The 57,671-nt window shown below is 41.0% G+C and carries 51 protein-coding genes (2 of these 51 running past the window's edge); 21 read left to right on the forward strand and 30 right to left on the reverse strand.

The window, feature by feature from the left end:
- The 4 genes from panF to fis form a co-directional block, all read left to right on the forward strand.
- Positions 1-348 carry the 3' portion of a sodium/pantothenate symporter gene (gene panF / locus P3L44_RS17090; protein ID WP_272661642.1) on the forward strand. 1,113 nt of this gene lie to the left of the window's left edge, so only the last 348 of its 1,461 coding nucleotides appear in the window; its start codon lies beyond the left edge, outside the window; it ends in the stop codon at positions 346-348.
- Between the two features lie 198 nt (positions 349-546).
- The gene (prmA, locus tag P3L44_RS17095; protein ID WP_272661641.1) at positions 547-1,431 is read left to right on the forward strand and encodes a 50S ribosomal protein L11 methyltransferase; all 885 of its coding nucleotides are present in this window, start codon (positions 547-549) and stop codon (positions 1,429-1,431) included.
- A gap of 317 nt (positions 1,432-1,748) precedes the next feature.
- On the forward strand, positions 1,749-2,732 hold the full coding sequence (gene dusB, locus P3L44_RS17100) for a tRNA dihydrouridine synthase DusB (RefSeq protein WP_004258432.1): 984 nt from the start codon (positions 1,749-1,751) through the stop codon (positions 2,730-2,732).
- Between the two features lie 7 nt (positions 2,733-2,739).
- Positions 2,740-3,036 (forward strand): DNA-binding transcriptional regulator Fis, encoded by a 297-nt coding sequence (gene fis / locus P3L44_RS17105; RefSeq protein ID WP_004258438.1) that lies wholly within the window; start codon positions 2,740-2,742, stop codon positions 3,034-3,036.
- Positions 3,037-3,115: 79 nt separating this feature from the next.
- Here fis and P3L44_RS17110 read toward each other — a convergent pair whose 3' ends face one another.
- A complete protein-coding gene (locus tag P3L44_RS17110) occupies positions 3,116-4,672 on the reverse strand; it encodes a methyl-accepting chemotaxis protein (protein WP_272661581.1) in 1,557 nt (518 codons plus the stop codon).
- A 469-nt stretch (positions 4,673-5,141) separates the two neighbouring features.
- On the opposite strand from P3L44_RS17110, the gene P3L44_RS17115 reads away from it, so the two are divergent.
- Together P3L44_RS17115 and P3L44_RS17120 are read left to right on the forward strand one after the other, a co-directional pair.
- Positions 5,142-7,277: a TonB-dependent receptor gene (locus P3L44_RS17115; RefSeq protein ID WP_272661580.1), complete on the forward strand. Its 2,136-nt coding sequence runs from the start codon at positions 5,142-5,144 to the stop codon at positions 7,275-7,277.
- 20 nt (positions 7,278-7,297) lie between these two features.
- On the forward strand, positions 7,298-8,263 hold the full coding sequence (locus tag P3L44_RS17120; protein ID WP_140171472.1) for an energy transducer TonB: 966 nt from the start codon (positions 7,298-7,300) through the stop codon (positions 8,261-8,263).
- Between the two features lie 91 nt (positions 8,264-8,354).
- Here P3L44_RS17120 and P3L44_RS17125 read toward each other — a convergent pair whose 3' ends face one another.
- The 7 genes from P3L44_RS17125 to P3L44_RS17155 all read right to left on the reverse strand — a co-directional run bounded on the left by P3L44_RS17125 (position 8,355) and on the right by P3L44_RS17155 (position 16,188).
- A complete protein-coding gene (locus P3L44_RS17125) occupies positions 8,355-9,602 on the reverse strand; it encodes an aromatic amino acid transporter (RefSeq protein WP_036958033.1) in 1,248 nt (415 codons plus the stop codon).
- A gap of 63 nt (positions 9,603-9,665) precedes the next feature.
- Positions 9,666-11,069: a tryptophanase gene (locus tag P3L44_RS17130; protein ID WP_004908186.1), complete on the reverse strand. Its 1,404-nt coding sequence runs from the start codon at positions 11,067-11,069 to the stop codon at positions 9,666-9,668.
- A gap of 532 nt (positions 11,070-11,601) precedes the next feature.
- Entirely contained in the window at positions 11,602-12,258 is a 657-nt protein-coding gene (locus P3L44_RS17135) for a DUF799 domain-containing protein (protein ID WP_272661579.1), read from the reverse strand.
- A complete protein-coding gene (locus P3L44_RS17140; protein WP_094961483.1) occupies positions 12,255-12,608 on the reverse strand; it encodes a DUF4810 domain-containing protein in 354 nt (117 codons plus the stop codon). The genes P3L44_RS17135 and P3L44_RS17140 overlap by 4 nt, the downstream gene beginning before the upstream one ends.
- A gap of 9 nt (positions 12,609-12,617) precedes the next feature.
- The gene (locus P3L44_RS17145; protein ID WP_094961482.1) at positions 12,618-13,292 is read right to left on the reverse strand and encodes a CsgG/HfaB family protein; all 675 of its coding nucleotides are present in this window, start codon (positions 13,290-13,292) and stop codon (positions 12,618-12,620) included.
- Between the two features lie 515 nt (positions 13,293-13,807).
- The gene (locus P3L44_RS17150; protein ID WP_140171469.1) at positions 13,808-14,938 is read right to left on the reverse strand and encodes a hypothetical protein; all 1,131 of its coding nucleotides are present in this window, start codon (positions 14,936-14,938) and stop codon (positions 13,808-13,810) included.
- On the reverse strand, positions 14,935-16,188 hold the full coding sequence (locus P3L44_RS17155) for a hypothetical protein (RefSeq protein WP_272661578.1): 1,254 nt from the start codon (positions 16,186-16,188) through the stop codon (positions 14,935-14,937). Before P3L44_RS17155 ends, P3L44_RS17150 begins: the two co-directional genes overlap by 4 nt.
- 276 nt (positions 16,189-16,464) lie before the next feature.
- Here P3L44_RS17155 and P3L44_RS17160 point away from each other — a divergent pair, with 276 nt between their 5' ends.
- Complete coding sequence (locus P3L44_RS17160; protein ID WP_004258469.1) at positions 16,465-17,178, forward strand: UTRA domain-containing protein; 714 nt, start codon at positions 16,465-16,467, stop codon at positions 17,176-17,178.
- Positions 17,179-17,266: 88 nt separating this feature from the next.
- On the opposite strand, the gene P3L44_RS17165 is transcribed toward P3L44_RS17160, so the two are convergent.
- The 7 genes from P3L44_RS17165 to hutU form a co-directional block, all read right to left on the reverse strand.
- The gene (locus P3L44_RS17165; RefSeq protein ID WP_272661577.1) at positions 17,267-18,949 is read right to left on the reverse strand and encodes an electron transfer flavoprotein-ubiquinone oxidoreductase; all 1,683 of its coding nucleotides are present in this window, start codon (positions 18,947-18,949) and stop codon (positions 17,267-17,269) included.
- Positions 18,950-18,960: 11 nt separating this feature from the next.
- Complete coding sequence (locus P3L44_RS17170; RefSeq protein ID WP_272661576.1) at positions 18,961-19,911, reverse strand: electron transfer flavoprotein subunit alpha/FixB family protein; 951 nt, start codon at positions 19,909-19,911, stop codon at positions 18,961-18,963.
- A 15-nt stretch (positions 19,912-19,926) separates the two neighbouring features.
- Positions 19,927-20,682 (reverse strand): electron transfer flavoprotein subunit beta/FixA family protein, encoded by a 756-nt coding sequence (locus P3L44_RS17175; RefSeq protein WP_140171467.1) that lies wholly within the window; start codon positions 20,680-20,682, stop codon positions 19,927-19,929.
- Between the two features lie 152 nt (positions 20,683-20,834).
- Complete coding sequence (locus tag P3L44_RS17180) at positions 20,835-22,274, reverse strand: purine-cytosine permease family protein (protein ID WP_272661575.1); 1,440 nt, start codon at positions 22,272-22,274, stop codon at positions 20,835-20,837.
- Positions 22,275-22,548: 274 nt separating this feature from the next.
- Positions 22,549-23,688: an acyl-CoA dehydrogenase family protein gene (locus P3L44_RS17185; protein WP_272661574.1), complete on the reverse strand. Its 1,140-nt coding sequence runs from the start codon at positions 23,686-23,688 to the stop codon at positions 22,549-22,551.
- Positions 23,685-24,869, reverse strand: coding sequence for a CaiB/BaiF CoA transferase family protein (locus P3L44_RS17190; protein WP_272661573.1), 1,185 nt, complete (start codon positions 24,867-24,869; stop codon positions 23,685-23,687). Before P3L44_RS17190 ends, P3L44_RS17185 begins: the two co-directional genes overlap by 4 nt.
- A 57-nt stretch (positions 24,870-24,926) precedes the next feature.
- Positions 24,927-26,594, reverse strand: a complete 1,668-nt coding sequence (gene hutU, locus P3L44_RS17195) for a urocanate hydratase (RefSeq protein WP_272661572.1) — start codon at positions 26,592-26,594, stop codon at positions 24,927-24,929.
- Between the two features lie 557 nt (positions 26,595-27,151).
- Between hutU and P3L44_RS17200 the strand changes: the two genes are divergently transcribed.
- Complete coding sequence (locus P3L44_RS17200; RefSeq protein ID WP_272661571.1) at positions 27,152-28,045, forward strand: hypothetical protein; 894 nt, start codon at positions 27,152-27,154, stop codon at positions 28,043-28,045.
- Between the two features lie 225 nt (positions 28,046-28,270).
- On the opposite strand, the gene livF is transcribed toward P3L44_RS17200, so the two are convergent.
- The 5 genes from livF to P3L44_RS17225 form a co-directional block, all read right to left on the reverse strand.
- Positions 28,271-28,972, reverse strand: coding sequence for a high-affinity branched-chain amino acid ABC transporter ATP-binding protein LivF (gene livF / locus P3L44_RS17205; RefSeq protein ID WP_004258508.1), 702 nt, complete (start codon positions 28,970-28,972; stop codon positions 28,271-28,273).
- Positions 28,972-29,751 carry a high-affinity branched-chain amino acid ABC transporter ATP-binding protein LivG gene (livG, locus tag P3L44_RS17210; protein ID WP_272661570.1) on the reverse strand — a complete coding sequence of 260 codons (780 nt, stop codon included), beginning with the start codon at positions 29,749-29,751 and terminating at the stop codon, positions 28,972-28,974. Before livG ends, livF begins: the two co-directional genes overlap by 1 nt.
- A complete protein-coding gene (locus P3L44_RS17215) occupies positions 29,748-31,019 on the reverse strand; it encodes a high-affinity branched-chain amino acid ABC transporter permease LivM (RefSeq protein ID WP_140171459.1) in 1,272 nt (423 codons plus the stop codon). Before P3L44_RS17215 ends, livG begins: the two co-directional genes overlap by 4 nt.
- Positions 31,016-31,942, reverse strand: a complete 927-nt coding sequence (livH, locus tag P3L44_RS17220; RefSeq protein ID WP_004258523.1) for a high-affinity branched-chain amino acid ABC transporter permease LivH — start codon at positions 31,940-31,942, stop codon at positions 31,016-31,018. The genes P3L44_RS17215 and livH overlap by 4 nt, the downstream gene beginning before the upstream one ends.
- Before the next feature lie 102 nt (positions 31,943-32,044).
- Positions 32,045-33,154: a branched-chain amino acid ABC transporter substrate-binding protein gene (locus P3L44_RS17225; RefSeq protein WP_004908157.1), complete on the reverse strand. Its 1,110-nt coding sequence runs from the start codon at positions 33,152-33,154 to the stop codon at positions 32,045-32,047.
- Positions 33,155-33,533: 379 nt separating this feature from the next.
- On the opposite strand from P3L44_RS17225, the gene panM reads away from it, so the two are divergent.
- Together panM and P3L44_RS17235 are read left to right on the forward strand one after the other, a co-directional pair.
- On the forward strand, positions 33,534-33,947 hold the full coding sequence (gene panM, locus P3L44_RS17230; RefSeq protein WP_110591198.1) for an aspartate 1-decarboxylase autocleavage activator PanM: 414 nt from the start codon (positions 33,534-33,536) through the stop codon (positions 33,945-33,947).
- Positions 33,934-34,320 carry a VOC family protein gene (locus P3L44_RS17235; protein WP_004258531.1) on the forward strand — a complete coding sequence of 129 codons (387 nt, stop codon included), beginning with the start codon at positions 33,934-33,936 and terminating at the stop codon, positions 34,318-34,320. Before panM ends, P3L44_RS17235 begins: the two co-directional genes overlap by 14 nt.
- 109 nt (positions 34,321-34,429) lie before the next feature.
- On the opposite strand, the gene rpoH is transcribed toward P3L44_RS17235, so the two are convergent.
- The 4 genes from rpoH to ftsY all read right to left on the reverse strand — a co-directional run bounded on the left by rpoH (position 34,430) and on the right by ftsY (position 38,923).
- Positions 34,430-35,308, reverse strand: a complete 879-nt coding sequence (gene rpoH, locus P3L44_RS17240) for an RNA polymerase sigma factor RpoH (protein WP_004258535.1) — start codon at positions 35,306-35,308, stop codon at positions 34,430-34,432.
- Between the two features lie 257 nt (positions 35,309-35,565).
- Positions 35,566-36,543 (reverse strand): permease-like cell division protein FtsX, encoded by a 978-nt coding sequence (gene ftsX, locus P3L44_RS17245; RefSeq protein WP_004258540.1) that lies wholly within the window; start codon positions 36,541-36,543, stop codon positions 35,566-35,568.
- Positions 36,536-37,201, reverse strand: coding sequence for a cell division ATP-binding protein FtsE (gene ftsE, locus P3L44_RS17250; RefSeq protein ID WP_004258545.1), 666 nt, complete (start codon positions 37,199-37,201; stop codon positions 36,536-36,538). The genes ftsX and ftsE overlap by 8 nt, the downstream gene beginning before the upstream one ends.
- Before the next feature lie 6 nt (positions 37,202-37,207).
- Positions 37,208-38,923 (reverse strand): signal recognition particle-docking protein FtsY, encoded by a 1,716-nt coding sequence (gene ftsY / locus P3L44_RS17255; protein WP_272661569.1) that lies wholly within the window; start codon positions 38,921-38,923, stop codon positions 37,208-37,210.
- A gap of 276 nt (positions 38,924-39,199) precedes the next feature.
- Here ftsY and rsmD point away from each other — a divergent pair, with 276 nt between their 5' ends.
- On the forward strand, positions 39,200-39,781 hold the full coding sequence (rsmD, locus tag P3L44_RS17260) for a 16S rRNA (guanine(966)-N(2))-methyltransferase (RefSeq protein ID WP_164529175.1): 582 nt from the start codon (positions 39,200-39,202) through the stop codon (positions 39,779-39,781).
- Between the two features lie 10 nt (positions 39,782-39,791).
- Positions 39,792-40,088, forward strand: a complete 297-nt coding sequence (locus tag P3L44_RS17265; protein ID WP_004258582.1) for a DUF1145 family protein — start codon at positions 39,792-39,794, stop codon at positions 40,086-40,088.
- A 6-nt stretch (positions 40,089-40,094) separates the two neighbouring features.
- Here the strand turns inward: P3L44_RS17265 and P3L44_RS17270 are convergent, their stop codons facing one another.
- Positions 40,095-40,445, reverse strand: a complete 351-nt coding sequence (locus P3L44_RS17270; RefSeq protein ID WP_004258585.1) for a DUF2500 family protein — start codon at positions 40,443-40,445, stop codon at positions 40,095-40,097.
- A gap of 121 nt (positions 40,446-40,566) precedes the next feature.
- Between P3L44_RS17270 and P3L44_RS17275 the strand changes: the two genes are divergently transcribed.
- From P3L44_RS17275 to P3L44_RS17285, 3 genes are all read left to right on the forward strand, one after another.
- A complete protein-coding gene (locus P3L44_RS17275; protein ID WP_272661568.1) occupies positions 40,567-41,196 on the forward strand; it encodes a lysoplasmalogenase in 630 nt (209 codons plus the stop codon).
- A gap of 158 nt (positions 41,197-41,354) precedes the next feature.
- Complete coding sequence (locus tag P3L44_RS17280) at positions 41,355-43,754, forward strand: zinc/cadmium/mercury/lead-transporting ATPase (protein ID WP_272661567.1); 2,400 nt, start codon at positions 41,355-41,357, stop codon at positions 43,752-43,754.
- 198 nt (positions 43,755-43,952) lie between these two features.
- Complete coding sequence (locus P3L44_RS17285) at positions 43,953-44,879, forward strand: Rpn family recombination-promoting nuclease/putative transposase (protein WP_272661566.1); 927 nt, start codon at positions 43,953-43,955, stop codon at positions 44,877-44,879.
- A gap of 50 nt (positions 44,880-44,929) precedes the next feature.
- Here the strand turns inward: P3L44_RS17285 and tusA are convergent, their stop codons facing one another.
- Entirely contained in the window at positions 44,930-45,178 is a 249-nt protein-coding gene (gene tusA / locus P3L44_RS17290; protein WP_004908132.1) for a sulfurtransferase TusA, read from the reverse strand.
- A 168-nt stretch (positions 45,179-45,346) separates the two neighbouring features.
- On the opposite strand from tusA, the gene P3L44_RS17295 reads away from it, so the two are divergent.
- On the forward strand, positions 45,347-46,015 hold the full coding sequence (locus tag P3L44_RS17295; protein ID WP_140171443.1) for a 7-cyano-7-deazaguanine/7-aminomethyl-7-deazaguanine transporter: 669 nt from the start codon (positions 45,347-45,349) through the stop codon (positions 46,013-46,015).
- Positions 46,016-46,106: 91 nt separating this feature from the next.
- Here the strand turns inward: P3L44_RS17295 and glpC are convergent, their stop codons facing one another.
- From glpC to glpA, 3 genes are read right to left on the reverse strand one after another with little or no spacing between them, the layout of a single operon-like run.
- A complete protein-coding gene (glpC, locus tag P3L44_RS17300) occupies positions 46,107-47,300 on the reverse strand; it encodes an anaerobic glycerol-3-phosphate dehydrogenase subunit GlpC (protein ID WP_004258601.1) in 1,194 nt (397 codons plus the stop codon).
- Positions 47,297-48,592 (reverse strand): glycerol-3-phosphate dehydrogenase subunit GlpB, encoded by a 1,296-nt coding sequence (gene glpB, locus P3L44_RS17305; RefSeq protein ID WP_272661565.1) that lies wholly within the window; start codon positions 48,590-48,592, stop codon positions 47,297-47,299. The genes glpC and glpB overlap by 4 nt, the downstream gene beginning before the upstream one ends.
- Complete coding sequence (glpA, locus tag P3L44_RS17310) at positions 48,582-50,237, reverse strand: anaerobic glycerol-3-phosphate dehydrogenase subunit A (protein WP_140171437.1); 1,656 nt, start codon at positions 50,235-50,237, stop codon at positions 48,582-48,584. Before glpA ends, glpB begins: the two co-directional genes overlap by 11 nt.
- 436 nt (positions 50,238-50,673) lie before the next feature.
- Here glpA and glpT point away from each other — a divergent pair, with 436 nt between their 5' ends.
- A complete protein-coding gene (glpT, locus tag P3L44_RS17315) occupies positions 50,674-52,023 on the forward strand; it encodes a glycerol-3-phosphate transporter (RefSeq protein WP_136135058.1) in 1,350 nt (449 codons plus the stop codon).
- Between the two features lie 103 nt (positions 52,024-52,126).
- The gene (gene glpQ / locus P3L44_RS17320; protein WP_200129285.1) at positions 52,127-53,200 is read left to right on the forward strand and encodes a glycerophosphodiester phosphodiesterase; all 1,074 of its coding nucleotides are present in this window, start codon (positions 52,127-52,129) and stop codon (positions 53,198-53,200) included.
- A gap of 99 nt (positions 53,201-53,299) precedes the next feature.
- On the opposite strand, the gene epmA is transcribed toward glpQ, so the two are convergent.
- Complete coding sequence (gene epmA / locus P3L44_RS17325; RefSeq protein ID WP_140171433.1) at positions 53,300-54,277, reverse strand: elongation factor P--(R)-beta-lysine ligase; 978 nt, start codon at positions 54,275-54,277, stop codon at positions 53,300-53,302.
- An 803-nt stretch (positions 54,278-55,080) separates the two neighbouring features.
- On the opposite strand from epmA, the gene frdA reads away from it, so the two are divergent.
- The 3 genes in view from frdA to frdC are tightly spaced (at most 14 nt apart) and all read left to right on the forward strand, a layout consistent with a single transcriptional unit that may run on beyond the window.
- The gene (frdA, locus tag P3L44_RS17330) at positions 55,081-56,877 is read left to right on the forward strand and encodes a fumarate reductase (quinol) flavoprotein subunit (protein ID WP_004258614.1); all 1,797 of its coding nucleotides are present in this window, start codon (positions 55,081-55,083) and stop codon (positions 56,875-56,877) included.
- On the forward strand, positions 56,870-57,604 hold the full coding sequence (locus P3L44_RS17335; protein ID WP_140171431.1) for a succinate dehydrogenase/fumarate reductase iron-sulfur subunit: 735 nt from the start codon (positions 56,870-56,872) through the stop codon (positions 57,602-57,604). Before frdA ends, P3L44_RS17335 begins: the two co-directional genes overlap by 8 nt.
- A 14-nt stretch (positions 57,605-57,618) precedes the next feature.
- On the forward strand, positions 57,619-57,671 hold the beginning of the coding sequence (gene frdC, locus P3L44_RS17340; protein ID WP_109911650.1) for a fumarate reductase subunit FrdC. The gene runs 343 nt beyond the window's last position; only the first 53 of its 396 coding nucleotides appear in the window; its start codon is at positions 57,619-57,621; its stop codon lies beyond the right edge, outside the window.

Here is a 57,671-nt window from a genome sequence, read left to right on the forward strand (position 1 = left end):
CTTTCCACTTTGGTCTTAGGTGCATTGCTTTTAGTTGCAGCATGGAACCCGCCTCAGATGATTATCTGGCTGAATTTACTGGCTTTTGGTGGTTTAGAAGCTGTTTTCTTGTGGCCATTAGTCCTCGGGCTCTACTGGGAAAAAGCCAATGGAACAGGTGCTATCAGTGGTATGGTCATCGGAGGCGTCAGTTATGCCATATTGGCAAGTTTTAAAATTGAAATCATGGGCTTTCACGCTATCGTCCCATCACTGATTTTTAGTCTTATTGCCTTCCTTCTAGGTAATCTTTTTGGCAAAAATCCAGTACAATCACCAGCAAACGAACAGGTAACTAGCACTCACTGATTCCTATCTACTGATAGGTGAATTTGGCGTTACCTAATGTAAATGAACAAATGCAATGCTCTAGATAATTCGCGTCATAGATAGGCGGCAAACGAGCTAATCCCTAGGAGCATACACCAGTATGTGACTAGGGTTAGTGAGCGCAGCCAACAACGCTATGGCGTGAAGAATGACGAGCATTTTAGAAGAGAAAAAACAATGCCTTGGATACAAATCAAAATAAACTCAACCGCAAAAGATGCCGAAGCCCTTGGCGATGAGTTAATCGAAAGCGGTGCGGTGTCTGTCACCTTTCAAGACAGCCACGATACTCCTGTTTTTGAGCCGCTTCCGGGGGAAACGCGCCTTTGGGGTGACACCGATGTTATCGGTCTATATGACGCAGAAACCGACATGAAATTTGTCGTCGCTCAACTAGAAAATAGCCCGATATTGAGTCCAGGTTTTATCCATAAAATCGAACAATTAGAAGACAAAGATTGGGAAAGAGAATGGATGGATAGCTTTCATCCGATGCGCTTTGGGGAACGCTTGTGGATCTGCCCAAGTTGGCGCGATGTGCCCGATCCAACGGCAGTCAATGTAATGTTAGATCCTGGCCTCGCTTTTGGTACTGGCACACATCCAACCACCTCATTGTGCCTGCAATGGTTAGATGGCCTTGATCTAGAAGGTAAAACTGTGATCGATTTTGGTTGCGGATCTGGGATTTTAGCGATCGCCGCATTAAAATTAGGTGCCGCTCATGCGATCGGGATCGACATCGACCCTCAAGCTATCACTGCAAGCCGCGATAATGCGCAACGTAACGGTGTTTCAGAGCGTTTATCCCTATACCTACCAAAAGACCAGCCTAATGACTTACAAGCTGATGTCGTGGTTGCTAACATCCTTGCAGGCCCATTGCGTGAGCTCGCCCCTATGATTAGCGTGCTACCCCGCCCAGGTGGGTTATTAGGTCTTTCTGGCGTGCTCGCCACTCAAGCAGAAGGAGTGGCTGACGCTTATCGTTCAACTTTTGAAATCGACCCTGTTGCTGAAAAAGAAGAATGGTGCAGGATTACGGGTGTCAAGCATTTTTAATGAGTTTTTTTATTAAAATTAGAGAATAATTTCTTTGAAAACAACGCCAGAATAGATTATCTTATAGCTCAAATATTGCTCAATAGCTGGCGATAATCTGTTCTGCACGAGATTTGAACAGCACAACAGTTATTTTAATAAATCGTTATAATATCTAATTAACTATTTGTTAAATATAACTAATTTTATAATTGCAGAGATGCAAGATAAAAAAATTAGTGATAAATAACCGTTTGCTCAAAGTTTGTCCTTTCATATCTCGTAAAAAATGCGTAATATACGCGCCCTTGCAGTCACAGTATGGCCCCCATTTAGTTATGCGAATCGGACAATATCAGTTGAGAAACTGTCTTATTGCTGCCCCCATGGCAGGCATTACAGATAAACCGTTTAGGTCGCTCTGTTATGACATGGGTGCTGGAATGACAGTATCAGAGATGCTTTCTTCTAATCCTCAAGTTTGGAAGACCGACAAATCTAGACTCAGAATGGTTCATCGCGATGAACTTGGGGTTCGTTCCGTGCAAATAGCTGGCAATGATCCCGATGAAATGGCTGCCGCGGCTCAAATCAACGTTGAGAGTGGCGCTCAAATCATCGATATCAACATGGGCTGTCCAGCTAAAAAAGTGAATCGTAAGCTTGCAGGCTCTGCACTACTACGCTATCCAGACATCGTTAAATCGATTCTTGAAGGTGTCGTCAAAGCAGTGGATGTGCCTGTCACCCTTAAGATCCGCACAGGCTGGTCACCTGAAGAGCGAAACTGCATAGAGATTGCCAAATTGGCCGAAGATTGCGGCATTCAAGCTCTCACTATTCATGGCAGAACTAGAGCCTGTCTGTTTAATGGGGAAGCTGAATATGACAATATTCGGGCAGTTAAGCAGACTGTTACCATTCCGGTTATTGCCAATGGCGACATTACTGACCCGCTAAAAGCCAGAGCTGTTTTAGACTACACAGGGGCGGATGCCTTGATGGTAGGCAGAGCGGCTCAGGGAAGACCCTGGATCTTCCGGGAAATCCAGCATTATCTGGACACAGGTGAAATATTGCCACCAATGCCAATGGCAGAGGTAAAGCGTATTATGCTAGCGCATGTACAGGAATTGCACGACTTTTACGGTCAAGGCAAAGGAGCCCGTATAGCGCGCAAACATGTTTCTTGGTACTTAAAAGAACATGCACCTGATGACCAGTTTCGGCGCTCATTCAACACCATTGAGGATGCCAGCGAACAGCTGGAGGTGTTGGAAGCATTTTTTGAAAATTTTTGCGTAAATAAAGATAAGAGCTGACAGAACTATGTTCGAACAACGCGTAAATTCTGACGTACTAACCGTTGCTACTGTAAATTCACAAGATCAAGTAACTCAAAAACCGTTACGTGACTCAGTTAAGCAAGCACTGAAGAACTATTTTGCTCAATTAAATAATCAAGATGTTAATGATTTATATGAGCTGGTATTGGCTGAAGTAGAACAGCCTTTGTTGGACATGGTTATGCAATATACCCGTGGAAACCAGACCCGTGCAGCCCTGATGATGGGTATCAACCGCGGCACTCTGCGTAAGAAACTGAAAAAATACGGCATGAACTAATCCTAGTCGGTTAATGCAGTGTTTTTGTGAGCCCTCACTGTTATGCAGTGAGGGCTTTTTATTTGCAAAAAATAATGTGCTAGACCGTTTGTGTGGATAAATTAAACTGCTGAACCGCTTGTTGTAATTCTTGCGTTTGCCCCGCTAATGAACTAGCTGCAGTTGCCACTTGTTCAACTAAAGAGGCATTTTGCTGTGTAACGCCGTCCATCTGTGTAATCGCGACTCCAACTTGGGCTATTCCTTTGCTCTGCTCTTCTGAAGCCACGGTGATTTGCTCCATAATTGCTGTTACCTCATTAATTCCCTGTAAGATATTCTCCATCGTTTTTCCCATTTCATTCACCAAACCCGTTCCTTTCTGAACGCAAGCTCCTGAATCGGCAATTAGTCGTTCAATTTCCATCGCGGCTTCCGCACTGTGGCTCGCTAACTTGCGCACTTCCGCAGCGACTACCATAAAACCGCGTCCATGCACACCAGCACGAGCCGCTTCGATAGACGCATTGAGCGCTAAGATATTCGTTTGAAAACTAATATCGTTAATCATGTTGATAATATCTGCTATTTTTTGTGAGCTTTGGGAGATTTCAGTCATGGTCACGACAACAGAATCAACAATGCTATTCCCTTTATTAGCGACCACGAACGCTTCGCCTACTAATTGATTAGCTTGGTGTGTGTTTTCCATATTCAGTTGAACTGCTGCTGTAATTTCCTCCATACTCGCTGCCGTCTCTTCTAACGCAGCGGCCTGCTCTTCGGTTCGAGATGAAAGGTCGCTATTACCGTTTGAAATTTCACTTGCCCCCAAATAAATATTGTCACTTCCTTGTCGGATTGTATTGACCGATTCACTTAAATCTTTTCTCATCCCTTCAAGTATTGGAAATAATTTTCCTACACAGCTGTTTCCGAATGGCTGTACAGGATGGCTTAAATCCCCTTTCGCAATTTGAGTAAAATGTTGCCTCAGTAGCCCTAATGGTTTTTGCATCATCTCTGCCATATAGCGATCCGTAAAAATGAGCATGAAGATCCCTAATATTGCAGTGACGATCATGACCACTTGTGTAATATCTATCACGCTATCAACATTCTGCCGAGTATGGCTGATCAATTCATCAGCCGTCTGATTAAATTGCTGAATTGAAGCGCCAAAAGCTCGGCTTAATGCAGGTGTTACATTATGGGCATGCGCTAAATATTTGTCCGAATCGTTGTCCATACTCAATGCGAGTTGAGGCGTGACGCCATCATCTAGCAGTGATTGCCAATTATTGATCACCAAATCTGATACTTCAGGATCCATCGGTCCAGGAGAAATCGACTTCATTTGCTCTAAATATTTCCCCATATTGGACATCGCTTCTTTTACAGGGGCATAATCCACATCTTTCCCTTGGCTTTTACTTTCCATGACTCGAGTTAGTCGTGTGACAAAACGAAAATACTGATCATTTCCTTGACTAAGGACGGTCATTTGTTGCACCAATTGCCTATCAATATCATTTCCATCAGCAATGCGTGATAATGACCAACCACTGTATACATTCGTTCCCCCCAAGATCAGACACAAAATACTTAATAATACGAAGACCACAGTGCGAATTGAGTAATTTCGAAGTTTCTGCATAGAATTTCTCTTTTGGTGGGATAATCTGACAATATTTAACTTTATCGGCGCTATAGAAAAATATTTTAATCCCTAGATTTGATTAACCAGCACTCGATATAGGTAAAAACACTTACATTTCAAGAGGTTACTATTTGATTTTGGGAATCAGAGAAAATTAAAAATTTGAAATTAATTTGAGTAATTTGAAGTAGATCGCTAAATGAGAGCATCCAACCTGAGTAAATGTCCCCCTATCTCTATTTTCACACCTAACCTCGCGTAAAAGTTACTATCCACTCAGTAAGATATACCGCCTAAGTCAACAATTTATTTCCACTTAAATCAAATAATTAGCCATATTATAAATTGTTTTAAATTAATTGATCTTGAAATCAATAACAATATAATAAGATTGATTATCATTTGCATTATCATTACAAAAGGCAAGCCTACTCCAATGAAAAACATTTCCTCCGTTGGAAACAATATGGTTAAATTTAAGCCAAATTTTATTTGTTTCATTATTTTATCAACACTTTCTTTTACGACTCATGCAACCAATAAAGAGCTTGAATCATCACAGCTTCAAGAAGCTGCTGATGCAATTGAGCTACAAGATAGCTATGCACGACCTGACTATGTTGAAATTGAACGTTTACGAGATACCAAGCAAATTATTGTTATTTCAAAAGAAGATATTCAAGGCAAAGGAAACCGCACAATCTCTGATGTGCTTAAATCTGTTCCTGGTATTAGTGTCGATACCTCTGGGCAGGGCAACATAGACTTGCGGGGGCAAGGGGCTGAAACCTCACAACGTAACCTACAAGTGTTACTCGATGGGGCTCCAATTACCACATTAGCAAATCACCCTTATACCACTAACTACGATATTATTCCCGTTGAACAACTTGAGCGTATTGAAATCATTCCCGGTGGCGGAAGCGTTATTTACGGCTCAGGGACTGCAGGTGGAGTCATTAATATAACGTCAAACCTGAGAAGTATGGCTAATCCCAAAACAAGTGTTTTATCTGAATGGAACTCAGAAGGATATCGCTTAAATGCTAATTTGGGAGCTCAGGTGAGTGATTCCTTTTCAATTTTAGGTACTGCCAGTAAACTAAACCGTGATCTTTACTATAAAGATACCTACCGTAATTCAGAATATTATTCACTAGGCGGTAGATGGGATCTGACTCCAGATCAAAGCCTCATGTTGAGAGGAAGTCATCTCACTGAAAGTTCTCAGTACGTAAAAACGCTCACATCACGTAATATCAAAAAGTATGGTAAAGACTACGTTCCACCAGACAAAACCGTCACTGTCGGTATTGATGAGAATGGTAAACTAATTAAAAAAACGATCAGTGGTTATTTGATCGGTGACCGCGAAGTCGATAGCTATAATTTAAGTTACCAAAATGCATTTACGGAAAAACTCAATTTTGCTACAGATGTTTTCTACACTGATGGTTTTTATACTAATAATGCCAACTGGGAACAAAAAGTTAATCAAAAAAGCCACGGAACAAAAATCAAATTAGATATCGGCTATCTCGATGATAGCAATCTACTTTTTGGCATAGATTATGCCAAACAAAAGGCTTCTATTCATTATATTGGGAGCTATAAAAAAGATAGTAAAGGCCGATATTATGGGGTTCCTCATAATTTTGATTATGATAAAACAACAAAGGCAATTTATGCCCTTAACAGTCTTAAATCAGATCAATTTGTATTTACCCAAGGGTTGAGACGTGAATTGTCGGAATGGTCATTTGATAAAAGTGGCACAGTAAATGGGTCTGGCACTTCAGACCGTTGGAATACGGCAGCTGAACTTTCTCTTGCTTACCTTTATCGCGATACTGGCCGAATTTATGGGCGATATGAACGAGGCTACACCCTTCCCGATGGCTTGCAAATCAGCGACCAATCTGTCGTTAATGGTGAGAAAATTTATACTCCGACTAAGGCAGAAGATGAGAAATATGACTTATTTGAGATCGGTTTAAGAGATAAATTAGCATTTAGTACTGTCAATATCACATTCTGGACATCTAATACGAATAACCAGCTAAATCGTATTTATCTCACTAGTGTCAATGATGCGAAGACAATGAATTTGTTGAAAACTCGCCGTTGGGGAGCCGATGTTGACTTCCAACAAACGCTCGGTAATTTCACCTTCCAAGAATCATATTCATGGCTCAGAGGACGTTCTGATTATAACAATCATGGCCGCCAGTTTTTGGAAGAAAACGGCAAAAATACCATTGATTACACGAAAAGTGGTTTAACTAAAGTGCCAGAGCACTCCGTTAAACTAAAAGTAAAATACGATTTTACCGATGATTTATCGGGAGACATTCAGTATACCTATTATGGTTCGTACAATAATTTCCTTTCTGATGCCAATAAAGAAGAAGATGGCGTAGTTAAATCACGTGAACTCATTGACCTCAGTGTTCGTTACGCGCCGATTGAACACATCGAATTATATGGCGGGGTCACTAACTTAATGAACAAAACTTACTACGACTATGTTACCGCAGGTTATGGCTCATTAATTCCTGGAAATGAGCGCTCATTTTTTGCAGGCATTAAAGCTACCTATTGATTAAAACAGGAAATGTTTCAGTGACTATTCGTTATAAACTTGCTTTAGCACTGTCACTCGTTATCCATATTATTGCCATTATGTTTATCGCCCTACAAACAGGTAGGGCGATACCTATAGTCGAGGGTATGGAAACGATAACTCTATCTCTAGGGGGACAAATGGGCTCCTCAGAGGGCACAGGAGAGCAGAGCAATAAAAAACAAGTGCAATCACATGAAGTTATATCAGAATCCCCTTCAAGGGCTGAAGCTGCTTCCCAACAGAAGCAGATGAGCAAGTCTCAAGCTAATGAAAGTAAAATACCTTCAAAAACTCAACTTAAAAATTCATTGATTCCTGTGAATATTCCCGTTGATAACACGGTTGAATCGCCTTTACTCACACAAAAAACAAAAGAAAAAACAAAACCGGAAATCAGTCAGTCCGTACAAGGGAAAAAGCCAAAAGAACAAAGTAAGCTACTGAACAATAACACTAAAAATAACACAGAAAATCAACTTATTACCAATAAGATAAGCCATGAAACGCAGCAAGGCTCACAAGAAGCAGCTAAAGAAATACCACTCCATTCAACTGCTGAAAATCAATCTTCCACAAGCCCATCAGCTTCAGAAAGTGGTCAAAGTGGTAAAGGGAATAATAGATTATCTGGTAATAGCCAATTTGCTGCTAATGGTGATGGCAGCTATACCGCACTCGGTTCGAGTGGTATTTCCTATACAATTTTACAGGATGCGGCTCCTAGGTATCCGAAAGAGGCTCGTTCCTTAGGCTATACAAAAGTTGTTAAAGTGCAAATTCGGTTATTAGTTGGATTAGATGGTCAAATTGAATCCGTTGAAATACTAAATAACAAAATTCCTGATTTAGGTTTTAGAGAAGAAGCGGTTAAAGCAATTAAAAAAATGGCCTTTAAACCCATTATTTATCAAGGTCAAAATATTAAAATGTACTTTAAAAAAACCGTTATATTTCAATATTAGCCTACAATCCGCCATATCGTTGGATAGAAAAAAGGTACAACGAACCCTCACTGTACCTTTTCAGTTATTTTACAGCTTGTATTTTGAAAAATTAACGGTATATCGGTAACAAATTAAACTGCGCTAACAATTGGCAAATAATGCCGACTACTCCAAAGGCGATAACGGCATAGATTAACCCTTTTCCGCCCCACACTTTGAATCTCGAATCAGGAAAACGCTCTCTTACCTTTAATGCCATAACTGCAGGGCAAATAATCGCCCAGATACATGCAGCCATACCTGCATATGCTATTGCGATTAAAAAACCATTTGGGAATAACATGCAAAGAATAAGAGGAGGCAAGAAGCATAATAATGCAGATTTCATTCTACCTGATGGATTGTCCTTAAAATTCAACGAAGCAAGAATGTAATCAAATAACCCAATTGCAACACCTAAGAATGAACAAAATACAGCACTAATAGAGAACCACAGTAAGAATGTCGCAATATTTTTGCTATTCAGTACCGCATATAGTGATTCAATAAAAGCATCTAAATTACCACCTTTATTAATTATTGTTAAAAACTCTGCCCGCGGCAGATTTCCCATTGTCCCCATGATCCAGAGAAAATAGAGCACCAATGCCAATACACAACCGATAACACAACTTTTAACGACCTTTCTTTCATTCTCATGATACAGCTTATACAAGCTACAAACATTCCCATGATAACCAAAAGAAGTAATTGCATAAGGAATAATAATAAAAACAAAAGGTAATAACGCTGTTTGTCCTCCTTCAACGGGGGAAGTTAATAGTAAATCTGTTTTTACGATAAAAAATAAACCAGAGAAAGCTAAAATAAACAGAATTATTTTAATGAATAAAAATAATGATGTTAGACGACTTGCCCCTACGCCACTCCACCAGATGCTCGCACCTAGAATTAATGTAAAAATAATAAATATTAATCTTAAATTAATATTGTATCCGTAAATGGCGGCAGCTTCTTTAATAACTGAACCTGCTGCTGATATATAGGCATAAATTAGTATGTAGAGTACAAATATTAATGCCATATTTGCAATATAGCATGCCCATCTGGGTAATAATTCTTTAGAGATAAAAAAGTAATTCGTTCCTGCTCCATATTTCGATATACATTCTAAAATATAAATCCCTGAATGAAACATAAAAAAGCAAACAACTAACAAGATAACTACAGAGTTAATAAACCAAGCTCCAGCCATAATAGTAGGCAAGCTAAACATCCCCGCCCCAATCATGGCACCGCCTAGCACAAAGCCCCCTACCATTATGGAGGGTTCTTTTTTGGCTGCCGAATTATTCATGGTGTTTACCTTAAGAATAAGGATGAGGTTCCCGCATTGCACGGGAACCATACGAGCGACCTATTATTTAATTGGTTTTAATCTAGCAGTAAAGTGTCTTAATACTGGCGGTTCATATTCAAAATCCAGCCCTTTAAGGGTTGCAAATTTATCTTTTAAACCAATCAGAGCATCTGCAATGTAATCCATATGGTCATTGGTATAAACACGTCTTGCAATGGTTAACCGCATAAACTCCATATCTGCGTGTTTTTGCTTACCAGTTTCAGGATCACGCCCTAATAAAAATGAACCAATTTCAACCGCACGGACACCTGATTCTAAATAAAGTGCGTTAATCACCGCTTGCGCAGGGAACTGATCACCAGGAATATGAGGAACCAGCTTTTTACAATCGACAAATACGGCATGTCCCCCTGTAGGATATTGAATTGAAATTCCACCTTCACGTAAGCGGTCACCTAAATATTTAACTTGGCCAATACGATAATGTAGATATTCTTCTCCAGCCCCTTCTTCAAGACCTTGTACCATTGCAGCCATATCACGACCCGCTAAACCGCCATAGGTCACGAAGCCTTCCATTGGTACACAGCGTTGTCTTGCCAACGTAAAGATTTTCTCGTCATTTTTAATACAAACCAACCCACCAATATTTAATAATGGGTCTTTTTTCGCTGACATCGTTAATGCATCAGCATATTTATACATATCAAGAATAATTTCTTTAATAGTCGAGTTTTTATATTTAGGGTCGCGCTCTTTAATAAAATACGCATTTTCACAGAAACGTGCAGAATCCATGACAACAAAGATATTATGCTGTTTAGCTATTTCATAAACTTCTTTCAAATTCGCCATTGATACTGGCTGACCGCCTGCACTATTACAAGTTACAGTAGATACAATTGCGACTACGTTTTCTGCACCATGCTCAGCAATATTATCTTTTAATTTTTGGATATCAAAATTGCCTTTCCAGTCATCGTAAGTATCCGAGTCATAGGCTTTTTCGGTAACAATATTAATTGCTTTACAACCGTTTAATTCAACATGAGCTGCTGTTGTATCAAAGTGGAAATTAGAAATAAAGACCGGTTTTTTAGCTCCACCTTGTTCCTGTTTTACTTTTAATAAAACAGGGAATAACATATTTTCAGCACCACGACCTTGGTGAGCAGGAATGACATAATCATAGTCAAACATCTCTTTCACTTTATCTTTTAAATCATAATAGTTACGAGATCCTGCATATGCCTCATCACCGGTGATCATTGCTGCCCATTGGTGGTCACTCATCGCATTGGTGCCTGAGTCAGTTAATAAATCAATATAAACTGCACTACTTGGTAATAAGAATGGGTTATATCCCGCTTCTTTTAACGCCGCTTCACGTTCTTCTCTTGATGGAATACGGATATTTTCTACCATTTTAATACGGAATGGTTCTACAATTCTTTTAGCCATGATAATACCTTTAATTTTTCATTAAATAATAAATATTAGAGATCTAACCTATAGTTAAATAAGTTAAAAAAATTTTAAGAAAGGAAAAGAGAAAGGTTATTTGTTTGGAAAGAAGAAGGCTAAAGAAATATCAATATTGAACCATTTCTTCATATAGAAGAAATACCTTGATATAAGTGATTCGTTTAACAAGAACATACTATGACTCCTATCAACGAGGAATTAGTACAACCGACTATTATTATATATATAACAGTTGGGTTACCAAAGTAATCGCTATTGTCATAATATTGTACCTATATCACACTATTAGTGAGATAGACTAGAACAACTTGATTCAAGTCACAGTATTAACCCATATATTAAATAAGAGTTTAATATTATTATTTTTAGTTTAATCATCCCAATTAAAAAACGTATAAACAATGTAAAACGATAATTAAATAAGTTAATTTCACTTAAATAACATTTAACTTAAATAAAATGGGCGAAATATTTTATTCTATTTTGCCCATTATTCAATAATTAATAATTACTGAGCATCTTTACCATATTTAGGCGATCTAGGCCCATATAAGATACCATTAGGCTTACCTGCAGATAATAACCTGGCACTTGTTATACCTGCAATTGCATAGCTTTTATCTGTCATTGTATCTACGATTTGGTTAACAACAGCAGATACTAACGCCCCAATAATACCATTTGACGAGGAATTATTTTCAGCACTCGATGCAGTCGCTGAGCCACTCCATAATAACGTTCCTGTTCTAGCGTCAACCAATTTCGCATCCGCAGTGACACGAGTATCACTAGAAATAACCTGATAACTTGTACCGTATTCAGTGATATTCAAGTAAAGTACGGCATCATTACCAAAAATTTCGCGCAATTTTGCAGGTGGAATAGCTTGAATGTCACCTGCATTTGTCATCCCATTTTGCTTAAATGTTTCCTCAACAACAGCAACAGGGAAAACATAGTAGCCAGCCTCAGCTAAAGGAAGAGTCGCTTGTGATAATAAACCATGACTTGCTTGTACTTCTGGTGAACTGTTTTGTGGTAATAGCACCAGAATACTTTTAGGCTTACTTTGATTAAATGCCGTGTAATCAACTTTAGTTGGCTGAGCACATCCCGTTAATAACCATGTCATCACCAATCCGCAGACTATAAGTAAATGTTTCATTTTACTTTTCCTTTATTTTTCATGAGAAAATCCATGTAAGCCGCAGATTCTGGATACAATGCTTTTTCCGCAGTAAATTCTTGCATTGCAAGATCAACCGCTCCAGTTGTTGAATACAATAACCCTAAATGCGCATGCAACCCTGGCGGAGTTGCTAAACCTTTTGCTTTGCTCATTTCCAAATTCTTTTTCAAAGCTTGAATTTGTTCTTGAGGGCCAGTTTCTGTTTGTTGGTAATATTGGTAGACCGTTGTTTGATAACCATCCCAGTTATATAGTGGTTTGGGTTCATTAGCGCAGCCATTTAATAAAATTACGCCGGCTACCATAGCCAATAATTTAATTTTCATCGTATTTCCTTATTTAGCTGGCTGCCATGCACCACTTTCTATACCAGAAACTAAGTTATTTACCGCTTCCCTAATTGCTAAATCTAATACTTTACCATTCAATGTTGAGTCATAACTGGCAGTGCCACCAAAACCAATCACTTCTCTATTTGATAATTCATATTCACCAGCACCTTGTGAAGAAAAGACCACTTCAGATGTTTGAACATTAACAACGTTTAAATTGACTTTGGCATACGCTACTTGTGATTTACCACGACCTAAAATACCGAATAACTGGCGATCCCCAACTTCTTTTCGTCCAAATTCAGTAACATCACCAGTAATTACATAAGTTGCACCTTTTAACTGTTGCGACTGACCTTTAATACCAGCTTCTTCTTTAAGTTCTTGCATATTTGCACGGTCTAATACATTAAAACGACCCGTTTGCTGTAAATGTGTCATCAAAATGGTTTTAGATTGATTACCTAAACGATCAACCCCATCAGAGAAAATGCCATTCATATAACTAGAACGATTATCAAATTTCCCTATTGATATTGGGCTTTTTGGGCCTGAATATTGAGTATTATATGTCGCAACTTTTTCTACGGCTAAAGAACGAGAAGATTCTTTAGCACAACCACTTAATAATGCACTTGCAATAAGAATAGATGCAATGCTGATTTTGGATATATTCATTTAGCTATCTCAATTAAAATAAAATTAGAATTAGAGTTAATTTTGCATTGCTATTTTGCATTAAATGAAAAGTAGGGTCTAGTCAATCTTACTTATTTTTTATCTGACATTTAGTTTGTTTTTTAATGACTGCAATACTCATAAAGTAACCAAGGTTTACTAATATTTAATCAAATGGTTGATTAAATATTAATACATCTATAAAGAATAATTAGCTAGTAATCTTTAATGATGATATTGAATATCATCATCTATAGTTAATACTATATATTATTAACTATATTTCTTTTATTTTTATTGTATATTTCTAATTATACAACTTACTTCCATATAATGAGTTAAAATCGTTTAATTTTTATCTATTTTTAGTCTATTATTAAAACGTACTCTTCCTCTCATTAAACTGCAAGCTATACCTATTTTAGTATTAGCTTAACCTTTAAATAACAATAACAAAAAAGATAGGGAAAACCCTATCCTTATTGAATGAGAACACACTAAATCATCTTTACGCATCAATGCAATGATTGATAAGAAACTTGTGCTCCTTTAGTCAGCGCACTTTCATTTGAATAAGTACTTTCTATTTCAATCAAGGATTGGTCCGCCATATTGTATATTTTGTTATACAAAGGAAACTGAGGACGATAACGGATCTCTTTCGTGGCAAAATCCATCATTAAATATTGTTGCGAACCTCTAACTATATTCGAAACAATTAAACCTTGATTGCCGACTTCTAAGCTGTTCATGTGGTTATAACCGCTTTCTGCCATCACCTCAAAATTACCATTAGTATGAAATTGCATCAAAGAAAATAAGCGACGTGAGGGCTCTTGAGCAACCACAAAAATATCACCATTACGATTTTGTGCTGATTCATTGATCCTGACAGGCAGCCATTTACTGCTAATAACCTGTTTTGTTGGGATATCCATAATAACTTCTAATGATCCCATTTGGTTGCCATAGCTATACCACATCACTATTTTATCTCGATATGTTGCATAAGAAAAATTTGAATTTCCTTCAATTTCTTCAGGATATAATGACTTGGCTAAATCACGAACATTCATAAAATGTTCCCATGTCATTCCTTTATCAGCGCTGATAAAAATATTTTCATTATCCGCAACAACATAGAAAGGAGAGCTTTTAGATAAGTAGATTTTTCCCATAATCAACGTTGAAAATAGCTTGCCAGTTTTTTTACTCCAAGGTGTAAATTCACTCACTGAAAAATCAGTTAAGTTAATTTTTTGATAGCCATCACTGAACATCATTAAACATTGTTTTCTTTCACAGACTGCATTATAAAAACTTTGATCGCTATAAGTAATAAAATGCACGCCATTATTATCTGCAAATAAAATCTGGTTATCATATTCACTTGAAGGCATATAAGTATTATAAGACGAGTAATAATAATTAGAGCGGCCACTTTTTTGAGCTATAACTAACATCCCATTTTCTGCTGGAAATGTTGTTGCAAAATCATAACTACCAATCGGGAAGCTATTTTCATTGTGGTTTTTCCACTGCCAATCAACCGTACCAGTACGAATAAAAATAATAAAAGTGAAAGCGAAGCTTAATACAAACACCAAAGCCAAAAAGAGAAAACGTTTACTCAGAAATGGGTTCATGAACGCACCTCCGTCACATAATCCGTTTGGCCATTCTTACGACGTAGATGCTTCAAAATATATTGCGCTTGATAATACCCATTTCCACGCTGAGATAATTTAAAATATATCGCCACGCACAAAGCAATAAGAAAACTGATACCGAATAAAATCGTTACTGCGAAACTGATAAATAGCACACCTGTATCCACAATATTAACCCAGTCCCAATAATCCCAATATCCACCTTTCTCTAGGGTTTCAGAAATTGATAACCCTCCGGCCATAAAGACAAAGAACATTAAAAGTAAGCAAATGCCCCCCCACAGCCCGAAATAAAAACCTCGTTCTTGAGGAGCCCCCTTACCAATCAAACTATAGGCAAGCCCGTCTTGGTGATTGTAAATACCAAAAATGACCTGCTCTTTTGAATGCGCTTGGATATTTTTATGAAAAACTTCAAGCTCATCACCTTGAGCAATAAATAGATTGTGGTTGTTGAATAAGGGTTCATTTGCTGAAATTAGAACATCCATATGGCTTTTATTAATCTGCAAACCAACATGATTGAGCTTTTGTTCTTCATCCCCCGTAGCAACTGTTAAGCTGAGGGTTGATGTAATATTAACCTTCCCACGGGTGACGAGTAATGACGCTTTATCACGATAGTTATCTGCTGATTTACGTAATTTATTGGCTTTATTTTTTAAGCTTTTAATTCCTAAAATTTCAATTTGTTGCTCTTGTTCACTCTTTTGATATTGCCCATCAATAACTAAATCCAACGCTTTTAAAATTGATTTTCGTTTTGGACTTAAAATATGCTTAGTCTCGGCCAGTGCAAGAGCAAACAAAACTATTCCACCAAAGGCAGCACAACCTAAAAGTGAGACTAAGATAATCATTAAGAAGCTATCATCTGCATTAATAAAACAGTAATACACTGCAGGTATCAGGGCCATTAAGGCTAACGAAATTAAATACTGTTTTCCTAGTGAGCGATTAAAACTAATGGTTCTATCTGGCTCAAGTCGACCATGCTTTTCATGGTAAACCCACTCAGCCCAATAACTGCCATCATTCATCTCTTCTGCACAAATAACCAAGGTATCGCCTTGTTGTAAGCGTTCTAAAAAAATTTCACTATTTGAAAAATCACCTTGATTAAAGAAAAATACTTTTTGGGAGGCAATCAATCTTACCATTCCCATTGGGCTGACATTTTGATAGTCACATTGAGTAAGACTGACATGGAAATATTGAACTCGCATGAATAAATGCCTATTTCGCTAAGTAAATTTAACATTATGATAATAAATAAAGGTATATAGCCCTAGTAAAACTTACCTTATAATTAAATAATTCAGATAAGGACGAGCACCTTAAACAGCTATTTAACTCAGGTTAATCATTAGAAATAGGTATCTCCTACTAGCAAAGCCAGTAATTACTGATAAACTTGCATTCAATACAAAGTTTGTGAGTGAAATGTGGCAATAAAACAATGTTACCACTCCTTCCTTTAACAATAATTTTGAATAACAGCGATGACATTACAACCTGCATATAAGCAAATTCAGTCTTACATTTTACGCAGTATTGATTTAGGTATTTTTAAGCCTGAAACACAAATACCGACAGAATTAGAGCTATGTGCTCAATTCAATGTAAGCCGTATGACCGTGAATAAAGCCATTTCAGAGTTAAGTCAAAAAGGGATCCTACATCGTATTGCGGGCAAAGGCACATTTGTCGCCACTCAAAAACATGAGCTCCCCGTAACAAAAGCGTTTGATATTTTTGATGAGATCTCAACAAGTGGTAATAAATATAGCGGCCACCAGCTGCAACTAAAAATTATTCCCGCATCAGCAGAAATTGCACTACAGCTCGGGATTAGTGAAGGAAGTGATGTGGGCTATTGTAAAGTACTACATTTTGAAAACGATATTCCTTTAATGTTAGAAGAACGCTATGTTAACCACGCCATTGTGCCCGACTTTGTTAAGCAAAAATATGGTGACACTGAAACTCCTAGCGGTTATTTGCAACGCCATTTTCCTGTCAGTGAAATGGAACATACCATTGAAGCTGCATTAGCCACAAAATCTATTGCTCAATCATTATCAATTAAAGAAAACTCACCTTGCTTACAACTTAGCCGTCGCACTTGGACAGGTAACACTCTAATTAGCTATGTTAATATGATCACAGCTGGCTCACGTTACAAATTAAAATTACATTCTCGAATTGAGAATTAATGCAAAAATAAAAAAATGGGGCAAAATTGCCCCAAAGCGACTGATAAAACAAAAATATCAAGCACAACTACATCACAATAAATTCGTTTTACATTCCTTGATAAATAGGCCCTTCCCCTCCTTGGGGAGCAGTCCAGGTGATATTTTGTAACGGATCTTTAATGTCACAAGCCTTACAATGCAGGCAGTTTTGCGCATTAATTTGCAGTTTTTCCTCGCTTTTATTCCCTACAATTTCATAAACTCCCGCGGGGCAATAACGCGTCTCGGGCGCAGCATATTTCATTAAATTAACTTGGATAGGGACATTAATATCAGCCAGTTTTAAATGGCAGGGTTGTTCTTCTTCATGGTTAGTATTCGATAAAAATACGGAAGAAGACTTATCAAACGTTAATTTACCATCGGGTTTTGGGTAATCTATCGGTGTAAAACCCTTGGCTTCCTTTATTCCTTCATGATCCGATTGTTTTAATTTCAACGTCCACGGGGTACGCCCCTTAAATAACAGTTGTTCTGCACCAAATAGCATTGAACCAACCACTAGCCCTTTTTTCATATAGGGCTTAAAATTGCGTGTTTGATAAAGCTCTTGATATAACCAGCTCTCTTCAAATAGCTGGCGAAATTGCTTTTTAAACTGTAAATAATCAACCATTCCATTCTGGTTAGCACTGAACCAAGCTTCTGCTGCTAATAACCCACTTTTCACCGCACAATGGGTGCCTTTAATTCGGGCTGCATTAAGAAAACCTGCTTCATCACCAATTAACACACCTCCGGGAAAGCTTAGTTCAGGTAACGCGGCTAACCCACCCGCCACCATCGTTCTAGCACCATAGCTGATCCGTTCTCCACCCGATAAGAAATCACTAAAAGCAGGATGGGTTTTTAAGCGTTGAAACTCATCAAACGGTGATAAATACGGATTTTCATAATTTAACCCGACCACCAAACCCACTGCGACTAAGTTATCCCCATAATGATAAGCAAAGCCACCACCATAGGTGTGGTTATCTAGCGGCCAGCCAACGGAATGGACAACTAACCCTGCTTGATGTTGCTCTTTTGGAATTTGCCAAATTTCCTTGATCCCCAAACCATAGGTTTGTTTACCGCTCTCTGTGGCTAAATTAAAATGATTTATCAATTGCTTACCTAGCTGACCACGGCACCCTTCCGCAAAAAAGGTCATTTTTGCCAGTAAATTCATACCCGGTTGGTACATCTGTGTTGGGTTGCCTAATTTATCAAGCCCCATATCTCCAGTTGTGACGCCTATCACTTGGTTTTTATCATCAAATAACACCTCTGTGGCAGCAAAACCGGCAAAAACATCAACACCTAATTCTTCTGCCTCCACGGCTAGTGCAGCACTTATCTCCCCTAAGCTACCAATGAAATTACCATTGTTTTTCAAACAGTTTGGCAATAAAGAAAGGGGTAAATGACTCGCTTTATTTTCTTTTAGCCATAAAAAACGGTCATGGCTTACAGGTATTAAAGAAGCCGAAACCTTTTGCTGCCAATCTGGTAGCAATTCATCGAGAGCACGTGGGTCTATCACTGCACCAGATAAAATATGAGCTCCTATCTGTGCACCTTTATCAATTAAACAAACCGAAATTTCTGTTCCTTTCTTTGCCGCTAGCTGCTTTAAACGTATTGCTGCAGATAACCCCGCGGGCCCACCACCGACAATCAGGACATCGAACTCCATCGATTCCCGCTCGGGAGCCTCGTTTATTTTCTCAATATTGTCGATAGCCATGAGCCCCTCCATTACGCCAATGCTTTGTCAAATTCAGGTAAGATCTCAAACAGATCGCCAACAATGCCATAATCCGCAACTTGGAAAATCGGTGCCTCAGGATCACTATTGATAGCAACGATCACTTTGCTTTCTTTCATTCCTGCAACATGCTGAATTGCCCCCGAAATTCCTACAGCTATGTACAAATCAGGTGCGACAATTTTCCCTGTTTGTCCTACTTGGTAGTCATTTGGCACAAAACCAGCGTCTACCGCAGCACGTGAAGCCCCAACCGCAGCCCCTAGCTTGTCAGCTATCGTTTCCAATAACGCAAAATTTTCACCTGAGCTCAAGCCTCTCCCGCCTGAAATAACCACTTTTGCAGAGCTCAATTCCGCACGGCTAACTTGAGTTAACGATTGGCTTTTTAATTGACTACGCAGCGGTATATCGGCAAGGGAAACTTTCTCTATTTCAGCACTATTTTGCGTTTCATATCCTCCTGAAAATGCCGAACTACGCACCGTAATGACCACTTTCTGACCATTGTTTTGTACCGTTGCTAACGCATTCCCTGCATAAATAGGTCTAACAAAAGTTTGTGAATCAATAACTTGAGTAATATCTGAAACTTGTGCGATCCCTAACTTTGCAGCAACCCGTGGGGCAATATTTTTACCAAATGTCGTCGCTGGAAACAGTAAATGAGTATATTCTTCTGCAATATTCACCACCGCATGAGTCATCGGTTCTGCAAGTTGGTTTTTAAGGTTATCTGATTGTATTTCTAGGACTTTACTCACGCCTTTTATACTCGCAGCTAGCTGAGCGACCAATTCTGTCTCACTTCCTGCAACTAATAAGTGCAAATGGCCACCTGCGGTGAGAAGTTGTTTTGCAGCGCTAATACTATGATAAGTAGAGTTTTTTATTGTTTGATTATCATGCTCGACAACCACTAATACAGATATTTGGCTCATAGGTATTTTCCTCGATTAAATCACTTCTTTCGCTTGTAATGCACTGACTAGCTCTGTCGCACTGCTTAGCAATGTACATTGCCCCGCTCGTTTTTTGGGTTCTGAGACACTAAGCGTTCTAATTTGCCCTAATGGGATAAAATCCATATCAGTAATATCGATAATATCTAACGTTTTTTTCTTCGCTTTCATGATATTAGGTAAAGTTGCATAACGAGGTTCATTGAGCCGTAAGTCTGTTGTGATGACCGCTGGCAATGGCATTTCTAACGTTTCTAAACCACCGTCAATTTCCCTCGTAACTTGCAGTGATTGCCCTTCAAGCTTAACTTGAGAAGCAAATGTCGCTTGCGGGTAATCCAATAATGCGCTGAGCATTTGACCTATTTGATTGCAATCATCATCAATAGCTTGTTTGCCTAATAAAATAAGATCTGGCTGTTCCCTTTCTACGATTTGTTGAAGTAAACGCGCTATATCCAGTGGCTCTAGTGTTAACTCCCCAGATCTTTGGACTAAAATCCCACGATCAGCGCCAATCGCCATCGCACTACGTAATGTTTCTTGATAACCAATGTCACCGATGGAAACCGCAATCACTTCTGTTGCTTTTCCCGCCTCTTTTAAACGCACAGCTTCTTCGACGGCAATTTCATCAAATGGGTTAATTGCCATTTTGACATTCGCCAATTCAACCCCTGAACCATCGGCTTTTACTCTTATTTTGACGTTATGGTCTATCACTCGCTTCACTGCGACTAAAATTTTCATAGCAACTCCTATCCCAATTCTTCAACGATTGGTGGGTATGGTAATGTTCTAAAACCGTTTTTTAGGTTGAGAGAAACCGTAACAGTGATAGTTACACTGCTACTGGCTATCTCAATTTTTACGCTTTTTAATGCTAGTTTTTTATGAAATGGTTATTTTGTTGTCGGTAATATCAACCGATCTGCGACTGACATAGGCCATTTTTTAATCGCAACATAGTAAAGAATACTTGTTGCTACTAAGCCAACAATCCATGAAATATCGACACCACTGAGTTTTTCGACTAAAGGCCCGGTATAAAAACCTGTTGATATAAATGGTAATTGTATTAATACACCGGCAATGTAAGTGAATATCCCGACTTTATTCCAACGCCCATAGCGGCCATTTGGGTTTGCAAGTTCAGGAACGTCGTAGCGACCTTTAGTGACCCAATAGTAGTCAACTAAGTTAATTGCACTCCAAGGGGTAAAGAATGCAAGTAAAAACAATAAGAAAGCAGAGAAGAGTTTTAAAAATGAGTGCTGGCCCGCTAACCCAAGTAGTGTTGAAAAACTGACCATTAGAATAATAAAGAACAACCGTTGGCCACGAGAAATTTGGCTTTTCCCACGGAAGCCACACCAAATCGCAGCCATAGACATAAAGCTACCATAGGCATTCAATGCAGTTATTGTCACTTTCCCATAGAAAATACTGATGTATAGCAACGCCGCGATTAAACCTGTGCTGCCTAAGCCCACAATATACGAGACTTCATTACCGGCAAACTTATTGCCAGCAAGCGCTGCGGCAAAAACCCCTAAAATCATTGAGGCTTGCGTACCAATTACTGTGCCTGAACCCACAGCCAAGAAGGCTTTAATTGTCGGGGTTTTAGTCGGTAAATAACGAGAATAGTCAGCAACATAAGGCCCAAATGCAATTTGCCAAGAAGCAGACAATGACATCGCTAATAAAAAGTTCGTCCAGCTAAAATGGCGGTTTTCCAGTAATACCGAAACATCATTCATATAAAACAGACGGAAAAATAGATAAAAGAACGTAATCACGCCGATAACGCTCGCTACTTTCCCTAAAATATGAATGATGCGATAACCACAAATTGTAATGCCGATAATCACCACACCAAAAATAATAATTCCAACCCAATCAGTCACATGTAACAACTGACCAACCGCTTGCCCTGCCAGCACAGTACCACTAGCAGAAAACCCGACATACATCATGCAAACTAATAAAATAGGGATGACGGCACCGTATACGCCAAACTGTACACGACTCGAGATCATTTGTGGTAACCCCAATTTCGGCCCTTGCACCGCATGCAAGGCCATCACCGCACCACCTAATAATTGGCCAATAAACAAGCCAATTAATGACCAGAATACATCTCCGCCAAGCACGACTGCCAAGGCCCCCGTTACAATTGCCGTTATTTGCAAATTAGAACCGAACCAAAGTGTGAATTGGCTCGATAAAGTGCCATGGCGCTCGGACTCTGGAATGTAATCGATGGAACGCGCTTCGATTAAGGGGACATTCTCCTGCCGGTTTTTTTGCCCTGTAGCGATGTCGTTTGAAACTGTCATGGTAACTCCTCTTTAAGCAAGGCTGGCTTAAAGAATGAACCAATTAATCGTAATGGAACCGCAATAACTACAGTTGTAAGGTACAGTTATTAAGCATTACGCTGGGTGATGTTTTATCTGTTATTCACCCTGAATAACTAATTGAAATACATTCTTAAACCTGATTGTTGTTGTGTTTTTAATTCCATGATCCTGTTGTCAGGTAGTGCTTCCTGTGGTGCTCTATAAACGAGTAAACGCCTGTCCCGCTTACTCATTTAATACTTAAAATTAATTAGTGGGCTTCTAAAACAGCACGTGAAATAATAATTTTTTGTATTTCTGATGTCCCTTCAAAAATCCGTAAAATCCGTGCGTCACGCACATAACGTTCAAGAGGGAGGTCACGAATATAGCCGTAGCCGCCATGAAGCTGTAAAGCTGCATCCGTTACAAAACCCGCACACTCAGCAGCAAACAATTTCGCCGTAGCGGATTGCAAACTAAAACGCTCCCCTGAATCACGTAATTCCGCAGCTTGCCAGGTCAACATACGAGCCGCCTCCAATTGCGTGTGCATATCCGCAATACGCCATTGAGTTCCTTGGTATGCAGCTAAGGGTTTTTTACCAATTTGGCGTTCTTTTACCCAGCCTAAAGCACTTTCCATCGCGGCTCGAGCAATACCTAGTGACGTTGCAGCCACTTCAACACGCCCTTTATCTAAAACTTCCATGGCGGTGTGGAACCCTTTATTTTCCTCTCCCAGTAATGCAGATTCAGGTAGCCAACAATTCAATGCTAATTCATAAATGGTGCTACCCCGTAACCCCATGGTTTTTTCAGGTTGAGAAAATGCCACACCTTCAGTGCCTTTAGGGATCATAAATGCACTGATGCCACGGGCTCCCGCTTCAACATCGGTTTTAGCATATAACACAATAAAATCAGCCTCTTTGGCGTTTGTGATATAGTGTTTATTTCCTCGAATACGCCATCCGCCATTTTCACGTACAGCCACAGTACGCATATCCGCAGGGTTAGAGCCCGCAGCCGGCTCAGTTAAGCCGAATGCACCTAATAATTCCCCAGCAGCGGCTTTTGGTAACCAATGATTTTTTTGCTCTTCTGTCCCACCAATTAAAATTGAATCTGTCGCCAAAAAATGCGCCGTTAGAGCCGATGACGTCGATGCACAAGCTGCTGCAACCGCTTCCACGACCTTGCTCATCGCCACACTGCCAATACCAAAACCGCCATACTGCTCAGGTAAATTAATTCCCCAGCAGCCCATTTCCCCCAACGCTTGTAAACTTTCCGCACAAAAGGTTTCTGTCTCATCGTATCTTTGTGCATTCGGCTGTAAAATGTCATGACAAACTTTTTCTATCGCATCCACAACCGCTTGTTCTGTTTCATTAATATCAAAACTCATTGCATCGTCTCCGCATTTTTAATGGTTGTTCTCGCTGGCTTATACACTAAGTTTGCCTCACCTAATTTTGGTGCACGGCGGGTTGAATGAGGTTTATTTCCATTGAAAAAAACCGGTTGAGAAACCAAAGGCGTTCCCCCATCATTCAGGTGCGTCAGAACTTGCCTCACTTGGGCATGCTCACTTTGTGTTGCTTGGTGTAAATTATGAATGGGTGAAGCAGGAACGCCCGCGTTTAATAATATGTCACATACCTCTTCAACCGTTTTTTGGCGTGTCCAACTTTCGATTTCTTTTCTAAGTTCAGCTTGGTACTGCGTTCGGCTTGGGTCATCACCGTAGCGCGGGTCGTGGCATAACTGCGGTTTTTCCATACATTCGCAAAAGCGTTGAAATAGCTTTTCACTCGCAATCGCGATAACGACTAAACCGTCTTTTGCTTGATAGGTATCAAATGGCGTGGATACTGGGTGGCGGTTCCCCACTAAGCTCGGGGCCTTATCATTTGCAAATAAGTTTGAAAGCCCAGTTAACTGCATGCTCAATAAGACATCTACCATCGCCACATCAATATACTGTGCTGCTTCGTCATGACGCTCTCTCGCAAATAGCGCACTGCTTATCGCCCATGACGCAAACATCCCTGCACACACATCGCCAATTGACTCACCGCTACGTGTTGGCCCTGTTTCTGGGAAACCCGTGACACTCATTAGGCCTGACATCGCTTGTGCCACAATGTCATAAGCCGGGTAACTGGCAAGTGGGCTGTTTTGCCCAAAACCTGAAATACTGGCGTAGATTAATTTAGGGTTGTGCTGCTTTAAGCTATCAAAATCGATGCCAAGTCGTTGAGTCACACCAGGGCGAAAGTTTTCAACCACCACATCACTTTCTTTGACTAATTGAAATAAAATCGCTCGGTCTTCATCCGCTTTAAGGTCTAATTCAATACTGCGTTTACCTCGGTTAATCAAACCATAGTAAACACTTTCACCATCAATAAATGGCCCTAAATGGCGGCTGTCATCACCGTGGTTGGGCACTTCAATTTTGATCACTTCAGCACCAAGATCGGCCATCATACCGGTGCAATAAGGACCTGCTAACACACGGCTTAAGTCGATCACTTTGATCCCCGCCAGTGGCCCTTGTCTTTTCTGAGTTAACACAGCATTCATACTGAATTCCTTATATTCCAGAAAGTTGCCGACCGATTAAGCAGCCGGCAAAGGACATTACTTCACCATCGGCAAGTTCAAGCCTTGCTCTTTCGCACAGTTAATGGCGATGTCATAACCTGCATCTGCATGGCGCATAACGCCCGTTGCAGGGTCATTATGTAAAACGCGCGCTAAACGTTTATCAGCAGCGTCCGTTCCATCACATACAATGACGACGCCTGAATGCTGTGAGAAGCCCATGCCAACACCACCACCATGATGTAAACTGACCCATGTTGCCCCACCTGCGGTATTTAACAGTGCGTTCAATAAAGGCCAGTCTGATACGGCATCAGAGCCATCTTTCATGGATTCCGTTTCACGGTGTGGACTCGCAACAGAGCCTGAATCTAAGTGATCACGACCGATGACAATAGGGCCTTTTAACTCACCACTTTTCACCATTTCGTTGAAAGCACGCCCTAATCTTTCTCTGTCTTTTAAACCAACCCAACAAATACGTGCAGGAAGCCCTTGGAATGCGATACGCTCACGTGCCATATCGAGCCAATTATGTAAGTGCTTGTCATCTGGTAATAATTCTTTTACTTTTTGGTCTGTTTTATAGATATCTTCTGGGTCACCTGACAACGCAACCCAACGGAATGGGCCAATACCTTCACAAAATAGCGGGCGAATATAAGCAGGAACAAAGCCTGGAAAATCAAAGGCATTACTAATTCCTTCATCTTTTGCCATTTGGCGAATATTGTTGCCGTAGTCAAAAGCTGCTGAGCCACGTTTTTGCATCGTTAGCATCGCATCTACTTGTACTGCCATGCTTTTTTTCGCAGCTTTGGTCACTTCAGCAGGGGCAGTTTGTTGTTTTTCACGCCATTGGGCGAGTGTCCAACCCTGTGGTAAGTAGCCATGTACTGGGTCATGGGCACTCGTTTGATCGGTCACTGAATCAGGGGTGATATTGCGTTTCACCAATTCACTGTAAACATCAGCCGCATTACCTAATAGCCCAACAGAAACGGGTTGGCCATTGGCTTTGGCATCGTCGATATATTGCAATGCTTCATCAAGAGAAGTCGCTTTTTTGTCTACATAACGGGTTCTTAGACGAAAATCGATACGGCTTTCATCGCACTCGACCGCTATCATGCTAAAACCTGCCATGGTTGCTGCTAATGGCTGTGCTCCTCCCATTCCTCCAAGGCCACCGGTTAAGATCCAGCGCCCTGCGGCGTTGCCATTAAAGTGCTGTTTAGCAAGCGAAACAAAGGTTTCATAGGTGCCTTGAACGATCCCTTGAGAACCAATATAGATCCAAGAGCCGGCCGTCATTTGGCCATACATCATTAGGCCTTTGCGATCTAACTCATTAAAGTGATCCCAATTCGCCCAGTGAGGAACAATATTTGAGTTTGCGATCAACACGCGTGGGGCATCTGGATGGGTAGGGAACACACCAACAGGTTTACCTGATTGCACGAGTAATGTTTGGTCATCTTCCAATGTGGTCAGCACATCTAAAATTTTGTCATAACATTCCCAATCACGTGCTGCACGGCCGATACCGCCATAGACCACCAAGCTTTGAGGGTGCTCAGCAACATCTGGGTCTAAATTATTTTGGATCATGCGGTATACCGCTTCTGTCAGCCAGCTTTTACAGGTTTTCTCACTGCCACGTGGTGCGCGGATCACTCGAGTTGAGTCAGTACGGTTTAACATGGTTGTATCCCCTATCATCCATTTTTAATTAACATTAAATTAACAATTTTATTTATAATAATCTGCGAGATACCCAGTTAGTGGTGATGCACGTGCGTCTTCAAACTAATTAATTGATTATAAATCAACAGATTATTTTTCTATCAACTTGCTCGATACTATCTATTCATTGAGAGCGTTTATCGATGATTTAAATATATATACATTTACTTCACAAAGTATATACATTTAAATTTGAATTTTTATACAAAGTGTGGAGAAGGAAGAGGTCGGATAGTTATACAACAACGAGTAGATCTCTGTTTCTAGAGAAAAAGTTGTATATACATTTAAATTTAATTGTAGAAACAAGCAAATAGCTGAAATGGGAGGTACTTCACATTCCGTAAGGATAGAAAAATTAACGGTTAAAATGACGAAACCTTATCATCTTAAGATGATCGCCTGCCATCTCATCACATTGTACTTCTGAATAGGTAATATCTATTTATGCAATAATTTACCCCCTCCGTGAGATAGCCTATCCTAAAATTAAATATACCGCTAAGCGAGCCTTCATGACGAAAATTAATAAAAACGTACCCTATTCCACCGAAAATCTGCCCACTATTGATAGTAAAACATCAAATCAAAATTCATTCATCCACTTTACCAGTCGGATTAATAATGTATTAGAATCATTTTGGCATTTATTCAAATCTTCAGTGAAAAATAAAAAACGGGGATTGAATATAGAAAATAACATTGCATTTATTGAAAAATATTTCAGTATTAGTAATAAATATAAAAAAGAAATCATTCATGATGAAATATCAACTTCTATTATATTGAGAAAAAAAATAGAACGATTCAAACCTAACAAGGATGATTGTTGCACATCTACCCACCTCGGCCATTTTCATGAATGTGAAGGATTTACATTTGATAGGGACCTATCTGATAAATTCAACAAAGATTTCAATAGAATGAATGTTTACTTACATACGCCATATCGACAAGAAAATTCAGTTAAAATTAAAGATGCAAGAGTTCTCAGCGCAAAATTCGGATTAAAAAACGCACAGTTAATATCGCAGATTGCGCATCAAGGCTTTCTTGCAAATCCTGCATTTTTTTTACATCAAATAAATAAGAACGAACATTACAATATAGGAAGAAAAGCGATTCAAAAGTCTAAAGATGATAATTCAACTGAGGATATGAGAACCACATTTATTATTAAAGAAACAAAAAATGGCGATTGCATTATTGCAGCAAGTAAAAACTTTGAATATATAAATACAAGTGACGACTTTGGTAGTGCATTACCGGGATTGTCAATATCAATCGAAAGGAAAACATATCTGACTAAAAGCAATGAAGGTATTCTTAAATTAAAAAATCACAGCGGCATTTCTAAACGCATTAATGATAATAAAGATGAACTTAAAATTACAATCAAAAAAACATGAGAAAACTAATAAAAAACAATTCGAACTGTAGCGGTGTTAGTCTTGATGGACAACACCGCCACCACTCTGATGGTCATAATTGAATAACTTAGCCAGTTTCTAACTTACTGTCATTTCTAGCTTACTGCCATTTTCTAAATCATTCCCGCTGTGGCTAGAGGATATCTCAGACCCGAGTAGCTGAATGAAGCCAACAACGCCACAGCGTGAAGGATGACGAAAATTTTAGCCTCCGAGATACGCGCTTCTAACCGCCTCATTGGCTAAAAGTGCTTTACCGCTGTCTTCTAACACAATATGCCCATTTTCCAACACATAACCACGGTCTGCGAGCTTCAACGCTTGGTTGGCGTTTTGTTCGACAAGGAAAATCGTCATTCCTTCTTCACGTAGTTGTTGGATTGTATCGAAAATTTGCATAATGATAATGGGGGCAAGGCCTAAGGATGGCTCATCAAGCAACAACAACTCTGGCTGGCTCATTAAAGCACGGCCTATCGCTAGCATTTGTTGCTCACCACCTGACATCGTTCCTGAACGTTGACTTCGGCGCTCATACAGCCTTGGAAATAGCTTATAAACCCGCTCAATACGTTCTTGGTACTGCTGGCGATCAGCAAAAAAACCCCCCATTGCGAGGTTTTCTTCCACAGTCATACGAGAAAATACACGCCGCCCTTCTGGTACTAGAGCAATGTCTTCACGCATAATTTTCGAAGTGGGCAATTGAGTGATATCCACGCCTCGGTAAATGACTTGGCCTTCCGATGCTCGTGGATCGCCACAAAGGGTACTGAGCAACGTTGTTTTCCCAGCGCCATTTGCTCCGATTAAGGTCACAATTTCACCTTTTTGGATATTCAAGCTAATCTCATGTAACGCTTGAATTTTTCCATAATGGGTAGAAACTTTTTTAAACTCTAGCATCAGTAAGCTTCCCCCAAATAGGCTTTTATCACATCTGGATGTTGGCGAATCTCACTCGGTGTGCCATTCGCCAATGGCGTTCCTTGATTCACGACATAAATACGATCTGAAATTCCCATGACTAATTTCATATCATGTTCAATTAATAGAATTGAAACATTATGATGAGTACGCAACTCAGCAATTAAGTCATCCAAATCATTGGTTTCTTTAGGGTTAAGACCTGCCGCAGGTTCATCCAGCATTAAAATTTCAGGGCGAGTGACCATACAGCGAGCAATTTCTAACCGACGCTGCTGACCATAGGCTAAATTACCCGCTTGGCGATTTGCAAAGGGGAGTAAATCAACACGCTCAAGCCATTTTACCGCATTATCAAGCGCTTCAGACTCTGCTCGACGAAATGCAGGGGTTTTCAATAACCCAGAAAAAATGCCACTTTTTAAATGTTGATGCTGCGCCACAAGTAAATTTTCAATTACCGTCATTTCTTTAAACAACCGCACATGCTGAAATGTTCGGATGACACCAAGGTGTGCAATCGCCTGCCCGGTCAGTCCCTCAAGATGTTTTTCTCGATATAAAATCGTGCCACTGGTCGGCTTATAAAAACCGGTTAAACAGTTAAAAATGGTGGTTTTACCCGCCCCATTTGGGCCAATCAGTGAGACGATTTCCCCTTGATTAATAGTTAACTCAACATTATTGACGGCAAGTAACCCACCAAAACGCATTGTTAAGCCATTCACTTGTAACAAAGGCGTGGTTATATGGCTCATACGCCCTCCCCTTCAGGGACTTTTTTCACCTGCATTTGACGGCGTTTCATCGGTAATAGGCCTTGTGGTCGCCAGATCATCATCAGCACCATTAGCGCCCCTAATAGCAGCATGCTGTATTGGTTAAGGTCACGCATCATTTCCCGTGATACAACTAAGATAATTGCGGCTAAAATAACGGAGGTTTGTGAACCCATTCCTCCTAAAACGACGATGGCTAACACAAATGCCGATTCCACAAAGGTAAAAGACTCTGGACTGATAAAACCTTGTCGTGCGGCAAATAACGTCCCTGCAAATCCTGCAAAGGCTGCACTGATAGTAAATGCGGTTAATTTTATTCGAGTTGGACTTAACCCTAATGAGCGGCAGGCAATTTCATCTTCGCGTAATGCTTCCCACGCACGACCTAATGGCATACGCAGTAACCGATTGATAACAAATAAGGTTAAAACCACTAATAGTAAAGCGACAAAATACAGGAAGATAATTCGGTCACCTGGGCTGTAATCTAAGCCGAAAAAGTTATGGAAGGTGTCCCAACCCTCTTTCGCGGTACGGCTAAATTCCAAGCCAAAAAACGTCGGTTTCGGTAATTGGCTGATCCCATTTGGCCCACCCGTGATTTCGGTATTATTCAGTAATAAAATACGAACAATCTCCCCAAAGCCAAGCGTCACTATGGCAAGATAGTCACCACGTAACCTTAGCACAGGGAACCCTAGTAAAAAGCCCGCTAACGCAGCGGTTAAACCTGCAATCGGTAAACTTTCCCAGAACCCAAAACCATAATAATGATTTAATAAACCAAAAGTATAAGCTCCGATGGCATAAAAACCGGCGTATCCAAGAACCAGTAATCCTGATAACCCGACAACCACATTTAGCCCTAAGCCTAGCATCACATAAATTAATGTTAGGGTGGCAATATCCACACTTCCGCGAGAAACAATAAACGGCCAAATAATTGCAGCAATAATAATTATAACCGCAAGAATTTTTTGCTTGGTTGTCGAACCATCAAAATCAGGAATAGCCCACGCCTTCTTAGGAACTCCTTGCCAAACTTTACTGAGCGTCGGGCGAACTAATTGGTAAACAAAGATCACCACAATTCCCGCAATGATCCAGTTCCAGCGCACAGAATCCCCAATCGTCACGATCAGTTTTGTGCCATCGAGCGCAAGTTGCAAACCCATCATAAACAGCGCCAGCACGAAGAAAGTCGAGGAAGCAACAACGGCATTAATCCAATTTTCTTTTCTCATACTTTTTCGACCTCCGGGCGTCCCAGAATGCCGGTTGGCATGATCAATAACACACCAATCAATAAACCAAATGATACAACATCTTTATATTCTGTACTTAAATATGCAGAGGTCATTGCTTCTGCAACGCCTAAGATTAACCCGCCTAACATAGCACCCGGAATACTCCCAATTCCCCCTAGCACTGCCGCGGTAAATGCTTTCATTCCTGCCATAAAGCCAATATATGGGTTAATCACACCATAAAATTGCCCCAGCAGTACACCAGCTACAGCAGCCATTGCCGCACCGATAACGAAGGTCAATGAAATAACTCGATCGGTATTAATACCTAATAAGCTGGCCATTTTAAGATCTTCCGCACAGGCTCGGCAGGCTCTTCCCATCTTTGAATAGCGAATAAATAGCGTCAAAGCTAACATCGCAAGCACGGTAACCACCCAGATGGTCAATTGCATCTTAGTCACCGTGGCTTCAAAACCATCGCTTTCACCTAGAACCCATTGCCCTGTGATCAAACTGGGTAGAGCTAAATCACGTGAACCTTGTGACAGGCTGACGTAGTTTTGTAGGAAAATAGACATCCCGATCGCAGAGATCAACGCAATCAAACGCTTAGAATGTCGAACTGGCCGATAAGCAACGCGTTCAATACTCCAACCATAGGCGCTAGAGACCACGATTGCCGCAATGAAGGCCGCAGCAACCAAGATCCAGCCGATATCGATCCCAAGCATCATTAAGCCTGCGATCACAATAAAAGAGACATAGCTACCTATCATGTACACTTCGCCGTGGGCAAAGTTAATCATCCCAATGATGCCATATACCATCGTATAGCCGATAGCTATCAATGCATAGGTACTGCCAAGGGTTAAACCATTCAGAAGTTGCTGAATAAAATAGAGAATTTGATCTGACATAAGACTATCCTTTCGAACTACTTGTCCTATATAGAGAGCAGAAGCCGGAAGCAAGTTACTCACTTCCGGTTCTTATTCACTATGCTGGAACACTGCTGAGTACTATTTTACAGAGGTGGATGTCCCATCTTTGTGCCACTCAAATACACCGAATTCAAACCCTTTCAGGTCACCGTTTGGCTGCCAGCTTAATGTTCCCATGACCGTTTCGACCGGGTTTGCTTTCAAGTCTTTCACTAAATCTTCAGGCTCGATGCTGCCAGTACGCTCCATTGCCGTCGTTAAACCTTGGATAGCAGCATAAGTTGTCCAAACAAATGGCCCTGTTGGGTCTTCTTTCTTCGCTTTGATGGCATCAACAATCGGTTGGTTAGTCGCGACTTGGTCATAGCGTTTTGGTAAAGTTACCAGCATGCCTTCCGAAGCATCACCTGCAATATTCGATAATGAAGAGTTACCGACGCCTTCAGGCCCCATAAAGCGAATATTCAAGCCAGCTTGTTTAGCTTGGCGTAAGATTTGCCCCATTTCTGGGTAATATCCCCCAAAGTAAACAAAATCCACATTCTCTTTTTTCAATTTTGCGACTAAAGCAGAGAAGTCTTTGTCACCCGCTGTTACCCCTTCAAACATCACTTCTTTAACGCCGGCTTTATTGAGGCTTTCACGTACAGAGCGTGCTAAACCTTCCCCATATTGTTGTTTGTCGTGAACAACAGCAATACGGGTTGGTTTGATATCTTCCATAATAAATTTAGCGGCTGTTGGTCCTTGGTCTGAATCCAAACCTGTTGTACGCAACACCATCTGGTAACCACGCGTGGTTAAATCCGCATTGGTTGCTGCCGGGGTGATCATAATGACGCCTTCATCTTCATAAATATCGGATGCAGGCTGTGTTGAAGAGGAACATAAATGCCCAATAACATGGCGGATACCATCGTTAATGACTTTGTTTGCTACCGCAACCGCTTGTTTTGGGTCGCAAGCATCATCATATTCGACTGCCACTAATGTGTTTCCATTAATGCCACCTTTAGCATTAATATCTGCAATCGCTTGGCGCGCACCTGTAAATTCCATATCACCATATTGAGCCACAGGCCCCGACATCGCGCCAACAACCGCTATTTTAATTTCCTTTGCCCATCCCGCTGAACTGAATGCCATCGCAATACAGCCCGCTAATAATGCTTTATTCATATTCTTCATTTTATCGTCCCCGTCTTCATGGTTCTGAGTGTTTGTGTTTGATTTGTAGTAGATTATTATGGTTGACAGGTACAATGCCTGATATTTCAAAATACAGCAAATAAGGCTATATATTTCATAACATTAAACAAGATAATTATGCTAAATAGCAAATGGATATGGCAGGTTTTTACATTAGAAGCAGAATAAAAAACTGATGTGTTAAAGTAGGTTTTTTGTAAATACTAGTGTTATATTCGGGTTAAATTTAAATTAATCCGAGTGAAATTCGGAAAATTCAGTATCACCAAATTTTTCTCTCTAAAATCAAAAAATCGGTTGTAGATCACTCTGGCAGGATGAGTGACTGCAACTCTTACAGGGAAACAAACAAAATATCATGAGACTCACTATTATCCCGCTGGTCAATCCTACTGAGCAACAATATCTGGACTTACATAAAATCTGGCCTGACCAGAGCCCTTTTGAGCTAGCCAAAATGTGTAAAGCAGGTGAGCAATTTTATGCAGCTCGCTTTAATGACCGCCTTCTTGGCGCAGCAAAAATTACTGTGGATCATAGCACTGCCACTTTGTGGGATTTTTGTGTGCGAGAGGTCACTCGCCGACGAGGTGTAGGATCATATTTATTAGAAGAAATTTGCCAAACAATCCCTGATATTACACTATGGAAATTTGACATTAGTGGGGTTGCCCGGCAAGAAAAAGAAGCAATGCAGCTTTTCTTGTCGGCAAATGGCTTCAATGCCACCGCACAACCTGATATATGGGAAAAACAGCATGAAGTTAAATAAAATTCATCATGTTGCTATTATCGCATCCAATTTTGACGTCAGTAAGGATTTTTATTGCCGTATTTTGGGCTTAAATTTACTTGAAGAACATTACCGTCCAGCAAATAATTCGTGGAAAGCAGACTTAGCTTTTGGTGAGCATTACCAAATTGAGTTATTCAGTTTTGTTAATCCACCAGCGAGACTAAGTTACCCCGAAGCCACAGGGCTACGTCATTTAGCCTTCGGTGTCGATGATTTAGATAAATGGGTCGCTTATTTAACTGAACAAGGTGTGGCTTGTGAAGCAATACGGGTTGACCCCTACACGCAAAAGCGTTTTACATTTTTCACAGATCCAGATGGCTTACCACTAGAGTTATACAGTGATTAATTGAACAATTAAAAATGTAAAAGTAGAAATGATTATCTGCATTTATCCACCTCTTAACAGGCAATAAATGCAGATAATTTTAGTGAGCAACGAATTAGCCAGTAATAAATTACATTTCGCTGTCTTCGTCTTCTTCCATCGCCAAACGTAACTTCTTCATGGCGTTCTTTTCAAGCTGACGAACGCGTTCTGCAGAAACGCCGTATTTATCAGCAAGTTCTTGCAACGTTGTTTTGTTGTCATCGTCTAACCAACGAGCTCGGATGATATCCTGACTACGCTCGTCCAAAGAGTCTAGTGCATCTGCTAAGCGATCAGTTGCATGGCTTTCCCAATTATCATCTTCAATTGAGCCGGCAAAGTCTGATGCTTTGTCTTGTAAGTATAAGACTGGGGCTACTGGACCACCAAAATCACTGCTGTCATCGTCATCTGACATATCAAATGCCATATCTTGTGCAGCCATACGTGATTCCATTTCACGCACATCTTTAGTACTCACCCCTAACTCTTGGGCAACCATATCGACTTCGTCCTGGTTAAACCAACCAAGACGTTTTTTATTCTTTCTTAAATTAAAGAATAACTTACGCTGCGATTTTGTCGTCGCGACTTTCACAATACGCCAGTTACGTAAAACGTATTCATGAATTTCAGCTTTGATCCAGTGAACCGCAAAGGAAACAAGGCGAACGCCAACTTCAGGATTGAAACGACGCACCGCTTTCATCAGGCCGATATTACCTTCCTGAATTAAATCAGCTTGCGGTAAACCATACCCTGCATAACTACGAGCAACATGAATAACAAAGCGCAAATGCGATAAGATCAGTTGCTTTGCAGCATCCAGATCACCATGGTAATGCAGCCGTTCAGCGAGTTCCTTTTCTTCCTCAGCGGTAAGCATCGGGTAAGAGTTAGCCGCCCGAACGTAGGCTTCAATACTCCCCTGTGGAACAAGAGCTAATGATTGCATGTCTTTGGTCATTCAGATCCTCAATAAAATAATAGAAAACAGATTAGTTTGTATTGATAACCGCATTGGTTAACCATGAGGCAAACACTTTTAGTCTACCAGTTTAACCGCGTTAAATAAATTATATACAAAATTTGTTAACAGTAGGTCTATGTAGGACAAAACAATTCAGACTAAGTTCATTTTTAACGCAAATTTGCAATGGAATCAAAGAGTCATGATATAATTAAATCATGACTCTTTAATAAAAATGACGAGAAAACAACTCGTTACTCAGGTGTAAAGTGTCGTAAATGTTGAAGTGTTGCTAACCATGCTGCTATCCAACCAACCATAGCCGATAACAATAGAATCAATAAAGACTCTTCCCATAACAACCCTTCAATCTGAAATTGTGTACCAAACACACTGGCTACTTTTGCAACACCGTCTGCTAACTGCCAAACAAGTAGAAAGGTCATAATCAAGGAAATAATGGCACCTAATGCGCCCAAGACAAGGCCACCATTTAAAAATGGCCTCATGATAAACCCATCGGTAGCACCAATTAACTTCATCACATTGATTGTATCACGGCGAGCAAAAATATTGAGCCGTACGCTATTTCCTATCACAAGGAACAGTGACACAATCATTAAAATCCCAATGACAGAAGCAACTTTCCCCACCAAACCTGTTAGTGCGGCTAACCTTGCAAACCAGCTATCATCCATGCGAACTTCTTCAATGCCATCGACTTGGCTAACCCTATCACGCAGTGTTGTTAATACATCAGAACCTTCAAAATCAATTTTAGGCGTAATTATGGCCACCGCAGGCAGTGGGTTCTCCTCTAGCATGTCGAGAGCAGTACTAAAACCAGACCAACTGCGAAACTCACTCATGGCTTGGTCACGTGAAAGATAATTCACATGGTCAACCCCATCAAGCGCTTGCAACTGCGTTACCACATTTTGCCCACCTTGTTCATCAAGAGATTTATCCAAATAAACAGTGAGTTGTGGTGTTGGGTACCATTGCTCCGCAGCTTGCGAAACATTTTTCCACACAATATAGCAAAGACTCGGTAACGTGAGTGAAATGGCAATAACCATGATAGTCAAAAAGGTGGCTAAAGGCTGTCTAAGCATATCAGCGAGCGCGTTCAACCACGAATAACGCCACTGCTCTTTCCAACCGCCTTTTAATGCTTTACTTTTCGATTGCTTGGCTCGTTCCGGCTTGCTTTTACGGACATTCTTAGCCATGTTGACCTCCAAGCATACGGCCTTCACTTAATGTAAGAACACGGTAGTTACGACGCTCAATCAATGCAATATCATGGGTTGCCATTAAAACAGTCACCCCTACACGGTTGAACTCTTCGAATAAACGCATTATCCCTTCTGACAATTCACCATCAAGGTTACCTGTTGGTTCATCCGCTAATAACATCGTTGGCTTATTCACCACCGCTCGGGCAATACCGACACGCTGTTGCTCCCCACCAGATAACTGAATAGGAAAGTTTTTAGCTTTGTCCAATAACCCGACTTTATCTAATGCCGCAGAAACTCGGCGACGAATGTCTTCGGTACTGGCACCAGAAATGATTAGCGGCATTGCGACATTATCATATACCGTTCGATCAAAAAGCAGGTGGTGATCCTGAAAAATCATCCCGATCTGCCGACGCAGAAACGGGATCTCTCGATTTTTCAAGCGGCTGATATCATGACCATTGAATAAAATATGACCCGCACTTGGGCGTTCAATACCACAAATCAGTTTAAGTAATGTACTTTTACCTGCGCCTGAATGGCCTGTTAGAAATGCCATTTCTCCAGGTTGAAGATGAAAATCAACCCCTTGGAGTGCTTGGCGGCCACCGCGATAAGCTTTACTAACGTGTTCAAAGCGAATCATCGAAAATTATTCCTCTCGGGCAAATAGAGCCTCGATAAAGTCATCTGCTTTAAATGGACGTAAATCTTCAATACCCTCACCAATACCAATATAACGAATTGGAATACCAAATTGGTCGGCAATAGAGAAAATTACGCCACCTTTTGCTGTGCCATCGAGTTTAGTCAATGTGATACCTGTTAGACCGACCGCATCATCAAAAAGTTTTGCCTGACTTACCGCATTTTGTCCAGTACTTGCATCTAGCGTTAACATAATTTCATGGGGAGCATTTTCATCGAGTTTTTTCATTACCCGAACAATTTTTTTCAACTCTTCCATCAAGTGCGATTTATTTTGTAAACGTCCAGCGGTATCTGCAATTAAAACATCAACCCCTTTCGCTTGTGCTGATTGAATTGCATCAAAAATAACAGATGCAGGGTCTGCACCAGTATGTTGGGCTACCACAGGGATCTTATTACGCTCACCCCATACTTGAAGTTGCTCAACGGCTGCTGCACGGAAAGTGTCCCCCGCGGCTAACATGACGCTTTTCCCTTCCGACTGATATTGACGTGCTAATTTACCAATTGTTGTCGTTTTCCCGACCCCGTTAACACCAACCATAAGAATAACATAGGGTTTTTTGTCTTCAATCACGAGTGGTTTATCCACTTTCGCTAAAATATCAGACATTTCCTCACGCAATTTGCCATATAACACTTCTGCATCCTTGAGCTCTTTACGGCTCGCATGTGCCGTTAAGTTATCAATGATTTTGCGAGTGGTATCAACCCCGACATCAGCAATCAATAGCTGCTCTTCAAGCTCTTCAAATAAGTCATCATCAATTTTTTTACCTGAAAACAGCCCAAAAAAACCTGAACCTAAATTCTGGCGAGTTTTTAATAACCCTTTCTTTAGCCTAGCAAAGAAACCTTCTTTTTTAGGTTTTTCTTGCTCTGTTGGTAAATTATTTTTTTCTTCTTCTAAACGTAAGCGCTCAGCTTCAGCTTCTTCCTCTGCAATTCTCGCATCTTCGGCGGCTTGTTCTTCCGCTAAGCGGGCTGCTTCTGCTGCTTGGCGTTCGCGTTCGGCTTGTTCTTCCGCTAAACGTGCCGCTTCTGCTGCTTGGCGTTCGCGTTCGGCTTGTTCTTCCGCTAAACGCGCCGCTTCTGCTGTTTGACGTTCGCGTTCGGCTTGTTCTTCGGCAGCTTGAATTGCAGCTAACTCTGCTTGGCGACGCTGCTCTTCTGCTTCCTCTGTCGCTTGAATCGCGTCTAACTCAACTTGACGCTGATGCGCCATTTCTTCTTCAGCAAGACGCATTGCTTCCGCTTCTTGGCGTTCACGCTCGGCTTTTTCTTCCGCCAGTTTTTTCTCTTCGGCTTCTTGGCGTGCTTGTTCCGCTTGCTCTTGGGCAGTTTGAAGTTCTGCTAGCTTAGCTTCCCGCTCACGTTCTGCTTGCTCTGTTGCTGCCTCAATCTCAGCTTGTTGTGCTTCATACTGACGCTGAGCTTCATCTTCTGCCGCTTTAATAGCAGCTTGCTCTGCTTGATGTTGACGTTCCGCTTCGGCTGTTGCGGCATCAACCGCAGCTTCATGGGTTGATTGGTTTTCGACGTCATTAACCACATCATTTTGTTGAGTTTGTTGTTGCTCTTGTTGCTGGGTTTCTTCTTCATTTTTACGCCCAAACCCCAACCATGAAAAAAAACCTTTTTTCTTGTCTTTAGCCATTTGCCACTACACTCCTCGCGGTAAAAATATGGCACTCGATAATCAAATCGCAATAAAATTATATGCAGTCTACCATTTCATCGCTCAGCAACACATATCTGAAAGAAAAATCCTGCCAATTTAATCTGAATTTTCGTGTTAAAACTGTGAAAATGAAGCACTATAATTGAAATACGGCCAATCAGAGATAACAACACTGCAACTTATCGCCTGACAGGTATACAATAGTAACAATCAAATTTAAGTACATAAACCCGTTAAGCAGCAATAAACATTATGGCAAAAAAACCACAATCCCCCTCTTTAGGGCAAATTCGTATTATCGGTGGAAAATGGCGCGGAAGAAAGCTGCCAGTTCGTGATAGTGAGGGCTTACGCCCAACTACAGACAGAATTAAAGAAACGTTATTTAACTGGTTGATGCCAATCATTCGAGATGCGCGTTGCTTAGATTGCTTCGCAGGCAGTGGCTCACTGGGCTTTGAAGCACTTTCTCGTTTTGCAGAAACAGTCACCTTTATTGAGCTCGATAAACACAACGCCCAATTATTGACTGAAAATAAAACTCGCTTACAAGCTGATAACGCAACCGTAGTGAATCACAACAGCCTAAATTTTTTAAGCCAAGCAGGTACACCTTTTGATGTCGTTTTCATTGACCCACCATTTCGCAAAGGACTGCTCAATGAAACCATTCAATTGTTAGAAAAAAATCAATGGTTAGCTGAAGAAAGCTGGATATACGTTGAGTCAGAAGCGGAGTCACCACTTACTGACATTCCAGCTAACTGGCAACTTCATCGCGAAAAAATAGCTGGGCAAGTCGCATATCGCCTTTTTATTCGAACTTCACTTTAAGGACAAAAACATGTTTATCAATATTGGACGCCTGCTCATGATTTGCGTTTGGGGCTTTATGGTCTTTAATCTCGTCCACCCATTCCCTAAACCATTGAAATATTTTATGGATATTGCAATGGTTTTTATGATTTTCATGCACGCACTACAAACTATTTTCCTAAAAGCAACGCTGCCAAAAGGAGAGAAAATCTCTGGTTTAGTTCAATTACGCATTTTCTTTTTTGGCGTATTCGAAATGCTAGCCATGCAGAAAAAAAATAAAGCCGATTTAGAAGAAGCAAAGAAAAAACAATCAGGTGAATAACTTATTCTACGCTGGCTCAAAACGAATAAACCGAGTACCTTGCATAATGAGCTTGCCTTCATGGCCAAGCTCAACGCCTTGATACTGTTCTTCCGTTACAATAGTTTTAATAATTTCGCCGCTTGATAGCGTTTTAAAGTGAATCTCATAGCGAAAAGTTTCAGGTGAAACAACATCCCGCTCTCGAGAACGCATGTTAGGATAAGGGTAGTCTTTTTTGCTATCAACCTTTACTAAGTAGCTTACAGGCAAAGCGTTATCATTAAGTTCATTTTGCTTGCGTTGGTCAAAAAAACGCTTAGTGGCGAGCACCGCAATAATCGCTAAAACGATAATCAGTAATATTGGCTTATTCATAATGTGTGCATTTTGCTTAAAAAGTCCGTCATGATAGTTTATCTTATTTAACTAAACAGGACACGTTTCTAAGTTACCGGATCCCTGCCGTGTCATTCATTGAACATATAAGGATGTGTATATGATTAGTTGGCCATTCCTCGCTGTACTCTTTTCCGGTTGGTTATATGTCGATGCCGCCTATCGAGGACCCGGGTGGCAACGTTGGTTATTTCGCCCAATCACACTGCTACTTTTATTACTTTGGGGTTGGAGCTCCGACGACCTTAACCTGCAAAATTATCTTATTCTTGCGGGGCTGCTAGTTTCTCTCGTTGCAGATCTTTCTCGCATGCTTTCAAGTGAGCACTTACTAGCTTCCGTCGCGTTGATGTTCCTGAGTTATTTGATTTATACCATCAGCTTCGGAATGCAATTTAATTTCGGGCTCTATCTACCTTGGCTTGCCGCACCTCTGATTGTCGCTGCCATTACTTTAGTATTTATTTGGGGCAAACTTGAAAATCTTCAAGCCATTGTTTTTGCATCACTAATAATGTGTATGATTATGGCATGGGTTGCTGGTGACCAATATTTTGGTCTCGGCCGTGAATATAATTTTTCAATCATGGTTGGTGCATCTCTGCTATTTCTTTCTAACTGTGTTTGGCTAATTGCTCGATTCCGTCTTCCATTTAAAGCTTCAAAAGCTGTTGTTGCAGCGCTCTATTTCCTTGGGCAGTTCTTTATTGTGCGGGCAATTTACTTGTAATTACTACCCGCAAAGACTAAGCCAATTGACTAAAAGTGCTATTTGAGAATTTTATCAATTGGCTCCCCCTTTTTGGTTTGACTCTGGAGTAGACTCCAGAGTGTAGACTTATCAACAATGAATGATAAAACGAATCATTGTTTGATAAGGAGGCGCTTATGCACTCACACTCTCATAAAGAAAATCATGTACATAGCAGTTCTTGTTGCTCTAGTAACAGTACTTGCTCATCTGCTATCGCTGAAAATGACAAAAAAGTGAGTAACGACTCACATACTTCCGAGCACAGTACAGTGAAGAAAAACCCTGATGACGATGAAGAAGCTCATCATCATATCGGGGACCATTCTGCACATGAGCATGCAGTAAATGACAATCATCATAAGGGACATAACCACCAGCATGGTAATAGCTGTGGTTTAACTCCGGATGTCGCGAATGAAGTTGAGCCTACCCAAGCGGCTAGCCAGCGCTTTAGCTGGATAATCCGTGGTATGGATTGCCCAAGTTGCGCAAATAAAATTGAAACTGCAGTTAAGCAAATCAGTGAAGTAAAACAAGCCAAAGTATTATTTGCCACAGAAAAACTTGTGGTTGATGCCAACACAGATATTAGTGTGGCAGTTCGCTCTACCGTTGAAACTGCGGGTTATGAATTACTTGAAGTCGGTAGCAATAGTGCGGCAGCAGCTCCACCAAGCTTAATTAGTGAAGCTAAGCCCGTCATTATTTTAGCGATTTTAATGGCTATTAGTTGGGGGATTGAATTTATCAATCCACAGTTGGGTAATATTGCCTTTATTTTAACCACCCTGTTTGGGTTATACCCAATTGCTCGTAAATCATTACGCTTAATGCGAACGGGTTCACCTTTTGCCATCGAAACATTGATGACGGTTGCCGCAATAGGCGCAATCTTTATTCAAGCAACAGAAGAAGCCGCAATGGTTATCTTACTGTTTATGTTAGGCGAAATGTTGGAATCTTATTCTGCCGGAAGGGCCAGACGAGGTGTTAGCGCCTTAATGGCACTGGTTCCAGAAGATGCCGTTTTAATCAAAAATGGGCAAAAAACGACGATTCCCGTTGCACAATTGCAACCAGGAGACATTATTGAGATTGCACCAGGTGGGCGTTTACCTACAGATGCCGTGTTAGTATCTGGTTTTGCCAGCTTTGATGAAAGTGCATTAACGGGTGAATCTGTACCTGTCGAACGTAATATTGGAGATAAAGTGGCTGCAGGCTGCTTATCTGTTGATAGAGCCGTTCAAATGCAGGTGGTATCAGAACAGGGTCAAAATGCGATTGACCGCATTTTACAGCTGATTGAAGAAGCAGAAGAACGTCGCGCACCAATAGAACGTTTTATTGATCGCTTTAGCCGTGTATACACACCAATCATCATGCTGATTTCCGCATTAGTGATTGTTATTCCACCTATTTTCTTCAGCGCACCATGGGAAACATGGATTTATCGCGGGTTAACACTGTTATTGATTGGTTGCCCTTGTGCATTAGTGATTTCAACCCCTGCAGCAATCACCTCCGCATTAGCAACTGCTACACGGCGCGGTGCTTTAATTAAAGGGGGAGCCGCATTGGAGCAACTGGGAACTATCACGACCATTGCTTTAGACAAAACGGGCACACTGACAGAAGGTAAACCCCATGTCACTAACTTAGTCCCTGTTGAAGGCTTGTCAGAAAGTGAATTAGTACAAATCACCGCATCTGTTGAAGTTGGCTCTCACCACCCACTTGCTAAAGCAGTAGTTAATAAAGCGGAAGAACTTTCTTTGACTGTCACTGAAGCGCAAGAGCGTAAGGCACTGGCAGGAAAAGGAATTGAAGGATACCTTAATAACAAACATATCCTTGTTAGCGCACCAAACCGCCTTGATACGCCATTAAACAGTGAGTGGCAAAGTAAAGTAGAAACCTTAGAAGCAGAAGGGAAAACCGTTGTTGTCACACTCGAAAATAACCGCGTGATTGGTTTAACCGCACTGCAAGATACATTGCGCAAAGATGCTGCGGATACGATGAGCATGCTAAAAGCGCTCAACGTGAATGCCGTGATGCTGACAGGTGATAACCCTCGAGCAGCAAGTGCTATTGCAGGCCAATTAGGCATGGAATACCGCGCAGGGTTATTACCGGAAGATAAAGTCACTGCGGTTATGGAGCTTAACCGAAACCACAGCACGATGATGGTCGGTGATGGTATTAACGATGCCCCTGCAATGAAAGCGTCTAGTATCGGTGTTGCCATGGGTAGTGGTACTGATGTGGCATTAGAGACCGCCGATGCTGCATTAACTCATAATCGTTTAACTGGGCTCGCAGAGATTATTGCATTATCTCGCGCAACACGAAAAATCATTCGTGAAAATATTGCGATTGCCTTAGGGTTAAAAGCCGTATTCCTCGTCACCAGTTTGTTGGGAATTACCGGGCTTTGGGTCGCCGTTCTTGCTGACTCCGGTGCAACAGCACTCGTAACAGCAAACGCAGTGCGCCTATTACGCGTTAAATTACCTCAAGTGAAAAAGTAATTTATATCAACTGATTTAAACGCCACAATAAGTGGCGTTTTTTCTTTTACAACCTTTCCAATAAATACTGTTATTACAATACGTTAAATACAATTTTAACTTAAGAATTAGGACTAACTTTTTCTCCATCAACCCCAGATTCCGCTAAAATGCATTTTGAAAATCACTCTTTTGGCAAGGTATTAGCGGGTATTGGGTATGGTAAAAAATCACAGTTCAACGCCACATGACGCTGCATTTAAAGGGTTTATGTTTAAACTTGATAATGCACGTGACTTTTTTGATATTCACTTACCCAGCCATATTAAGCAATTATGTGATTTCAAAACATTAGCGATAACAAATTCTTCTTTCATTGATAATCAGCTACGAACTCGTCTTTCGGATATGCTCTACACTGTCGAGACACAGCAAGGTGAAGGCTATATTTATATGTTAGTTGAACACCAATCAACACCCGATAAGCTAATGGGTTGGCGGATGATGCATTATTCGTTCCTTGCCATGAATCAACATTTACAACAAGGCCATCATGATTTGCCACTGGTTGTGCCAGTTTTATTTTATCATGGAAAGGTAACGCCTTATCCATATGCTAAGCCGTGGACACACTGTTTTCCGTGGCCAGAAATTGCATCAAACTTATATAGTCAACCATTTCCGCTCGTTGATATTACTGTTATTGATGATAACGAACTCGTAAATCATCGCAAAGTTGCCGTCATGGAACTCGCAATGAAGCACAGAGACTTAAGAGATAACATAGAAAAAGTCACGCAGTTACTAGCTGAAGCGATGAATCAAAATTATCACCATAGTGATGACATCATCACTATTTTCAACTATTTATTTATTACTATGGATTCACCTCATTTTGAGGCAGTGGTTAATCAACTTATATACCAATTAGAAAATAACCAAGAGGCTATTATGAACATCGCGCAACGATTAAAAAATCAAGGAATACAAGAAGGCATTGATATTGGTGTAAATAAAGGCATAGATATTGGAGCAAACAAAAAACAACATGAAGTTGCTCTGAAAGGTTTACAACTCGGTACAAGTATTGAGCTTATCTGTCAGCTCACTGGGTTAACTCATCAGGAAGTATTAAATCTACAATAATCCCCCTGCCTTTTGGCAGGGATTGATACAATGCAATTAGCTAATGGCGGTTAACTCGATTTTTTACGTAACAAATAACGATACGGAGCATTCTCAGCCTCTACCGCTAATAAATCATGCTCCATAAAGCGGCAGAAACCTGGGATATCGCGTGTGGTTGCTGGGTCATCAGCAATAATTAACAACGTTTCCCCATCAGCCATATTACGAACTGTTTTGCGCACTAACATCACAGGCTCTGGGCATCGTAACCCTAGCGTATCAAGGGTTTTCGTTGGATTAGCAAATAAATCAGACATTAAAAAACACTTCTAAAAGGGATCAATAGACTGATTATATAATAAAACGCTCATTGATAAATGAACAGTTTTGCTTTTGTTGCGCAACGAGCGTATGATGCGCTGTTCCCAAATGTTGGGATGTATTTCATGGGTTCCCTCACCCCATTGTGACTAAAAAGGTACAATATGTTTAATTTTACTGCGCAGCAAAAAGCCACTGCGTTAATTTGGCTTTCGTTATTTCATATTTTAATCATTACCTCTAGTAACTACCTCGTGCAGTTGCCAATTAATATTTTTGGCTTCCATACCACTTGGGGTGCTTTTACTTTTCCATTTATTTTCTTAGCTACTGATTTAACCGTTCGTATTTATGGCGCGCCGCTTGCACGCAGAATTATCACTGCAGTTATGCTGCCCGCATTACTGATTTCATACGTTATTTCAGCTTTATATTTCCAAGGTGAATGGCAAGGTTTTACCGCATTATCTGAATTTAACTTATTTGTAGCACGTATTGCCGCAGCGAGTTTTATGGCTTATGTACTGGGTCAAATATTAGATGTCAGTGTTTTCAATCGATTACGCCAAAATGCACGTTGGTATGTAGCACCTGCCTGTGCAATGTTCTTTGGTAACTTGATTGACACTATCGCCTTTTTCTTTATTGCTTTTTTCCGCAGTAGCGACCCCTTTATGGCCGCAAATTGGGTCGAAATCGCGTTAGTTGACTATGTTTTCAAGTTACTTATTTGCATGCTATTTTTCTTACCTGCTTATGGTGTGCTTTTGAATTTTATCTTGAAATATTTCTTTGCAAACTCAGATAAAAAACAGTTAGTCAATCAGCACTAAACAAAAAAGGAGATAGCTAAATGCTATCTCCAAATAAGTTTAACTGAGCTAAAACAAAGAATAACAACCCTACAATTCGATAAGTAACAGGTCACAAAGCTTTTGCTAGAAGTGAAATTGGGTGCTCACACTTCTTACTCGTCGACATCTCAATCTGCCACTTACAAGTTTCACAGTCTGTAATCACCATATCCGCACCACTTTCTTCAATTTGACGGAACAGCCCTGCCCCTATTCCTTGAGAAACCTCATAGTTTTCTTTTTTGAAACCATAGGTTCCTGCGATACCACAACATTGTGAATCCAGCACAATCAGCTCAACACCTGGTACACGTTTAATTAACTCTAACGTGTAGGAAGTCCAACCCATTTTTTCCATATGGCATGGTGTGTGATAGGCCACTTTTAACGGTGTGTGTTTGAGCTTCAATTCACGCCCTTCTTCAAGTAGGCGATAGATATAACGTGTTGCCAGCTCAATGTTGTCACGCATCGCTGAAGTGTCGACGTCTAAAACATGGGTATATTCATCACGGATGGTAAACGTACAGGTTGATGAAGTTGCAACAACAGGTACATGTTTTTCAAGGATAGTTTCTTGCAATGACTCTAAATTAACATTGGCTTGGCGCTTCGCCTGTTTCATAAAGCCATTCGCTATTAATGCCACACCACAACATTTTTCACGTTTAAGTAGCTGAACACCAATATTCATGCCGTTAAAGACTTTAATTAAGTCTTTACCTAATTGAGGATGGTTATAATTCACATAACAACCATGGAAGAACGCAACTTGCTCTTCAAATTTAGCTTGTTCAGCGGCTTGTTTTGCATACCAACGGCGGAAAGTCCCAAACGAATATTTAGGTAATTCACGGCGATGGTCGATTTTCAATGCTTTATCAAGAATTTGACGAACCGGTTTTAACCCTGTAATGGTATTCACCACGGGTGCAAATGGTGTCGATAACGAGCCCATTAAATCCGTGTGGCTTAATATTGCATCACGAATTTTAGGTTTTTGCTGGCTATAAGTATTACGTGCGCGTGCGATAATATCACCGATTTTTACATCAGATGGACAAGCGACTTCGCAACGCTTGCAGTTAGTACAATATTTCAACGCTTCGTCATACAGCATCGGATCTTTTAAGCGTAAACGCTCACCGTCTGGCCCTGCTTGCTTAGGACCAGGATACAGAGGATTAACCTTTGCAACAGGGCAATAAGTGGTACACACAGTGCATTTAATACAGCTTTCAAAGCTTGCATCTTGAATACTCATTGTGCCACCTCCACCTGCATAGTTTTATTCTTACTCAGTTCATTAATAATTTCATTAGCGGCATATAATGCGCTAATTATCGATACGCCCGCACCACAACCTTGAGTGAGAGGGTCAAAACCGCCTAAAACAGCGCCAGCTACATAAAGATTAGAAATGGCTTTCCCCTCTTTTTGTGCGCGTAGTTTTTCATCGGTTTTCACACCAAAAGCCATATAGGGCTGGGAAGCGAAAAACTCTTTGTTAGTCCATTTTGCACGTTCTGAAATTTCACACAGGTCCAATTGCATCAAAGGCTCATAGACACGGTCAAACTCTGCCACCAAACCATTATTAAAAAAGCTCCCCGTCGCCAGAACAAAATGCTTAGCTTTTAAAGAGATATCGCCATGATTACGAGTCTGGACAGATTCAATTCGGCCATCAACACAATTTACCGCGGTAACTTTATCACCAGGCATCACAATTCCACCTTGGCGACGGAACTGACGCAGTAACATTTCATGCAAACGAATCCCCAATAGCGAAGGAGGAAGAGTCGGTAGTAAAAATAATGGCTTACCTAAGTTCATTTGTAATTCATGTAAAGGTTCATCACTATCGAGTCCGATACAGGCTGGCATAAAAATCGCCTCTGCATCTGTGACCAACGGAGAAATTTCAGCGACCATTTGTGCCATATTTTCTGGTCTATCAAGCCAACGAGCAACATTAACCGCTCTAAACTCACTCGGGTTTTCTCTTAATCGGTCTAATAATGGTAAATGCACATAATGCGATGTTGCTTGTAACCCCTCACGTTGTAGCTCATCAGCCACCATCTGAGGTTGAAAATCCAAGAAACCTTCGATACCAACCACAGCAATCTTGCTAACATCCATTTTATGGTGCAAACCGACAGTCGGAACAAACTCAGGACTAAGCCAAGTCATGCGTTTATGGCCTAAAGGTGTAATGCGATAATGATTTTCTTTACTGCTGCCTTTTAAACGAACGCCACTTTGTTGTAATAAGGATTGAGCCAGATTCGCCAATTCGCTAACCTGATCCTGACCAATAATACTATAAGGGTGAGTCGGAGCCTGCGCTTGTAAAGCATTTAACATTTCTAATGGCTTTTCAACAACTTGCCCATCTGGTAAGTGTGTAAGTAAATCTAATGAACCTGAAGAAAAATGCAGCGCATTTTGCCCGGCGCTAACAATTGCACAAGATAGACCAGACTGGGTCAAACGGATACCGCTCATTAATCCAGCTAAACCGCCGCCCATTACCACTACATCATATTTCATTGTCCGCCTCCTTCTGTGCATCCTTGCCAAGTGTCGCTTCATTCATGCCACATAACCCGTGATATACCCAGCTGGTAAATTCACTTTCACGCAATGCGTCACCCCAAGCAATTGGACGTACACCTTTCCAACGTTCATTAAGGAAGTGACTCAGTTGTTGCTCTGTTTCATGAGGCGTTGTGACATTAAAACGATTGAGTAACCCCGCAGCACGGCAAGCACATAATTCACCTTGGCAAGTTCCCATCCCCACACGAGTACGACGCCTTAAATCAAGTAAATTATTCACCGTTAATGAATTAACGGCATAGCGTACTTCACCAGCAGTAACGGCTTCACACTCACAAACTAAACTTTTATCGAGCCTATCCGTACTGAGAATGGCAGAAGCTCTATCGCCATGACGGTAAACCGCTGAGCCACGAATAGGAGCAGGAATAGAAACAACGTTACGTAAGGCTTCTTCTGCGCTGTGCTGCGAGCCCGGTAACGGCGCTTCTGCGGTTGTACATTTGGCGCTATGACCCAGTTTTTCGCAAACTTTATCTGTAGCCCATTCCGCCATCAGGCGATAAGTCATCAACTTGCCACCCGTAATGGTGATGAAACCTTCTAAGCCATCACGTTTAGCGTGGTCTAACAACACAATACCGCGGCTGACATTACGCCCTGATGGGTCATCATCACTGGCAACTAATGGCCGAACACCTGCATATGCACGTAAAATGCGTGTTGTTGCAAGTGCTGGTGATAGCATTGAACCTTCACGAATAAGAATATCCACCTCTTCAGGGGTGACATACATATTATCAATTTGGTCATATTCAATATGAGTCGACGTGGTCCCAATCAGGGAAATCGTATCGCCGGGAACTAAAATATCGGCATCTGCAGGTTTGCGGCAACGGTTTATCACCATGTTGTTCAAGCGATGGCCTAAAATTAATAGCGCCCCTTTCGCAGGGAACATTTTAATTTTTAATTCACCATACTCTGCGATTTTTTGCCCCCAGATCCCGCCAGCATTAACGACAATTTCCGCGTAAATATCATATTGCTTCTTGGCGTGGTGATCATAAGCCGTCACGCCACGTACGGTGTCGCCATCACGAATCAAACCAATGACTTCGTGATAAGTTAACACTTTCGCGCCATGCTCTCTGGCATCTAACATATTTGCTGCAGTCAAACGAAATGGGTCAACCGTGCCATCAGGAACACGAACCGCACCGATTAGATGTGGGTTAACAGAAGGTTCAAGGCGAATAGCCTCTTTAGGGTCAATTGCAGTCGCATCAATACCCGCAGCTTGGCAAGCCGTAATGAATTGTTGCTGATACTCTAAGCTGTCTTCAGGTAAAGTAATAAACAAACCATCAGTTCGCTCAATACAGTGATGCGCGATACGTTTTAAAATCTTGTTCTCTTCTATACATTCTCTGGCGGATTCACCATCTGTGACTGCATAACGCGCGCCACTATGAAGTAATCCATGGTTACGCCCTGTCGCGCCAGTCGCAATATCATGCCTTTCGAGTAAAACAGTTCTTAGACCTCGGCGAGCGCAGTCACGAGCGACTCCTGCACCTGTTGCGCCACCACCAATAATGATGACATCCGTCTCAGTCACAGATGAGCCATTCATGTCGCATTCCTCACATTAATAAACATTTCTATAATCGATAAGTATAGATTCTATTTTTATAATCTATTATTAAATATAGCTCAGAAACGCGCTCAATGTTTGATAAGGAACAAAAACGAAAGCAATTGATGCATATTCAGTGTTAAAAAGAACAAAATCGTGATGAGAATCACAAAATAATTAACATTTCTAGTTCCATTCTATTCACAAATGTCATTTACTATGCAACTTCATAAACAAAATCAATAATTGTGCGTTGGATTACAGATAAATTGTTTTTTAACGACTACAATTTAGAGCAATTAAGAAAATAAAGACTCTTAAATTACTCGATTACTTTCGTTTTTGTTACTTCACCAATAATAAACACTCAATATTTCTCTGAAATAGAGAAATGGAAGTGTAAATAAAAATTAGCATGCCATCGGAGGCGTATATGTTAAGCATTTTTAAACCAGCACCTCATATAGAGAGGCTGCCAGCGGATAAGATAGATCCTGTCTATCGTAAGCTTCGCTGGCAGATCTTCATGGGTATTTTCTTTGGTTACGCAGCGTATTATCTAGTCCGAAAGAACTTTGCGTTAGCGATGCCATATCTTGTTGAACAAGGTTTCTCTAAAGGTGACCTTGGTTTTGCATTATCAGGGATCTCAATTGCTTACGGATTTTCTAAATTTATCATGGGGTCGTTTTCCGACCGTGCAAACCCGCGTTATTTCTTACCAGCAGGTTTGATTCTCGCCTCCGCAGTGATGTTAGTCATGGGCTTCGTACCATGGGCAACATCAAGCATCATGGTAATGTTCGTATTACTGTTCCTTTGTGGTTGGTTCCAAGGTATGGGTTGGCCTCCTTGTGGGCGTACCATGGTTCACTGGTGGTCACAAAAAGAACGTGGTGGTATCGTTTCGGTTTGGAACTGTGCACACAACGTCGGTGGTGGTATCCCTCCATTACTGTTCATGTTAGGTATGGCATGGTTTAACGACTGGAAAGCTGCGCTGTATATGCCTGCATTGGCTGCTATCCTTGTTGCAATCATTGCATTTGCGTTAATGCGCGACACCCCGCAATCTTGTGGTCTTCCTCCAATTGAAGAGTACAAAAACGACTATCCAACTGACTATAAAGCATCAGATGAGCAAGAGTTAACTGCAAAAGAAATCTTCATGAAGTATGTTTTCCCTAACAAACTATTATGGATGATTGCGATTGCGAACGTGTTCGTTTACTTACTGCGTTATGGTGTTTTGGACTGGTCTCCAACTTACCTGCGTGAAGTTAAACACTTCGCAATGGACAAATCTTCATGGGCTTACTTCTTATATGAATACGCAGGTATCCCAGGTACGTTACTGTGTGGTTGGATGTCGGATAAAGTCTTCCGTGGTAACCGTGGAGCCACTGGTGTGTTCTTCATGGTTCTGGTAACCATTGCAACTATCGTGTTCTGGATGAACCCAGCTGGTAACCCAAATGTTGATATGGCATGTATGTTGATCATCGGTTTCCTAATCTATGGTCCTGTTATGTTGATTGGTTTGCACGCCCTTGAACTTGCACCGAAAAAAGCAGCAGGTACAGCCGCAGGATTCACAGGCTTGTTCGGCTACCTCGGTGGTTCTGTAGCAGCAAGTGCTATCGTTGGTTATACCGTAGACTACTTCGGTTGGGACGGTGGCTTCGCAGTCATGATCGGTGGTTCAGCACTGGCCGTTGTTCTACTGTTTATAGTGATGTTGAGCGAAAGCAAACATAAACGCGAATTAGCAAACTCACAATAAACATTCATCAAATGTTCATTGTTAATCGCTAGACTCGTGGGCTATATCAAAAAATGATGTAGCCCATTTTTTTACCCAAATAAAGTGCCAAGGAGATATAATCATGAGCTTTCCATTAAAAACATTGGTGGCTAGTATGGTTTTAGTGATGTCAGTGTCTGCTGTAGCTCAAGCTTCAAGTAAAGTTGTCATTGCACATCGTGGTGCAAGTGGTTACTTACCGGAACATACCCTACCTGCAAAAGCAATGGCTTACGCACAAGGTGCTGATTTTCTTGAGCAAGATTTAGTTATGACGAAAGATAACGAGCTCGTGGTCTTACATGACCATTATCTCGATCGCGTGACAGATGTTGCTGAACGTTTCCCTGACCGCGCTCGTAAAGATGGCCGTTACTATGCGATTGACTTTACCCTTGATGAAATCAAATCACTCAATTTTACAGAAGGATTTGATATTGTTGATGGTAAAAAAGTGCAAAGCTATCCGAACCGCTTCCCAATGGGCAAATCAGACTTCCGCGTTCATACTTTCCAAGAAGAGATTGAATTTGTTCAGGGATTAAACAAGTCAACGGGTAAGAATATTGGTATCTACCCAGAAATTAAAGCCCCTTGGTTCCACTTACAAGAAGGCAAAGATATCACCAAAAAAACACTCGAAGTCCTTAAAGAGTATGGCTATACCACCAAGGATTCCAACGTTTATCTACAGTCATTTGACCCTAATGACCTAAAACGTATCAAAAATACCTTGATGCCAGAAATGGGGATGGATATTAAATTAATTCAATTGATTGCTTACACCGATTGGAACGAAACTCAAGAGCAAAAACCTGACGGAACTTGGGTTAATTACAATTATGATTGGATGATGAAACCGGGTGCAATGAAAGAAATTGCGACCTATGCAGATGGTATTGGCCCTGATTATCATATGCTAATTAGTGAAGAATCCACGCCAACTAATATCAAAGTGAATGGCATGGTTAAAGAAGCTCATGATAACAAAATGGCAGTGCATCCGTTCACTATCCGTGTTGATAAGCTGCCAAAATACGCCAAAGATGGGCAACAGCTTTATGACATTATTTATAACCAAGCCGATGTCGATGGCGCCTTCACAGACTTCCCTGACTTAGGGGTTAAGTTCTTAGAACAGCAGAAACAAAAATAGTTTTCTGGGACAAAATAAGAATGCAGCCATTTGGCTGCATTCAGACTGCTGACAAACATATTATGTTTGGCAGCAAGTCTAATCGGTTTTGAAAATAAATTACGCGATAGTGACAGGGAATGCGATCACATCACTGATTTTATCTGCATTTAAAGCAATCATAATCAGCCTATCAACCCCAACAGCGACACCAGAACAATCAGGTAAACCATGCTCTAAAGCCGCGAGCAAGTGCTCATCAATAGGTGCAGTAGGTAGCCCCATTGCCGCTCGCTTACGGTTGTCTTGTTCAAATCGCTGGCGTTGTTCGCTTGCATCAGTGAGTTCATGGAAACCATTTGCTAGTTCCATTCCCTTATAATACACCTCAAAACGCTCAGCAACACGATGATCTTCCGTGCTAATTACGGCAAGAGACGCTTGGGTTGCAGGGAAATGATACACGACTGCAGGCTTTTCTTTACCAATATGAGGCTCAACGCCCATGGTAAATAGCAGTTGAAGTAAGGTATCTTTATCTTCTTCCTGATCCGCGATATTGCTCAAATCTAAACGGGCTGCAGCCTCACGTAATTCACTTTTTTCAGCAGATAATGGGTCAATATCCAAATAGCGTAAAAACGCTTGTTGGTATGAAAGTAGCTCTGCACTCTCACATTCTAAAACTTGTTGCAGTAGGTCATCCACTTCATTGATCAAGCGATACATATCAAAATGCGGGCGGTACCACTCTAACATGGTAAATTCAGGGTTATGATGTCGCCCTGCTTCTTCATTTCTAAAGCTACGACCTAACTGATAGATAGGGCCACTACCGGCCGCTAATAAACGTTTCATGTGGTATTCAGGGCTGGTCATTAAATATAAATTAATACCTTGCGCTGCACCAGGGCCCACAAAACGCGTTTCAAATGGAACAAGATGAATGTCAGTGACTGTTGCCTGACTCATTGCGGGGGTTTCGACTTCAAGTACACAACGATCAGTAAAAAAACGTCTGATTTCCGCAATTATTTTTGCGCGCTGTAACAGGTTAGCGATGGGGGCGGTTGGCTGCCAATTCGCTATATCACTCATTAAGATGACTCCAAAATAAACTTAGTCGTGCAGTGTACCCACCTCACAGGCAACACACAATGCATTTACACTGATAATGCATATTTATCTGAACGTAAATACTTGCAACTGTCGGCATGATGATGAGTAAGTAGAGATAGCCTGATTATCTCTTGCTTTATACGATTAGGCAAAGCCTTTACTTTTAGCTTTATCCTACAGAGGTGGGAAGAGTAATGAAAGTAGCCAGAAACATGATTAATTCTTATATTATGTGACATATCTGTTACTAAAAAAGCGAAACGATTCGCTTTCTCAATCTATTTTAAAATTTTCTGTTCAAAATTAAATTTATTCTAAATAATAAATAGTGAGACTCCTCGCAAATTAGCATTCAATATGAATTAAACTCTTCAGCTATAATAATAGTATTAATCACTTATTATTGATAAAACCTGAGTAATTCACTTGGTTTTATACACTAAAAGTCTATGTAAATTTAATGATAATCATTTGAAATTCCTTTTTATTCGGTGTTAACAGCCTAGAAAATCCAGTAATGTAAAAACAATTTATAAAAAGAAGATCTACCTCACACTTTATCACTAAATTTGGCCAAAACCCCCCTCTATATCAAATTTATCTTGAGGACTATTCGCTATAATTCACAGCATGATAAGTCATTATTAGCTATTATATTATTTACTATTAAAAAACAGATATTTCGTAGTTTAGCTTTAAGTTGAACTGAAAATGACGTAGCTAATTATCAAAAGTATTTAAAAGAATTTATCAATTTTACACTTGAACAATGGAGAAGCGCAGTGCAAACCTTCAATGCCGATTTAGCGATTATCGGGGCCGGGGGCGCAGGCTTACGTGCAGCAATTGCTGCCGCTGAAGCAAATCCCAATATCAAGATTGCTCTGGTCTCAAAAGTATACCCAATGCGTAGTCACACTGTGGCCGCAGAGGGGGGATCAGCAGCAGTTACTCAGGCTCATGACTCCTATGACTATCATTTTAATGATACTGTAGCTGGTGGGGACTGGCTGTGTGAGCAAGATGTTGTCGACTATTTTGTCGAACACTGCCCAACAGAAATGACCCAACTAGAGCTATGGGGCTGCCCGTGGAGCCGTAAACCAGATGGTTCAGTTAACGTTCGCCGTTTCGGTGGAATGAAAATTGAGCGTACGTGGTTTGCTGCTGATAAAACTGGCTTCCACATGCTCCATACCCTGTTCCAAACTTCATTAAAATATCCACAAATTCAACGTTTTGACGAACATTTTGTTCTCGATATCATTGTTGATGAAGGCCAAGTCCGTGGTCTTGTCGCGTTAAATATGATGGAAGGAACAAAAGTCCAGATCCGTGCTAATGCCATCGTGATGGCAACTGGCGGTGCTGGACGCGTTTATCGCTACAATACCAATGGCGGTATTGTAACCGGTGATGGTATGGGTATCGCATTCCGCCATGGCGTGCCGCTGCGTGATATGGAATTTGTTCAATATCACCCAACTGGGTTACCGGGTTCTGGTATCTTAATGACCGAAGGTTGTCGTGGTGAGGGCGGGATCCTTGTCAATAAAGACGGCTATCGCTACCTGCAAGACTACGGAATGGGGCCTGAAACTCCACTGGGTAAACCTGAAAATAAATATATGGAACTGGGTCCACGTGACAAAGTTTCCCAAGCGTTCTGGCACGAATGGCGTGCAGGCCGTACGATCAGCACTCATCGTGGTGATGTCGTCTATCTGGATCTACGTCACCTTGGCGCAGAAAAACTGCATGAGCGTTTACCATTTATTTGTGAATTGGCGAAAGCCTACGTAGGTGTTGACCCAGTAACAGACCCAATTCCTGTTCGCCCAACCGCTCACTACACCATGGGTGGTATCGAAACGGATCAACGCACAGAAACACGCATCAAAGGCCTATTTGCTGTCGGTGAGTGTTCTTCTGTTGGCTTGCACGGTGCAAACCGTTTAGGTTCTAACTCATTAGCTGAATTAGTTGTATTTGGTCGTCTGGCAGGTGAAGAAGCCGCTCGCCATGCTGCTGAAGCAACACCAGCCAATGCAAATGCTATCGAAGCCCGTACTCGTGATATCGAAGCTGACCTCAGCAAACTCATGAACCAAAAAGGGAAAGAGAGCTGGTCGAAGATCCGCGACGAAATGGGTATTTCAATGGAAGAAGGCTGCGGTATCTACCGTACCCCTGAATTAATGCAAAAAACCGTTGATAAAATTGCTGAGCTGAAAGAACGCTTCAAACACGTCGAAATTACCGACCATAGCAGCGTATTTAATACTGACCTACTGTACACCATTGAATTAGGCTTTGGCCTTGATGTGGCGGAATGTATGGCTCACTCTGCAATCAACCGTAAAGAATCACGTGGTGCACACCAACGTCTCGATGAAGGCTGTACTGAGCGTGATGATGTTAATTTCCTTAAACATACTTTGGCATTCTATAACCCAGAGGGCTCCCCTCGTTTAGAGTACAGTGACGTGAAAATCACGAAATCTCAGCCAGCTAAACGTGTTTACGGTGCCGAAGCTGAAGCTCAAGATAAGGCGAAGAAGGAGCAAGCTAATGGATGATATGAAACACCTAAAAGTGGAGATCATGCGTTACAATCCGGAAACGGATAGTGAGCCCCATTTGGTGACGTATGATGTCCCTTATGACGAGCAAACTTCTTTGTTAGATGCGTTAGGCTATATCAAAGATAATCTCGCTCCAGACCTGTCTTACCGCTGGTCCTGTCGTATGGCGATTTGTGGTTCTTGTGGCATGATGGTGGACAAAGTGCCTAAACTGGCTTGTAAAACATTCCTGCGTGAATACCCGCAAGGCATGAAAGTTGAGCCATTAGGTAACTTCCCAATCGAGCGCGACCTTGTTGTTGATATGACTCACTTTATTGAGCGTTTAGAGGCGATCAAACCGTACATTATCGGTAATGACCGTAAACCTTCTGAAGGCCCAAATAAGCAAACGCCTGCCCAGATGGCAAAATACCATCAATTCTCAGGCTGTATCAACTGTGGTCTGTGCTATGCAGCTTGCCCACAATTTGGATTAAACCCAGAGTTCATCGGCCCAGCCGCGATTACATTGGCAGAGCGCTACAATTTAGATAACCGAGACCATGGTGCGAAAGAACGCATGACCTTGTTAAACGGTGACAATGGTGTCTGGAGTTGTACGTTTGTAGGCTACTGCTCTGAAGTCTGTCCTAAGCATGTTGACCCTGCGGGTGCGATCCAACAAGGGAAAGTTGCCAGCGCGCAAGACTTTGTTATCGCCATGCTGAAGCCACGATAAGGAGAATTGAAGTCATGACTACGAAACGTAAACCCTATGTCAGAGAAATGAAGGGTGATTGGTGGCA

The organism is Providencia sp. PROV175 (assembly GCF_032707045.1).
In the GTDB taxonomy this organism is placed as follows: domain Bacteria; phylum Pseudomonadota; class Gammaproteobacteria; order Enterobacterales; family Enterobacteriaceae; genus Providencia; species Providencia hangzhouensis.

Bases quoted from the DNA above. Each gene is read 5' to 3' on its own strand.
- prmA (WP_272661641.1), top strand. From the start codon at position 547: ATGCCTTGGATACAAATCAAAATAAACTCAACCGCAAAAGATGCCGAA.
- dusB (WP_004258432.1), top strand. From the start codon at position 1,749: ATGCGAATCGGACAATATCAGTTGAGAAACTGTCTTATTGCTGCCCCC.
- fis (WP_004258438.1), top strand. From the start codon at position 2,740: ATGTTCGAACAACGCGTAAATTCTGACGTACTAACCGTTGCTACTGTA.
- P3L44_RS17110 (WP_272661581.1), bottom strand. From the start codon at position 4,672: ATGCAGAAACTTCGAAATTACTCAATTCGCACTGTGGTCTTCGTATTA.
- P3L44_RS17115 (WP_272661580.1), top strand. From the start codon at position 5,142: ATGGTTAAATTTAAGCCAAATTTTATTTGTTTCATTATTTTATCAACA.
- P3L44_RS17125 (WP_036958033.1), bottom strand. From the start codon at position 9,602: ATGAATAATTCGGCAGCCAAAAAAGAACCCTCCATAATGGTAGGGGGC.
- P3L44_RS17130 (WP_004908186.1), bottom strand. From the start codon at position 11,069: ATGGCTAAAAGAATTGTAGAACCATTCCGTATTAAAATGGTAGAAAAT.
- P3L44_RS17135 (WP_272661579.1), bottom strand. From the start codon at position 12,258: ATGAAACATTTACTTATAGTCTGCGGATTGGTGATGACATGGTTATTA.
- P3L44_RS17140 (WP_094961483.1), bottom strand. From the start codon at position 12,608: ATGAAAATTAAATTATTGGCTATGGTAGCCGGCGTAATTTTATTAAAT.
- P3L44_RS17145 (WP_094961482.1), bottom strand. From the start codon at position 13,292: ATGAATATATCCAAAATCAGCATTGCATCTATTCTTATTGCAAGTGCA.
- P3L44_RS17150 (WP_140171469.1), bottom strand. From the start codon at position 14,938: ATGAACCCATTTCTGAGTAAACGTTTTCTCTTTTTGGCTTTGGTGTTT.
- P3L44_RS17155 (WP_272661578.1), bottom strand. From the start codon at position 16,188: ATGCGAGTTCAATATTTCCATGTCAGTCTTACTCAATGTGACTATCAA.
- P3L44_RS17160 (WP_004258469.1), top strand. From the start codon at position 16,465: ATGACATTACAACCTGCATATAAGCAAATTCAGTCTTACATTTTACGC.
- P3L44_RS17165 (WP_272661577.1), bottom strand. From the start codon at position 18,949: ATGGCTATCGACAATATTGAGAAAATAAACGAGGCTCCCGAGCGGGAA.
- P3L44_RS17170 (WP_272661576.1), bottom strand. From the start codon at position 19,911: ATGAGCCAAATATCTGTATTAGTGGTTGTCGAGCATGATAATCAAACA.
- P3L44_RS17175 (WP_140171467.1), bottom strand. From the start codon at position 20,682: ATGAAAATTTTAGTCGCAGTGAAGCGAGTGATAGACCATAACGTCAAA.
- P3L44_RS17180 (WP_272661575.1), bottom strand. From the start codon at position 22,274: ATGACAGTTTCAAACGACATCGCTACAGGGCAAAAAAACCGGCAGGAG.
- P3L44_RS17185 (WP_272661574.1), bottom strand. From the start codon at position 23,688: ATGAGTTTTGATATTAATGAAACAGAACAAGCGGTTGTGGATGCGATA.
- P3L44_RS17190 (WP_272661573.1), bottom strand. From the start codon at position 24,869: ATGAATGCTGTGTTAACTCAGAAAAGACAAGGGCCACTGGCGGGGATC.
- hutU (WP_272661572.1), bottom strand. From the start codon at position 26,594: ATGTTAAACCGTACTGACTCAACTCGAGTGATCCGCGCACCACGTGGC.
- P3L44_RS17200 (WP_272661571.1), top strand. From the start codon at position 27,152: ATGACGAAAATTAATAAAAACGTACCCTATTCCACCGAAAATCTGCCC.
- livF (WP_004258508.1), bottom strand. From the start codon at position 28,972: ATGCTAGAGTTTAAAAAAGTTTCTACCCATTATGGAAAAATTCAAGCG.
- livG (WP_272661570.1), bottom strand. From the start codon at position 29,751: ATGAGCCATATAACCACGCCTTTGTTACAAGTGAATGGCTTAACAATG.
- P3L44_RS17215 (WP_140171459.1), bottom strand. From the start codon at position 31,019: ATGAGAAAAGAAAATTGGATTAATGCCGTTGTTGCTTCCTCGACTTTC.
- livH (WP_004258523.1), bottom strand. From the start codon at position 31,942: ATGTCAGATCAAATTCTCTATTTTATTCAGCAACTTCTGAATGGTTTA.
- P3L44_RS17225 (WP_004908157.1), bottom strand. From the start codon at position 33,154: ATGAAGAATATGAATAAAGCATTATTAGCGGGCTGTATTGCGATGGCA.
- panM (WP_110591198.1), top strand. From the start codon at position 33,534: ATGAGACTCACTATTATCCCGCTGGTCAATCCTACTGAGCAACAATAT.
- P3L44_RS17235 (WP_004258531.1), top strand. From the start codon at position 33,934: ATGAAGTTAAATAAAATTCATCATGTTGCTATTATCGCATCCAATTTT.
- rpoH (WP_004258535.1), bottom strand. From the start codon at position 35,308: ATGACCAAAGACATGCAATCATTAGCTCTTGTTCCACAGGGGAGTATT.
- ftsX (WP_004258540.1), bottom strand. From the start codon at position 36,543: ATGGCTAAGAATGTCCGTAAAAGCAAGCCGGAACGAGCCAAGCAATCG.
- ftsE (WP_004258545.1), bottom strand. From the start codon at position 37,201: ATGATTCGCTTTGAACACGTTAGTAAAGCTTATCGCGGTGGCCGCCAA.
- ftsY (WP_272661569.1), bottom strand. From the start codon at position 38,923: ATGGCTAAAGACAAGAAAAAAGGTTTTTTTTCATGGTTGGGGTTTGGG.
- rsmD (WP_164529175.1), top strand. From the start codon at position 39,200: ATGGCAAAAAAACCACAATCCCCCTCTTTAGGGCAAATTCGTATTATC.
- P3L44_RS17265 (WP_004258582.1), top strand. From the start codon at position 39,792: ATGTTTATCAATATTGGACGCCTGCTCATGATTTGCGTTTGGGGCTTT.
- P3L44_RS17270 (WP_004258585.1), bottom strand. From the start codon at position 40,445: ATGAATAAGCCAATATTACTGATTATCGTTTTAGCGATTATTGCGGTG.
- P3L44_RS17275 (WP_272661568.1), top strand. From the start codon at position 40,567: ATGATTAGTTGGCCATTCCTCGCTGTACTCTTTTCCGGTTGGTTATAT.
- P3L44_RS17280 (WP_272661567.1), top strand. From the start codon at position 41,355: ATGCACTCACACTCTCATAAAGAAAATCATGTACATAGCAGTTCTTGT.
- P3L44_RS17285 (WP_272661566.1), top strand. From the start codon at position 43,953: ATGGTAAAAAATCACAGTTCAACGCCACATGACGCTGCATTTAAAGGG.
- tusA (WP_004908132.1), bottom strand. From the start codon at position 45,178: ATGTCTGATTTATTTGCTAATCCAACGAAAACCCTTGATACGCTAGGG.
- P3L44_RS17295 (WP_140171443.1), top strand. From the start codon at position 45,347: ATGTTTAATTTTACTGCGCAGCAAAAAGCCACTGCGTTAATTTGGCTT.
- glpC (WP_004258601.1), bottom strand. From the start codon at position 47,300: ATGAGTATTCAAGATGCAAGCTTTGAAAGCTGTATTAAATGCACTGTG.
- glpB (WP_272661565.1), bottom strand. From the start codon at position 48,592: ATGAAATATGATGTAGTGGTAATGGGCGGCGGTTTAGCTGGATTAATG.
- glpA (WP_140171437.1), bottom strand. From the start codon at position 50,237: ATGAATGGCTCATCTGTGACTGAGACGGATGTCATCATTATTGGTGGT.
- glpT (WP_136135058.1), top strand. From the start codon at position 50,674: ATGTTAAGCATTTTTAAACCAGCACCTCATATAGAGAGGCTGCCAGCG.
- glpQ (WP_200129285.1), top strand. From the start codon at position 52,127: ATGAGCTTTCCATTAAAAACATTGGTGGCTAGTATGGTTTTAGTGATG.
- epmA (WP_140171433.1), bottom strand. From the start codon at position 54,277: ATGAGTGATATAGCGAATTGGCAGCCAACCGCCCCCATCGCTAACCTG.
- P3L44_RS17335 (WP_140171431.1), top strand. From the start codon at position 56,870: ATGGATGATATGAAACACCTAAAAGTGGAGATCATGCGTTACAATCCG.